This window comes from Altererythrobacter sp. CAU 1778, assembly GCF_054482795.1.
Genome location: NZ_JBTLRP010000001.1, coordinates 1,158,386 through 1,215,036, shown reverse-complemented (window position 1 = coordinate 1,215,036; position 56,651 = coordinate 1,158,386). Strand labels below are relative to the sequence as shown.

General features: G+C 64.6%; 51 protein-coding genes, 1 tRNA gene and 1 pseudogene (2 of these 53 running past the window's edge). 33 read left to right on the top strand and 20 right to left on the bottom strand.

Features of this window, described 5'->3' with window-relative positions:
* Together ACXYN8_RS05690 and ACXYN8_RS05685 are read right to left on the bottom strand one after the other, a co-directional pair.
* On the bottom strand, nucleotides 1-21 hold the beginning of the coding sequence (locus tag ACXYN8_RS05690) for a YnbE family lipoprotein (RefSeq protein WP_458888914.1). The gene continues 135 nt to the left of window position 1, outside the view; only the first 21 of its 156 coding nucleotides appear in the window; it begins with the start codon at nucleotides 19-21; its stop codon lies beyond the left edge, outside the window.
* Nucleotides 22-143: 122 nt separating this feature from the next.
* Complete coding sequence (locus tag ACXYN8_RS05685) at nucleotides 144-3,350, bottom strand: YdbH domain-containing protein (protein ID WP_458888347.1); 3,207 nt, start codon at nucleotides 3,348-3,350, stop codon at nucleotides 144-146.
* 74 nt (nucleotides 3,351-3,424) lie between these two features.
* Here ACXYN8_RS05685 and radC point away from each other — a divergent pair, with 74 nt between their 5' ends.
* From radC to ACXYN8_RS05635, 10 genes are all read left to right on the top strand, one after another.
* Nucleotides 3,425-4,117, top strand: coding sequence for a RadC family protein (radC, locus tag ACXYN8_RS05680; RefSeq protein WP_458888346.1), 693 nt, complete (start codon nucleotides 3,425-3,427; stop codon nucleotides 4,115-4,117).
* A gap of 62 nt (nucleotides 4,118-4,179) precedes the next feature.
* On the top strand, nucleotides 4,180-5,490 hold the full coding sequence (purB, locus tag ACXYN8_RS05675) for an adenylosuccinate lyase (protein WP_458888345.1): 1,311 nt from the start codon (nucleotides 4,180-4,182) through the stop codon (nucleotides 5,488-5,490).
* Between the two features lie 70 nt (nucleotides 5,491-5,560).
* Nucleotides 5,561-5,938, top strand: coding sequence for a LapA family protein (locus tag ACXYN8_RS05670; RefSeq protein ID WP_458888344.1), 378 nt, complete (start codon nucleotides 5,561-5,563; stop codon nucleotides 5,936-5,938).
* A gap of 10 nt (nucleotides 5,939-5,948) precedes the next feature.
* Entirely contained in the window at nucleotides 5,949-6,623 is a 675-nt protein-coding gene (gene pyrF, locus ACXYN8_RS05665; RefSeq protein ID WP_458888343.1) for an orotidine-5'-phosphate decarboxylase, read from the top strand.
* A 106-nt stretch (nucleotides 6,624-6,729) separates the two neighbouring features.
* Nucleotides 6,730-7,371: a phosphoribosylanthranilate isomerase gene (locus ACXYN8_RS05660; RefSeq protein WP_458888342.1), complete on the top strand. Its 642-nt coding sequence runs from the start codon at nucleotides 6,730-6,732 to the stop codon at nucleotides 7,369-7,371.
* Nucleotides 7,368-8,606, top strand: a complete 1,239-nt coding sequence (gene trpB, locus ACXYN8_RS05655) for a tryptophan synthase subunit beta (RefSeq protein WP_458888341.1) — start codon at nucleotides 7,368-7,370, stop codon at nucleotides 8,604-8,606. The genes ACXYN8_RS05660 and trpB overlap by 4 nt, the downstream gene beginning before the upstream one ends.
* Before the next feature lie 38 nt (nucleotides 8,607-8,644).
* Nucleotides 8,645-8,839 carry a hypothetical protein gene (locus ACXYN8_RS05650; RefSeq protein ID WP_458888340.1) on the top strand — a complete coding sequence of 65 codons (195 nt, stop codon included), beginning with the start codon at nucleotides 8,645-8,647 and terminating at the stop codon, nucleotides 8,837-8,839.
* Nucleotides 8,839-9,618, top strand: coding sequence for a tryptophan synthase subunit alpha (trpA, locus tag ACXYN8_RS05645; RefSeq protein WP_458888339.1), 780 nt, complete (start codon nucleotides 8,839-8,841; stop codon nucleotides 9,616-9,618). The genes ACXYN8_RS05650 and trpA overlap by 1 nt, the downstream gene beginning before the upstream one ends.
* 9 nt (nucleotides 9,619-9,627) lie before the next feature.
* Nucleotides 9,628-10,476 (top strand): acetyl-CoA carboxylase, carboxyltransferase subunit beta, encoded by an 849-nt coding sequence (gene accD, locus ACXYN8_RS05640; RefSeq protein WP_458888338.1) that lies wholly within the window; start codon nucleotides 9,628-9,630, stop codon nucleotides 10,474-10,476.
* Nucleotides 10,477-10,487: 11 nt separating this feature from the next.
* Complete coding sequence (locus ACXYN8_RS05635; RefSeq protein WP_458888337.1) at nucleotides 10,488-11,834, top strand: bifunctional folylpolyglutamate synthase/dihydrofolate synthase; 1,347 nt, start codon at nucleotides 10,488-10,490, stop codon at nucleotides 11,832-11,834.
* Nucleotides 11,835-12,101: 267 nt separating this feature from the next.
* On the opposite strand, the gene ACXYN8_RS05630 is transcribed toward ACXYN8_RS05635, so the two are convergent.
* The gene (locus ACXYN8_RS05630) at nucleotides 12,102-13,850 is read right to left on the bottom strand and encodes an AmpG family muropeptide MFS transporter (RefSeq protein ID WP_458888336.1); all 1,749 of its coding nucleotides are present in this window, start codon (nucleotides 13,848-13,850) and stop codon (nucleotides 12,102-12,104) included.
* Nucleotides 13,851-13,921: 71 nt separating this feature from the next.
* Here ACXYN8_RS05630 and ACXYN8_RS05625 point away from each other — a divergent pair, with 71 nt between their 5' ends.
* From ACXYN8_RS05625 to rsmD, 3 genes are read left to right on the top strand one after another with little or no spacing between them, the layout of a single operon-like run.
* Entirely contained in the window at nucleotides 13,922-14,635 is a 714-nt protein-coding gene (locus tag ACXYN8_RS05625; RefSeq protein WP_458888335.1) for a DUF6445 family protein, read from the top strand.
* A gap of 47 nt (nucleotides 14,636-14,682) precedes the next feature.
* Nucleotides 14,683-15,477 carry a pseudouridine synthase gene (locus ACXYN8_RS05620; protein ID WP_458888334.1) on the top strand — a complete coding sequence of 265 codons (795 nt, stop codon included), beginning with the start codon at nucleotides 14,683-14,685 and terminating at the stop codon, nucleotides 15,475-15,477.
* Nucleotides 15,474-16,016 (top strand): 16S rRNA (guanine(966)-N(2))-methyltransferase RsmD, encoded by a 543-nt coding sequence (rsmD, locus tag ACXYN8_RS05615; protein ID WP_458888333.1) that lies wholly within the window; start codon nucleotides 15,474-15,476, stop codon nucleotides 16,014-16,016. Before ACXYN8_RS05620 ends, rsmD begins: the two co-directional genes overlap by 4 nt.
* 8 nt (nucleotides 16,017-16,024) lie before the next feature.
* Here the strand turns inward: rsmD and ACXYN8_RS05610 are convergent, their stop codons facing one another.
* Nucleotides 16,025-16,387, bottom strand: coding sequence for a hypothetical protein (locus ACXYN8_RS05610; RefSeq protein ID WP_458888332.1), 363 nt, complete (start codon nucleotides 16,385-16,387; stop codon nucleotides 16,025-16,027).
* A 262-nt stretch (nucleotides 16,388-16,649) separates the two neighbouring features.
* Nucleotides 16,650-17,216, bottom strand: coding sequence for a hypothetical protein (locus ACXYN8_RS05605; RefSeq protein WP_458888331.1), 567 nt, complete (start codon nucleotides 17,214-17,216; stop codon nucleotides 16,650-16,652).
* A 123-nt stretch (nucleotides 17,217-17,339) separates the two neighbouring features.
* On the opposite strand from ACXYN8_RS05605, the gene ACXYN8_RS05600 reads away from it, so the two are divergent.
* The gene (locus ACXYN8_RS05600; protein ID WP_458888330.1) at nucleotides 17,340-19,649 is read left to right on the top strand and encodes an ATP-dependent helicase; all 2,310 of its coding nucleotides are present in this window, start codon (nucleotides 17,340-17,342) and stop codon (nucleotides 19,647-19,649) included.
* A 73-nt stretch (nucleotides 19,650-19,722) separates the two neighbouring features.
* On the opposite strand, the gene ACXYN8_RS05595 is transcribed toward ACXYN8_RS05600, so the two are convergent.
* From ACXYN8_RS05595 to ACXYN8_RS05585, 3 genes are all read right to left on the bottom strand, one after another.
* Nucleotides 19,723-20,523, bottom strand: coding sequence for a sterol desaturase family protein (locus tag ACXYN8_RS05595; RefSeq protein ID WP_458888329.1), 801 nt, complete (start codon nucleotides 20,521-20,523; stop codon nucleotides 19,723-19,725).
* A 107-nt stretch (nucleotides 20,524-20,630) separates the two neighbouring features.
* Nucleotides 20,631-22,001: a DEAD/DEAH box helicase gene (locus ACXYN8_RS05590; protein ID WP_458888328.1), complete on the bottom strand. Its 1,371-nt coding sequence runs from the start codon at nucleotides 21,999-22,001 to the stop codon at nucleotides 20,631-20,633.
* A gap of 151 nt (nucleotides 22,002-22,152) precedes the next feature.
* Nucleotides 22,153-22,737 (bottom strand): hypothetical protein, encoded by a 585-nt coding sequence (locus ACXYN8_RS05585; RefSeq protein ID WP_458888327.1) that lies wholly within the window; start codon nucleotides 22,735-22,737, stop codon nucleotides 22,153-22,155.
* Nucleotides 22,738-22,838: 101 nt separating this feature from the next.
* Between ACXYN8_RS05585 and ACXYN8_RS05580 the strand changes: the two genes are divergently transcribed.
* Nucleotides 22,839-24,284, top strand: coding sequence for an FAD-binding oxidoreductase (locus ACXYN8_RS05580; protein WP_458888326.1), 1,446 nt, complete (start codon nucleotides 22,839-22,841; stop codon nucleotides 24,282-24,284).
* A 74-nt stretch (nucleotides 24,285-24,358) separates the two neighbouring features.
* The gene (locus ACXYN8_RS05575; RefSeq protein WP_458888325.1) at nucleotides 24,359-25,186 is read left to right on the top strand and encodes a SapC family protein; all 828 of its coding nucleotides are present in this window, start codon (nucleotides 24,359-24,361) and stop codon (nucleotides 25,184-25,186) included.
* A gap of 195 nt (nucleotides 25,187-25,381) precedes the next feature.
* On the opposite strand, the gene ACXYN8_RS05570 is transcribed toward ACXYN8_RS05575, so the two are convergent.
* Nucleotides 25,382-26,323, bottom strand: a complete 942-nt coding sequence (locus ACXYN8_RS05570; protein WP_458888324.1) for an N-formylglutamate amidohydrolase — start codon at nucleotides 26,321-26,323, stop codon at nucleotides 25,382-25,384.
* 197 nt (nucleotides 26,324-26,520) lie between these two features.
* Between ACXYN8_RS05570 and cpdR the strand changes: the two genes are divergently transcribed.
* From cpdR to ACXYN8_RS05550, 4 genes are all read left to right on the top strand, one after another.
* On the top strand, nucleotides 26,521-26,895 hold the full coding sequence (cpdR, locus tag ACXYN8_RS05565) for a cell cycle two-component system response regulator CpdR (protein WP_458888323.1): 375 nt from the start codon (nucleotides 26,521-26,523) through the stop codon (nucleotides 26,893-26,895).
* A 96-nt stretch (nucleotides 26,896-26,991) separates the two neighbouring features.
* Nucleotides 26,992-27,066 (top strand) — tRNA-Val (locus ACXYN8_RS05560).
* A gap of 156 nt (nucleotides 27,067-27,222) precedes the next feature.
* Nucleotides 27,223-28,443: an NADP-dependent isocitrate dehydrogenase gene (locus tag ACXYN8_RS05555; RefSeq protein ID WP_458888322.1), complete on the top strand. Its 1,221-nt coding sequence runs from the start codon at nucleotides 27,223-27,225 to the stop codon at nucleotides 28,441-28,443.
* 28 nt (nucleotides 28,444-28,471) lie between these two features.
* Entirely contained in the window at nucleotides 28,472-30,100 is a 1,629-nt protein-coding gene (locus tag ACXYN8_RS05550; protein WP_458888321.1) for a GNAT family N-acetyltransferase, read from the top strand.
* Here ACXYN8_RS05550 and putP read toward each other — a convergent pair whose 3' ends face one another.
* A complete protein-coding gene (gene putP, locus ACXYN8_RS05545; RefSeq protein WP_458888319.1) occupies nucleotides 30,101-31,567 on the bottom strand; it encodes a sodium/proline symporter PutP in 1,467 nt (488 codons plus the stop codon).
* A 79-nt stretch (nucleotides 31,568-31,646) separates the two neighbouring features.
* Between putP and ACXYN8_RS05540 the strand changes: the two genes are divergently transcribed.
* Nucleotides 31,647-33,443 carry a cation:proton antiporter domain-containing protein gene (locus ACXYN8_RS05540; protein ID WP_458888318.1) on the top strand — a complete coding sequence of 599 codons (1,797 nt, stop codon included), beginning with the start codon at nucleotides 31,647-31,649 and terminating at the stop codon, nucleotides 33,441-33,443.
* An 18-nt stretch (nucleotides 33,444-33,461) separates the two neighbouring features.
* Here the strand turns inward: ACXYN8_RS05540 and alaS are convergent, their stop codons facing one another.
* The 8 genes from alaS to dapA all read right to left on the bottom strand — a co-directional run bounded on the left by alaS (nucleotide 33,462) and on the right by dapA (nucleotide 45,308).
* On the bottom strand, nucleotides 33,462-36,131 hold the full coding sequence (gene alaS / locus ACXYN8_RS05535) for an alanine--tRNA ligase (RefSeq protein ID WP_458888317.1): 2,670 nt from the start codon (nucleotides 36,129-36,131) through the stop codon (nucleotides 33,462-33,464).
* Between the two features lie 204 nt (nucleotides 36,132-36,335).
* On the bottom strand, nucleotides 36,336-37,397 hold the full coding sequence (gene recA / locus ACXYN8_RS05530; protein ID WP_458888316.1) for a recombinase RecA: 1,062 nt from the start codon (nucleotides 37,395-37,397) through the stop codon (nucleotides 36,336-36,338).
* Between the two features lie 130 nt (nucleotides 37,398-37,527).
* The gene (locus ACXYN8_RS05525) at nucleotides 37,528-39,120 is read right to left on the bottom strand and encodes a DUF4139 domain-containing protein (RefSeq protein WP_458888315.1); all 1,593 of its coding nucleotides are present in this window, start codon (nucleotides 39,118-39,120) and stop codon (nucleotides 37,528-37,530) included.
* A gap of 13 nt (nucleotides 39,121-39,133) precedes the next feature.
* Entirely contained in the window at nucleotides 39,134-40,651 is a 1,518-nt protein-coding gene (locus tag ACXYN8_RS05520) for a DUF4139 domain-containing protein (RefSeq protein ID WP_458888314.1), read from the bottom strand.
* 68 nt (nucleotides 40,652-40,719) lie between these two features.
* Nucleotides 40,720-43,152, bottom strand: coding sequence for a hybrid sensor histidine kinase/response regulator (locus ACXYN8_RS05515; protein ID WP_458888313.1), 2,433 nt, complete (start codon nucleotides 43,150-43,152; stop codon nucleotides 40,720-40,722).
* A 26-nt stretch (nucleotides 43,153-43,178) separates the two neighbouring features.
* Nucleotides 43,179-43,772: a DUF2062 domain-containing protein gene (locus ACXYN8_RS05510; RefSeq protein ID WP_458888311.1), complete on the bottom strand. Its 594-nt coding sequence runs from the start codon at nucleotides 43,770-43,772 to the stop codon at nucleotides 43,179-43,181.
* A 110-nt stretch (nucleotides 43,773-43,882) separates the two neighbouring features.
* Nucleotides 43,883-44,365, bottom strand: coding sequence for an SsrA-binding protein SmpB (gene smpB, locus ACXYN8_RS05505; RefSeq protein ID WP_458888310.1), 483 nt, complete (start codon nucleotides 44,363-44,365; stop codon nucleotides 43,883-43,885).
* Between the two features lie 61 nt (nucleotides 44,366-44,426).
* Complete coding sequence (dapA, locus tag ACXYN8_RS05500) at nucleotides 44,427-45,308, bottom strand: 4-hydroxy-tetrahydrodipicolinate synthase (protein ID WP_458888309.1); 882 nt, start codon at nucleotides 45,306-45,308, stop codon at nucleotides 44,427-44,429.
* Nucleotides 45,309-45,410: 102 nt separating this feature from the next.
* Here dapA and ACXYN8_RS05495 point away from each other — a divergent pair, with 102 nt between their 5' ends.
* The 4 genes and pseudogenes from ACXYN8_RS05495 (at nucleotide 45,411) to ACXYN8_RS05480 (ending at nucleotide 49,029) form a co-directional block, all read left to right on the top strand.
* Nucleotides 45,411-47,369 (top strand): lytic transglycosylase domain-containing protein, encoded by a 1,959-nt coding sequence (locus tag ACXYN8_RS05495; RefSeq protein ID WP_458888308.1) that lies wholly within the window; start codon nucleotides 45,411-45,413, stop codon nucleotides 47,367-47,369.
* Between the two features lie 16 nt (nucleotides 47,370-47,385).
* A pseudogene (locus tag ACXYN8_RS05490) lies at nucleotides 47,386-47,879 on the top strand (GreA/GreB family elongation factor).
* A gap of 23 nt (nucleotides 47,880-47,902) precedes the next feature.
* Nucleotides 47,903-48,532, top strand: a complete 630-nt coding sequence (locus ACXYN8_RS05485) for a phosphoglycerate mutase family protein (RefSeq protein ID WP_458888306.1) — start codon at nucleotides 47,903-47,905, stop codon at nucleotides 48,530-48,532.
* Entirely contained in the window at nucleotides 48,532-49,029 is a 498-nt protein-coding gene (locus tag ACXYN8_RS05480; protein ID WP_458888305.1) for an invasion associated locus B family protein, read from the top strand. The genes ACXYN8_RS05485 and ACXYN8_RS05480 overlap by 1 nt, the downstream gene beginning before the upstream one ends.
* Nucleotides 49,030-49,098: 69 nt before the next feature.
* Here ACXYN8_RS05480 and ACXYN8_RS05475 read toward each other — a convergent pair whose 3' ends face one another.
* On the bottom strand, nucleotides 49,099-49,764 hold the full coding sequence (locus ACXYN8_RS05475; protein ID WP_458888304.1) for an outer membrane protein: 666 nt from the start codon (nucleotides 49,762-49,764) through the stop codon (nucleotides 49,099-49,101).
* Nucleotides 49,765-50,017: 253 nt separating this feature from the next.
* Here ACXYN8_RS05475 and rlmN point away from each other — a divergent pair, with 253 nt between their 5' ends.
* The 7 genes from rlmN to ACXYN8_RS05440 all read left to right on the top strand — a co-directional run bounded on the left by rlmN (nucleotide 50,018) and on the right by ACXYN8_RS05440 (nucleotide 55,175).
* A complete protein-coding gene (gene rlmN, locus ACXYN8_RS05470; protein WP_458888913.1) occupies nucleotides 50,018-51,250 on the top strand; it encodes a 23S rRNA (adenine(2503)-C(2))-methyltransferase RlmN in 1,233 nt (410 codons plus the stop codon).
* Complete coding sequence (locus ACXYN8_RS05465; protein WP_458888303.1) at nucleotides 51,247-51,843, top strand: class I SAM-dependent methyltransferase; 597 nt, start codon at nucleotides 51,247-51,249, stop codon at nucleotides 51,841-51,843. The genes rlmN and ACXYN8_RS05465 overlap by 4 nt, the downstream gene beginning before the upstream one ends.
* Nucleotides 51,840-52,481 carry an MOSC domain-containing protein gene (locus tag ACXYN8_RS05460; protein WP_458888302.1) on the top strand — a complete coding sequence of 214 codons (642 nt, stop codon included), beginning with the start codon at nucleotides 51,840-51,842 and terminating at the stop codon, nucleotides 52,479-52,481. The genes ACXYN8_RS05465 and ACXYN8_RS05460 overlap by 4 nt, the downstream gene beginning before the upstream one ends.
* Before the next feature lie 132 nt (nucleotides 52,482-52,613).
* Nucleotides 52,614-52,976 (top strand): glycine zipper 2TM domain-containing protein, encoded by a 363-nt coding sequence (locus ACXYN8_RS05455; RefSeq protein WP_458888301.1) that lies wholly within the window; start codon nucleotides 52,614-52,616, stop codon nucleotides 52,974-52,976.
* Nucleotides 52,977-53,015: 39 nt separating this feature from the next.
* Nucleotides 53,016-53,783, top strand: coding sequence for an SDR family oxidoreductase (locus ACXYN8_RS05450; RefSeq protein ID WP_458888300.1), 768 nt, complete (start codon nucleotides 53,016-53,018; stop codon nucleotides 53,781-53,783).
* Entirely contained in the window at nucleotides 53,780-54,448 is a 669-nt protein-coding gene (locus ACXYN8_RS05445) for a cytochrome b/b6 domain-containing protein (protein WP_458888299.1), read from the top strand. The genes ACXYN8_RS05450 and ACXYN8_RS05445 overlap by 4 nt, the downstream gene beginning before the upstream one ends.
* A complete protein-coding gene (locus tag ACXYN8_RS05440) occupies nucleotides 54,438-55,175 on the top strand; it encodes a molybdopterin-binding protein (protein WP_458888298.1) in 738 nt (245 codons plus the stop codon). Before ACXYN8_RS05445 ends, ACXYN8_RS05440 begins: the two co-directional genes overlap by 11 nt.
* Here ACXYN8_RS05440 and ACXYN8_RS05435 read toward each other — a convergent pair whose 3' ends face one another.
* On the bottom strand, nucleotides 55,176-55,616 hold the full coding sequence (locus ACXYN8_RS05435; RefSeq protein WP_458888297.1) for a DUF1801 domain-containing protein: 441 nt from the start codon (nucleotides 55,614-55,616) through the stop codon (nucleotides 55,176-55,178).
* An 85-nt stretch (nucleotides 55,617-55,701) separates the two neighbouring features.
* On the opposite strand from ACXYN8_RS05435, the gene ACXYN8_RS05430 reads away from it, so the two are divergent.
* Nucleotides 55,702-56,651, top strand: the 5' portion of a protein-coding gene (locus ACXYN8_RS05430) for a class I SAM-dependent methyltransferase (RefSeq protein WP_458888296.1). 358 nt of this gene lie beyond the right edge of the window; only the first 950 of its 1,308 coding nucleotides appear in the window; the start codon lies at nucleotides 55,702-55,704; its stop codon lies beyond the right edge, outside the window.

Sequence of the window (56,651 nt, the reverse complement as noted above, 5' to 3'; positions counted from 1 at the left end):
AAGGCCGATCGTGGCCGTCATCGCCGCCACGCCAACCGACCTTCGCCATATCTTCGCCATGCCATGCTTATGCGCGGCGGACGCAGGTCCAGTCAATTTAGCGGCACGATTACGCCGCACGTGCTTGATCGGGGCTGAATGGTTCATTCGGTTTCCGTTTCTGCCTGTTGCTTGGCCGTTTCTTCGGCCTCGAGCTGGTCTGCGCGTTCTTCCGCTTCTTCGAAGGTCACACCATCGCGGTCGGGCAATCTGCCGTCCTCTGCGATCAATCCCAGCTCACGCGGATCGCGCACGAATTCGGGGTCGTACATCGAGCGGATGGAGGTGATCAGCTTGTAGAAAGGCGCGCGGATGTTGATGTTGAACTGGATCGGCAGCTTGGCGATCTGGCGGGTCAGGATATTGCTGGTCGTGCCTGCACCCTGCCGAACGCCATCGAACTTCACCCGCGTCACCAGCTCGCCCGTCAGCGGACCGTCGATCCCGACGTCCATTTGCCGGAAATCGAGCGATCGCAGCGAATTGAAGGCCAGATTCCCGTAAGTGCCGAGGTTCTCGTAAGTCAGCTCGCCGATATAGGACAGGTTGCCGCCCGGCGGACGGGACTGGAGGCGGCCGCCCTCTATCCGCCCGTCGCTGCCCGTGAAGACCAGTGGCATTTTACCGTCGAATGTGCCGGTCGCGGAAAGATTGCCGAGTTCCAGCTGCTCGATGAAGCGCGCGGCCTCCATGCCCTCGATCACCAGCGTATAGCGGCGGGTTTCCTCCACCCCGAGCGCAAGCGTAACCGGCTCCAGCGTGAGCGTGCCGCCGAGGAACGGCCACCTGCCGCTATTGACGCGCAGCAGTTCGCCGTCGGTCATCTGGTAGGATACGACGCCGTCGAACACCTCGATGCCCGGATTGACGGATCTGATCGTCAGCCGCTGATCGGCTGCCGTGGTGAGGCCGAGAAGATCGGTGAAAACGATTTCTCCGCTGATACCCTGTGCCGGGCCGAACGGCGCGGCAAGGTCCATGTCGGCGGTGCGGAAACGCCCCGTGCTGGTGACGTCGCCGGCAGAAGACCACGCGATCCGGCCGCTGCCGTCCACCGTTCCTTCCACATTGGCGACGATGCCGAGCGCGAGGCGGGTGAGGTCGTCGGGCTGGAGGTTCTCGTCGAACAGCAAGCCGTCGACGAACAGGTCCGCCCCGCCCGCCCCCGTGCTAAGACTGTGAACGATCTGCGTGCGCACCACCTGCAGCATGTTGCGCGGTTCGTGCAGGTCGGCCTCCGCACGGATGACGTTGTCCGCGAGGCTGACGGTCGCACCTTCCGCGAAAAGCGGCTTGAAGCGGTCGGGATCGTCGCGGTCTTCCAACCGGAAGTTGCCATTGCTCAGGCTGAAGACCCCTCCCGCGTAACGCCAGTCACCGCGTGCATCGAGGATGTCGAGCGGCACGGCAGCGAGACGAATCTCCGATCCGTCGAAACTGCCTGAAATATCGCGGCCTAGGTCTGCCCTGAGATTGGTCATCAGGAACTGGACATCTCGCCCGGTCTGGCCGAGCGTGACCTGCACCGCGCGGGCCGACATCGCGCCGGGATAGGCGAAGCCGATCGCTCCGCTGCGAATCGCGATGGGCGTGCTGCCAAGCCTGCCGGTCAGCGCGAGCGAAGGCGCACCTGCCGCGATCCGCAACCCGCCCGCGTCGTTGCGTACGATCGCTCCGCCGCGTGGCGGGCATAGCGTAAGCCTGCGCTGGTCGAGCGACAGATTGGCGTAGGTCAGCGCGGCGAATCCGATTTCCGTGCAGCTGTCCCAGAGGCGCAGGCCGCCCGCGCTGCTGTACGTACCATCGAGCGGTGCCTGGAGGCCGCGTACCGATCCGCCCGGCAACGCGCCGCTGGCAAGAATTTGTCCTGCAAAGCGCGCGCTGCCGTTCTGCCCCATCGCGACCCGCAAGCGCGGCACGGCGAGGCGGCTGTCGCCCGCCGCATATTCGGCCATGACCAGATTAAGCAGCGTATCGCCGCCGCGCTGTTCGAATCGGCCCGAAACGCGCGGCATGTCGCGTCCGTCGGTGATGAAGTTCCCTGCGATCTGCGGCAACATTCCGGGCCGCGAGGTGTATCGCAGGCGTGAAACGTCGAGCAGGCGAGAGCCGCTGCGCCCGGTCACGCGCAGGCTCGGCAGAACGAGATTGGCGACGTCACCAATCTTGCGCCATGTGGCTTGGCCCGCCACGCTGCTGCCGCGCGTTTCGTTCTGCAAGGCGCCGCGCAGTCGCGCCAGCAGCGGCGCGGCCAGCGTATCTTGCGCCGCAGCCTGAGCATCGGCCAGTACGCCATCGGAGACGTTGCCGGGGCTGAGATCCTTGCCCGAAAAGTCTGCCGTCACCTCGACCTGGCGCCAATCGCCGGTGGCGCGCAGATCCCCTTCGATCGCCGCTTCGCCCAGCGTCACCTGTCCGGAACGGAAGGGGCCGGAGGATACGTCATATGTCGCGACCAGCCGCTGCGCCGACCAGCTAACCTCGCCCTCGCCGGCCAGCCGCGCCAGCTGCGCGTCCGAATATTGCGCGCGAGCAAGCGCGAGGTCGTATGTGCCTGCCAAGGCGTCCAGCGTGCGGTTCGCGCGCAGGGCCAGTGTGACGGTCGCATCGTTCAGCGCCGGCCCGCCGTCGCAGCGCAACTGCGCCAGCCGCACCGGTCCTTCGAAGCGGGGCCGTTCGGCATCGATCGACAGCGTGCCGTACAGCGTCGCACGCTGCGCCGTGCAGCCCGATGCTTCGACCTGTGGCGCTATCGCGGCGAGCGTGCCCTTGAAGCCGCTTTGCATGTGCCCGCTGCCTTCCAGCTTCATGCCGATGTCACCGACATCGCTTTCGATCAGACCGCGCGCATCGACCACGTTGAGCACGTAGTCGGGAAACTGGAACGGCTCTTCCCCTTCGCCGAACAGCAGCGGGTCGAGCGCGCCGAAGCGCAGCGACCCTTCATTGTAGCTGCCGTAAATGCGTGGGCGGACCAGCGTGATGCTGCTGATGCGGGGAAAGCCGAAGCGCGGCTCGATCCCCACGACTGCCCTTTCGATCGTGAGATCGGGCCGATCCGGGTCGCCGACCACGATGTTTGCAAGGACCTGCCGCTCCGGCCCGATGCTGACGACATCGTAAGTCGCTTCCAAACCCAGCTTGCGCAGTTCGCCTTCGATGGCGTTGCTGGCGATGTCGTTTCGCTGGGTCCACGCATACAGCCCTAGCGCGAGTATCAGAGCCAGCAGACCATAGCCGAGCTTGCGCCAGATGCGCCGCTTCGGAGGCAGATCAGCCGCAAGGTCGCCGAGAATCTCCGCATCCGCCATCCTCACACCACTTGCGCGCAAGCCCCCGCAAAGGCAATGATTTCACGAACACTCGTAGCTCATCGGACCTCAATTTGCCCCCTTCAGCCCCGGCACCTGACGACAGGAGCGGCCATCGCGCGCGCCTGCGAGAGCGGTTGCTGACCGGCGGGGCGGAAGCTCTGGCCGATTACGAAGTGCTGGAATTCCTGCTTTTCGCAGCGCGCAGCCGTGGTGATACGAAGCCGACCGCCAAGGCCCTGCTGAAGCGATTCGGCTCGCTTGCGGCCGTGCTCAATGCCGAACCCGGTGCCTTGCAAAAGGTCGAGGGGATGGGAGAAAGCAGCGCGGCCGCGCTGAAGATCGTGGCGCTCGCCGCCCGGCGCATGGCGCGCAGCGAAGTGCAGCAACAGCCGGTGCTGGGTAGCTGGCAGGCGTTGCTAGACTATCTGGCGATCGACATGGCGCATCTGACGGTGGAGCGTGTACGCGTGCTCTATCTCGATACGCGCAACCGGCTGATACAGGATCATCACGTCGGCGACGGCTCCATCGATGAGGCGGCGATCCACCCGCGCGAGGTGATCCGCCGCGGGCTGGACCTCGGCGCGACGGCGCTGATCCTCGTCCACAACCATCCGAGCGGCAATCCCGAGCCCAGCCGTGCCGACATCCAGATAACCAACCGCATTGCCGAAGCCGGGCGGCTGCTTGGCATTACCGTCCACGACCATGTCATCGTCGGGCGCGAAGGGCACGCCAGCCTGAAGGCGAAGGGCTTGATATAGGCAAGCCGCTCGCCTAGCCGCGCGCTCATCCCTGCTCACCCGATTATCCGGAGCTTTCCGCCATGGTCCCCCGTTACGCCCGCCCAGAGATGACCGCCCTGTGGGAGCCGGAAGCGAGATACCGCATCTGGTTCGAGATCGAGGCGCACGCGACCGAGAAACTCGGCGAACTGGGCGTGGTCCCCGACAGCGCGGCCAAGGCGCTGTGGGACTGGTGGGCGACAAATCCGAAGATCGACGTCGACGCCATCGACGCGATCGAGGCCGTGACCAAGCACGACGTCATCGCTTTCCTTACCTGGGTGGCGGAAAACGTCGGCGATCAGGCACGCTTCATGCACCAGGGGATGACCAGCAGCGACGTGCTCGACACGACGCTGGCGGTGCAGCTGGCACGCTCCGCCGATATCCTGCTGGACGACCTCGACGCGCTGCTTGCCGCGATCCGGCGCCGGGCGGAGGAGCACAAGTACACCCCCACCATCGGGCGCAGCCACGGCATCCACGCGGAACCGGTGACCTTCGGCCTCAAGCTCGCGCAGGCCTATGCCGAGTTCGACCGCTGCCGCACTCGCCTGCGCAATGCAAAGGATGAAATCGCCACTTGCGCCATCAGCGGCGCGGTCGGCACCTTCGCCAATATCGACCCGGCGGTGGAGGAACACGTTGCGGAGAAGCTCGGCCTTGCCGTCGAGCCTGTCTCGACGCAGGTCATCCCGCGCGACCGGCACGCCATGTTCTTCTCGACCCTCGCGGTGATCGCAGGCTCCATCGAGCGGTTGGCGGTGGAAATCCGCCACCTCCAGCGCACAGAAGTGCTGGAAGCGGAGGAATATTTCTCGCCCGGCCAGAAGGGGTCGAGCGCCATGCCGCACAAGCGCAACCCGATCCTGACCGAGAACCTCACCGGGCAGGCGCGCATGATCCGCGCCTATGCCCTGCCCGCGCTGGAAAACGTCGCCCTGTGGCACGAGCGTGACATCTCGCACTCCTCGGTGGAGCGTTTCATCGGCCCGGACGCCTGCATCACGCTCGACTTCGCGCTCGCGCGGCTGACCGGCGTGATCGACAAGCTGCTCGTCTACCCCGAACGGATGCAGGCCAACATGGACCGGATGGGCGGCCTGATTCACTCGCAGCGCGTGCTGCTGGCACTGACGCAGAACGGAGTCAGCCGCGAGGATGCCTACCGGCTGGTGCAGCGCAATGCGATGAAGGTGTGGGAATCGGACGGGCGGCTGATGCTGCTCGATCTGCTCAAGGCCGATCCCGAAGTGACCGCCGCACTTTCGGAAGATCAGCTGGAGGATCGCTTCGACCTCGAATACCATTTCAAGCACGTCGACACGATCTTCGCGCGCGTATTCGGGTAACGGGCGGCTTCGCCCTTCCCTTGCGCGCCCATCGCGCTTAGCATGCCGCGAAGCAAGGGGAGACGCACCGGTGCAAGTGGTTCGCACGATCGTATGGATGCTGCTGTTGTTCAGCATCCTGGTATTTTCATGGGCGAACTGGGACGAGAACGTCACCGTCCGCATCTGGAGCGGGATGTTCTGGGAAACCAAGCTGCCCGCGGTCATCATCGTCAGCTTCATGATCGGGTTCATCCCGATGTGGATTTTGCAACGGGGCACGACGTGGCGGCTGAACCGTCGCATCGCTAATCTCGAAAACGCGGTCCGCAGCGCGGCAACTACCCCTGCGGCTTCCGGGACTTCGGAAGTTCACAGCGAGCCAGCGGTTGTGGAAGAAACGCATGCGCCCGCAGAGCCGATGCGCGACACTGATCCGCCGCGCGATCTCGATCGCCCGACGCTCTGAGGCAAGGCATATGACCAACCCTGTCTATCTCGCGGTCGACCTGCCGCAGGTCGAAAGCGCAAAGGCGCTGGTCAACCGCGTGAAATCGCATATCGGCGGCATCAAGCTCGGGCTCGAATTCTTCTGCGCGCACGGTCATCACGGGGTTCACGAACTTGCCCGTTGCGGCTTGCCGGTGTTCCTCGATCTCAAGCTGCACGACATCCCCAATACCGTCGCTGCCGCGATGCAGGCGATCCACGTGCTCGAACCCGCCATCGTCACCGTGCACGCCAGCGGCGGGCGCGCGATGATGGAGGATGCCAAGGCGGCGGCGGGCGAGAATACGAAGATCGTCGCCGTCACCATGCTCACCAGCCTCGACGAACGCGATCTGGAGCGGACCGGCGTCTGGGGTAGCGCGCACGACCAGGTGCTGAGGCTCGCCGAACTGGCCGAGGCGAGCGGGCTCGACGGCATCGTCTGCTCCGGCAAGGAAGTGGGGGCGGTGCATAAGCAGTGGAAGGACGGCTTCTTCGTTGTCCCCGGCCTGCGTCCTGCGGGCAGCGCAATCGGCGACCAGAAGCGCGTCGTCACCCCCCGGCAGGCGCGCAACGATGGCGCCAGCGTTCTCGTTATCGGCCGCCCGATCAGCCGTGCCGACGATCCGGTGGCAGCCGCAAGGGCAATCGAGGCGACGCTTTAGCCTACTGCCCGGCTATTGAGGGCTGCGAGCCGCTCAACCTGCCCTAACTGCACCCAAAGGGGAGTTTATCTTCCCTGCAGCATTCCAAACATCTAACAGGCTGCCCATGCCTTCGACACAGATCAAGATTTGCGGGCTCTCGACGCCCGAAACCGTCGACGCGGCGGTGGATGCGGGCGCGACCCATATCGGCCTCGTCCATTACGAGCCGAGTTCACGCCACGTCTCGCTGGAAGATGCGGCGAAGCTGCGCGCGCGCGTGCCGCAGCACGTCCGCGTCGTCCTCCTGCTCGTCGACCAGCAGCCCGAGCCGACCATCCGAGCAATCGAGGCGGTTCGCCCGGACGTAGTGCAGTTCCATGGCCGCGAAACGAAGGAATGGGTCGCCCTGCTGAAGCAGCACGTCCCGATCGAACTGTGGAAAGCCATCGGCGTCAGTCGCCCGGAATCGGTCGACAAGGCGATGGCGTGGCGCAATGCGGCGGACCTCGTCCTGCTCGACGCGCCGGCCAAGGCGCTGCCCGGCGGCAACGGCATCGCGGTCGACTGGTCCCTGCTCGACGGGGCGAAGTTCACCATGCCATGGGGGCTGGCGGGTGGCCTCTCCCCCGCCAATGTCGCCGACGCCATCGCGCGGACAGGCGCGACCCTACTCGATGCTTCCAGCGGGCTGGAAAGCGCGCCGGGCGTCAAGGACGTCGACAAGATTCGCGCCTTTTGCAAGGCCGCAAGGGAAGCCGCAGCATGACCGAAGCCACACCCAATTCCTTCCGCAACCAGCCCGACGAGCGCGGGCATTTCGGCGATTATGGCGGGCGCTATGTCGCCGAGACGCTGATGCCGCTCGTGCTCGATCTGGAGCGTGAGTATCGCGCGGCGCAGAAAGACCCGAAGTTCCAGGAGCAGTTCGACGACCTGCTGGAACATTACGTCGGCCGCCCCAGCCCGCTCTACTTTGCGGAACGGCTGACCGAAGAACTCGCCAAGGACGCCCCGCACGGCATGGGCGCGCAGGTCTGGTTCAAGCGTGACGAACTGAACCACACCGGCGCGCACAAGATCAACAATTGCATCGGGCAGATCCTGCTCGCCATGCGGATGGGCAAGACGAAGATCATCGCGGAAACCGGTGCGGGCCAGCACGGCGTCGCCACCGCCACGGTCTGCGCGCGTTTCGGCCTGCCCTGCACCGTGTTCATGGGTGCGGAGGACGTGCGGCGGCAATCGCCCAACGTGTTCCGCATGAAGCTGCTCGGCGCGGAGGTTCGCCCCGTCACTGCCGGGCGCGGCACGCTGAAGGACGCGATGAACGAGGCGCTGCGTCACTGGGTCGCGAATGTGGAGGACACTTTCTACATCATCGGCACCGCTGCCGGGCCGCATCCCTACCCGGAGCTGGTGCGCGACTTCCAGAGCGTGATCGGCAAGGAAGCGCGCGTGCAGATGCAGAGCCGCATCGGCCGCCTGCCCGACTTGCTGGTCGCGGCCATCGGCGGCGGCTCCAACGCGCTCGGCCTGTTCCACCCCTTCCTCGACGATCCGGACGTCAAGATGCTCGGCGTCGAGGCGGCGGGGCACGGCCTCGACGGAGACGAACACGCGGCCAGCCTGCTGGGCGGCTTCCCCGGCGTGCTCCACGGCAACAAGACCTATTTGTTGCAAGACGAGGACGGCCAGATCACCGAAGGCCACTCGATCAGCGCCGGCCTCGACTACCCCGGCATCGGCCCCGAACACGCTTGGCTCAAGGACATGGAGCGGGTCGAATACACCGCCATCACCGACGAGGAAGCGCTGGAGGCTTTCCAGTTGCTCTGCCGCACCGAGGGCATCATCCCCGCGCTCGAACCGAGCCACGCAATCGCGGCTGTGGCGAAGCGGGCAAAGGAAATGCCGAAGGACAGCATAATCCTCGCGAACCTTTGCGGACGCGGGGACAAGGACATCTTCACGGTGGCCGAACGGTTGGGAGTGGAGATGTGAGCCGGTTCCAGGATCGGCCCGCTGTAACGCGGCCTTCCATGCGGCGTCTCCGCTTCGACGAGGCGCTTCGCATGGTCCCGAGATATGTTCTGGTCGCCTTCGTGATGTTCCTGACTTGGAACCTGATCACCAAAGGTTTGCCAGACTGGGTGGATGTCCTCGTGAAAACAGCAGCATTCGGCCTTGGAATGCCGGTCGCCCATATGATCTTGAAAATGACACCGAAATACTGATGACCCGTCTCTCCAACGCCTTCGCCAAGCCCCACCCCGCCCTCGTCTGCTTTCTTACCGCAGGCGACGGCGACACCGCGGCCAATCTCGACGCTCTGGTCGACGGCGGCGCCGATGTGATCGAGCTGGGGATGCCCTTCACCGATCCGATGGCCGATGGCCCCGCGATCCAGAATGCCAATATCCGCTCGCTCGGCGCGGGCACGACGACGGCCGAAGTGCTGCGGATCGCGACCGAGTTTCGCGCGCGGCACCCGCAGATTCCGCTGGTGCTGATGGGCTATGCCAACCCGATGATCCGGCGCGGGCCGGAGTGGTTTGCCAGTGCTGCCAAGGCGGCGGGAGCGGACGGAGTGATCTGCGTCGACCTCGCGCCGGAGGAAGACCCCGACCTTGGCCCCGCACTTCGCGCTGCAGGCATCGACCTCATCCGCCTTGCCACGCCGACCACGGACGACAAGCGTCTGCCCGCCGTGCTCGATGGCTCGTCCGGCTTTCTCTACTACGTCGCGGTCGCAGGCATCACCGGGATGCAGCAGGCGGCCATCGAATCGATCGAGGCCAATGTCGCGCGGATCAAGGCGGCGAGCGACATTCCTGTCGCGGTCGGCTTCGGCGTGCGCACGCCAGAGCAAGCGGCAGAGATCGCGCGGGTCGCGGATGGCGTCGTCGTCGGCTCAGCGCTGGTGGAACTGGTGGCCCAACACGGGCGCGATGCACCGGAAAAGCTGCGCGAACTCACCTCTGCGCTTGCCGAAGCCGTGCACAATGCGCGATAGGGCCGCCCCATGAACTGGTTTACCCGCGTCCGAAATTCGCTGCCCTTCATCCAGAAGAAGGACACGCCCGCCGATCTGTGGATCAAGTGCCCCAATTGCGCGGAGATGATCTTCGCCGCGGAGTATCACGACAATCTCGACGTGTGCCCGCGCTGCGACCATCATGGGCGCATCAGCGCCGACACCCGTTTCGCCCAGCTGCTCGACGAAGGCTATTCGCTACTCGCCGCGCCCGAGGTGAAGGAAGACCCGCTCAAGTTCCGTGACAGCAAGAAATACACTGACCGTCTGAAGCAGGCGCGCGCGAAGAACGCGCATCCCGATGCCTTCACTGCGGCGCAGGGCACCATCCTGGGCAATCCGGTGGTGGTCGGCGTGCAGGACTTCGCCTTCATGGGCGGCAGCATGGGCATGGCGGTGGGCGCGGCCTTCGTCCAGGGCGCGGAACACGCGCTGCGGATCGGTGCGCCCTATGTCGTAGTGACTGCCGCTGGCGGTGCACGAATGCAGGAAGGCATTCTCAGCCTGATGCAGATGCCCAAGGCGACCGTGATGACGCGGCGGTTGAAGGCGGCGGGACTGCCTTTCATCGTCGTGCTGACCGACCCGACCACAGGCGGCGTCACGGCCAGCTATGCGATGCTGGGTGACGTCCACATCGCAGAACCGGGCGCCCTGATCGGCCTCGCCGGACAGCGCGTGATCCAGGATACGATTCGCGAGAAGCTGCCCGAAGGCTTCCAGCGCGCGGAATATCTCCACAAGCACGGCATGGTCGACATCGTGGTGGAACGAGCGAAGCTGAAGGACACGCTGGCGCTGATCCTCGCCTACCTCTCCCCCGCCAAGGCCGCCTGAGGGGCACGCCCATGCGGGATTTCGCCCGCTCCGATGACAGCGCGGTGCAGCAGCAGCTCGACCGGCTGGCTGCGCTGTCGCTTCCGCAGGGGCGGCTGGGGCTTGAGACGATGCGCGCCATGATGGCGCGGCTGGGCGACCCCCACCGGGCACTGCCGCCGGTGTTCCACGTCGCCGGGACGAATGGAAAGGGCTCCACCTGCGCCTTCCTGCGCGCGATGCTGGAGGCGGAAGGATACCGCGTCCACGCGACCACCAGCCCGCATCTCGTGCGCTACAACGAGCGTATCCGACTGGCAGGCGCGCTGATTGCCGACGAGGCGCTGGCCGATCTGCTGCGAGAAGTTCTCGACGCCTGCGAGGATCTGGGCCCGAGCTTTTTCGAAGTGACGATTGCCGCAGCCTTCCTCGGTTTCTGCCGCACGCCAGCAGATGCCTGCGTGGTGGAAGTGGGTCTCGGCGGAAGGTTCGACGCGACCAATGTGATCGAGCGCCCCGCGGTGTGCGGCATCGCGGCACTCGGCATCGATCACGAACGCTTCCTGCTGGCCCCGGAGGACGGGGTGCCTGCCGACCCGATGGCCCGTATCGCTTTCGAGAAAGCTGGCATAGCCAAGTCCGGAGTGCCGCTCGTCACCCTTGCCCCGCAGTTCGATTACACGCCGGAGGCAGGCGAAGCTATCCGTGCCGTCGCACGCAAAGTGGGCGCCCCGCTGTTCCAGCGCGGAGAGGACTGGCACGCCAAGCCCGGAGGGGCAGGACCGCACCTCGTCTATGCCGATGGGGAAGGCTGCTACTTCCACGCCCCGCCTTCGCAGCTTCCGGGTGTTCACCAGGTCGTGAATGCCGGACTGGCAGTCGCCATGTTGCGAAGTCAGCGTGTCCTTGAAATAAGCGAGGAATCGCTGAAGACCGGCGTTGCGACCGCCCGCTGGCCCGCCCGGATGCAGCGGCTCGCAAGGGGGCCGCTGTCGCAGCTGGCTGGCGACCGGACGATCTGGCTCGACGGTGGACACAATCCTGATGCAGGCCAGGCCATCGCTCGGCATTTCGGCGGGATGACGCCCGATGCGGCCGCTCCGCTGCAAAAGCTGCACCTGATCCTCGGCATGATCGCGGGCAAGGATCCGGCAGCGCTGACCGGCCCGCTGGCGCACAATATCGCCAGCCTGACCGTGGTGCCCGTGCCGGGGCATGATCATCATCCGCCCGAAGCGTTCGGTCCCGACGCCAAAGCCGCCCCCGATGTGGCCGCGGCCCTGGCCGCCCTCCCCGACGACGGACTGCCCGTGCTGATCGCGGGTTCGCTCTACCTCGCAGGCGTGGTGCTTCAGCTGTCCGGCGAGCTACCCGACTGAACCAGCCTCGGTCTCATTCCGAAAAAGGAATAGGCCAGCAGCCCCAGTAGCAACGGGGCAAGAACCGCAAGATGCTGCACGAATGACCCGTCAGCAGGTTTGGCGAGGTAATATATTCCCAACGCGATCAAGGGTGCCGCGTATTGGCGATCGTACTGAAGCGAGGCATCGCAATTCTTGCACGGGAACGGCTTTCCGAGCGCCCATTGTGACCTCCAGAACGGCACGCCCCCGCCGCATTCGGGGCATTTCGCCAAGATTTCCTCCTCAAGCCTGCGCTGTCGCGGCTTCGCTCTCGCCCGCTTCCGGCGCGATCACGCCGGCGGCGCGTTTGCTGCGGTTTTCACGCCACCACTCGATGCATACCAGCACCACCGCGCCGAGACCGATCCACGTCGTGAGCACGAAGATCGAGTAATAGCCCTGGTTCTCAATCATCTCGCCCAGCGCCCCGCGGCCCAATGTGCCGACCAGCAGCGTCAGCGACGACAGCAACGCGTATTGCACCGCGCTGAACTGCTTGGACACGATGGACGACAGCCAGGCGATGTAAGCGGCGCCTGCGATACCGATGGCGAGGTTTTCGAACATGATCGTAAAAGTCAGCCGCGGTAGCCCATCCGATCCGAATGGCGCGATCGTTTCCACCAGCCGGGTGAAGCCTATGGCATCGCTCGCCGCCTGCATCCTCGCCCCGCCCAGCGCCATGTCGGCGTAGAGCAGGTTCGTCAGCGCTGCGAGCAAACCGCCCAGCGCCAGCGTGAACATCCGGCCCAGCGCGGTCAGCATCCAGCCACCGAGAGCCAGTCCGAGGATGATCGCGCCGACGCCGAAGAACTTGGACGCGAAAGCAACCTCGTCGTTCGTATACTCCAGCTCTCCGAGGTAGAACGGATAGGCGAAGGTCCCCCAGATCGCGTCGCAGATGCGGTAGGTCAGCACCACGGCAAGGATCAGCACGAGCGACCAGCCCATCCGGCCGACGAATTCCACCAGCGGCAGCAGCAGCGCGCGGTAGAGGTGATCCATCGCGAAGGCACCGCCCCGTGCCTCAGGCGCTTCCTCGCTGAGGAGATGCAGCCCCTGCCGCTTCTGGCTCGCCAGCCAGCCTGCGATCAGGGCGGGCAAAACGATGGTCGCGACGATGATCCATGGCCCCCAGTTGAGCGTGAAGTCGGTCGGATTTGGCCGGTCCTCAGGCGCCAGGGTCATCGACATGATCATGAAGGTCAGCACCACGCCTATCGCGGCGGCCCACAGCAGGACGACCAGCGCCAACGCGCGGTTGCGCACGGTGGGCGAGAGTTCGCCTGCCTGTCGCAAGGCGCGCACCTGCTCGTCGCCGAGCGCGGAGGTCTGCCCCGCATCGCCATCGGCATTGGGTGCGAACAGGCCAAGCGCGCCGGCCGCCAGCAGCAGGCCGCCCATCAGCATGTAGGTTTCGGGCCAGCCGATCCGCGCGGCGATGATCAGGCCGAGCGCCCCGCCCACCAGCGAGGAGAAGCGATAGCCCATTTGATAGATGGTGGAGAGAATGTCGATCGTCGCGACCTCGTCCGCCACGTCGATGCGCCAGGCGTTGATGGCGATGTCCTGCGTCGCGCTGGCAAAGGCGCCAATGCCGGCGAGCAGGGAGAACATTCCCAGCTGGGTGCGCGGTTCCAGCACGCTCATCGTCACGAGGATTATGCCGAGCAGCAACTGCATCGGCACGAACCACTGCTTGCGCTTGCCCAGCTTTCGCAGCACCGGAATATCGACCTTGTCGATCAGCGGCGACCACAGGAACTGGAAGGCATAGGCCAGCCCGATCAGCGAGAAGATGCCCATCGTCTCGAGGTCGACCTCCGCCTCGGTCAACCACGCAAACAGCGTGCCGAGGAACAGCGCGAACGGCAGCCCGCTGGAGAAGCCGAACAGCAGCATATACCCGGTCTTCCGGTTACTCAGCGCCATGCCGAGCACCTTCAGGCTCGAAGGCTTCTTCGCTTCTCCTGCCGCCGTATTGGTCGCCATGCGCGTGCTATCCTTTCCCGCAGACCCGTTTCATGCAAAACTAGCCCTATCGCGCGTTTTGGGAAGGGCAGATGAACATCGCTACGAGACATGTCCCCAACCGTTCTGCCCCCGCAGCCGACTGGCGCGTCGAGCATTTTGGATCGGAAGACGAGCCGGTGATTGTCATCGACAATTTCAGCGGCTGCATCGGTGAGATAGAAGCTTTCGGGCGGCGCGCGCGCTATGCACCCGTCGCCGGGTATCCCGGCATCCGGTCTCCGTTCGATGCCAGGTATCTCGGGATCCGCGGCGCGCTGATGGGCGATCTGATCGCGGAATGTTTCGGCCTGCAAAAGCGCTGCTCGGTCGAAAGTTGCAGCCTCAGCATCGTGACGCTCCCGCCCGATCAGCTTCACCAGCAGCAGCGCAGGCCGCATTACGACGGGACTGCGCCCAACCTGCTCGCCACGGTTCACTATACCGGCGGCAGCGAGCAAGGCGGAACCGCTTTCTATCGCCACCGCCGGACCGGGTTCGAGGCGATCACGCCGGAGCGCGCCGCGCAGTACGAAGCCGCCGTGCGAGAGGATGACCGCGAATTCGGGCCGCTGCCGCCCGCATACTATCACGGCGACAGCGAGCGGTACGAAATGACCGGCGAGATCGCGGCCGCAGCGGACCGCCTGATCGTCTACCGCGGCTGGCGTCTGCATTCGGGCCACATCCCGGTCGCGCCCGACCGGGGCGCCATGCCCGCGGAAGGGCGATTGACGGTAAATTCGTTCCTGATCGCGGAGATTTGACCAAGCCGCCCGTTGCCACCGATATGCTGAGCGCGTAACCGCGCCCGATGGTCAAGATCACTCCCACCCCCGGCTACGACCCGGTCACATCAGGCGCCCCGCGTCCCGACGGCGAACGCATCGCCAAGTTGCTGGCCCGCGCCGGTGTCGCCAGCCGCCGCGAGGTGGAGCGGATGATCGGCGACGGACGCGTGGCAATCGACGGCAAGGTGCTCGATACGCCCGCCACCATCATCCCCAACCTGCGCGGCGTCACCGTGGATGGCCAGCCTGTCGGAAAGGCGGAAAAAACTCGCCTGTTCCGTTTCCACAAGCCCGCCGGGCTGTTGACGGCGGAACGTGATTTTACCGGACGGCCCACGATCTACGCCGCGCTGCGCAATGCGCTGCCAGCGGATGCCCCGCGCGTGATGCCGGTCGGTCGGCTCGACCTCAACACCGAAGGCCTGTTGCTGCTTACCAACGATGGCGAGTTGAAGCGCGCGATGGAACTGCCCCGCTCCGGCATACCGCGCACCTATCGGGCCAAGGCATTCGGCGAGGTCACGCAGCCGCAGCTCGAAGACCTATTCGACGGGCTGGAGATCGACGGTGTGCGCTACGGTCAGATCGAAGCCAATCTGGAACGCCGCAGCGGCAAGCAGCACTGGATTGAAATGACGCTGACCGAAGGCAAGAACCGCGAGGTTCGCCGCGTGCTGGAACACCTCGGCCTCAAGGTCGCGCGCCTGATCCGCACGGCCTACGGCCCGTTCGAACTCGGGGACATGGCGCGCGGCGCAGTCGACGAGGTGCGCCACGGCGACCTGTCCCGGTTCCAGAGCTGGCTCAACAAGCAATGAGGATCATCGCAGGCGAATGGCGCGGGCGGCGGCTGACGGCGCCAAAGGGCGACGCGACCCGCCCTACCGGCGACCGTACGCGCGAAACGCTGTTCAGTATGCTCACCAGCCGCCTCGGCTCGTTCGAGGGGCTGTCGGTAGCGGACCTGTTCGCAGGCTCGGGCGCGCTCGGGCTCGAGGCGCTCAGTCGCGGCGCGGCGCATTGCCTGTTCGTGGAGCAGGACATGAATGCCGTGCGCACGATCCGCGACAACATCGCGGGTTTTGACGCGCGCAATCGCAGCGAAGTCAGTGCGGCATCCGTCCTGTCTCTCGGCCCGGCGAAAACGCCGCACGACCTGCTGTTGCTCGACCCGCCTTACGAGACCGGCGCTGGCGCTGTGGCGCTCGACCGGTTGCTCAGGCTCGGCTGGATCGGCGAGGCGACCTGGCTGGCGGTCGAGACATCCGCCACCGAAAGTGTCGAAGTGAGCGCCCTCGCCGTCGATGCCGAACGCAAGGTCGGCAAGGCGAAGCTCACCCTGCTCCGCCTCGCATAACTCCGGCCTCAGATCGGGTCCGCCGCGGGTTCCTCCGTCATGTCGTGATTTTCATGCGACTCGTGCGGAGCCGGGTCGGGAGCTCCCGTTTCCGCATTCTCGTCGACGTTCTGCTCCGGGACCGGCTCCTCGGCCAGTGGAGCGGGGTCGCTCAGAACATCCGGTTCGGCCTGCGTGGTCACCGGAGGCGCGGTGTCTGGCAATTCCGGCGCGGGGAGCACGTCAGGCTGCTCCAACCGCGGCTGCTCGTCTTCCGGCACCTCGACGGCGTCAGGCTCCTCCACCGGGGGCGGCGTGACGACGGTCTGCGCCATCAGTGGAACGGCCAGTACAGCGACAGCGGAAACGAATGCGAACTGAAGTCTTCTCATCGGAATTTTTCCCTTCCTTCTTCATTCGCGTGACGAACCGCCTTTCCCTGGGCGATGTAGACAGACTGCGAGCGAATGGCGGCAACATCAACCGGGCGGGGTCTCGACCGGACCCGTCGCCAAGGCACCGCGCCGTTCGCCGTGGCGCAGATGCGGTGAGGCGAACAGCGGCATTCCAGCAGAAAGGGCGGCTCCGCTATTCGCGAAACCGCCCCCGGAGGAAGCACGGCGTTGCCACCGTGTTTCGAACTCGATCTGCCGATTACATCTCGCTGGCAGGCTTGCCCGGCCAGTAGTCGAGCGGCTTGTTGCCACGCTTGTTCACGGCGTAGGGATTGATGCAGCTATCGGTCACGGTCGCGCTGCAAACGGGATATTCTTCGCCCGAAGCGCGCGCCGGTGCGGTCTGGGCAACTTCACCCGCGACGAAACGAGGGTTGCCCGCTGCCGATGCCGATGCGGTGGTTGCTGCCATCGCAGTCGTGCTTGCCGTCGCTGCCGGCATTGTCGATTGTGCGCTGACCTGCGTCATGATCGCGCTCCACGCGGCGGTCCGCTGTTCGGGCGTCATTGCAAAGACGCGGGTGCGCTGCTGGTCGTTGAGGAGCCACCAGGCGTCCTGCTGCATGGGCTCGAGCGTCCAGTAGTATTCTTGCACCGGAGCTTCCCACGCATTGTAGGCCATCATCCGGTCTTCAGGCCACTCGGCCATCGCTTCTGCGTGCATTTCCGACATGGCTTCACCCGACATGTGGTGGTCGGCGTGGGCGATCGAGGGCACGGTGGCGAGCGAGAGAGCGGCTGCGCCGGCGAGCATGAGGTTCTTCATTGTCTGTCTCCTTTCGAGGGGAACGGTTGCCGGACCTACGCTCGGCACTGCCCGCAGGTTCCGCATTCGCGGCGAAGCGCCCTTGCGCGCAGGCCAGCTGTTCCCTAGCTGTTCGCACTCTCCATGAGCGATTCAGCCCCCCTCCCCGTCCCTGCGGATCGCGCCGCCGAAGCGCCCTACCTTGCGCGGTTGAACCCGCCGCAGCGCGAAGCCGTGCTCGCGACCGAAGGGCCGGTGCTGATGCTCGCGGGCGCAGGCACCGGAAAGACGGCGGCGCTGACCACGCGGCTCGGCCACCTCGTTGCCATGCGTCTGGCGTGGCCGAGCGAAATCCTCTGCGTTACCTTCACCAACAAGGCCGCGCGCGAAATGCGGCATCGCGTGGGTGAACTGATCGGCCCTGCGGTCGAAGGAATGCCGTGGCTCGGCACTTTCCACTCAATCTGCGCCAAGATGCTGCGTCGCCATGCCGAACTTGTCGGCCTGCAAAGCAATTACACGATCATCGACACCGACGATCAGATCCGCCTGCTGAAACAACTGATCGTCCAGAACGATCTCGACGAAAAGCGCTGGCCCGCGCGCCAGCTTGCTGGCCTGATCGACCGGTGGAAGAACCGCGGCCTCAACCCCGCCGATCTCGACGCGGTGGAAAACGAGAGTTTCGCCGACGGACGCGGACAGCAGTTTTATCAGCTGTACCAGGACCGGCTGAAGGATCTGAACGCCTGCGATTTCGGCGATCTTCTGCTGCACGTGCTCAACATCTTCCGCCAGCACCGCGACGTTCTGGAACAGTACCAGCGCCGCTTCAAATACATCATGGTGGACGAATATCAGGACACCAATGCGGTCCAGTATCTCTGGCTGCGGCTGCTCGCGCAGGAACGCAAGAACATCTGCGTTGTCGGTGACGACGACCAGTCGATCTACAGCTGGCGCGGGGCAGAGGTGGCGAACATCCTGCGCTTCGAAAAAGACTTTCCCGGCGCGAAGATCGTCAAGCTGGAACAGAATTACCGCTCCACCCCGCATATCCTCGCGGCGGCGAGCGGCCTGATCGATGCCAACAGCCAACGGCTCGGCAAGACACTCTGGACGGAAGTCGAAGCGGGCGAGAAAGTCCGCGTCATCGGCGTGTGGGACGCGCCGGAGGAAGCGCGCCGCGTCGGTGAGGAGATCGAGCGGCTGGAACGCGAAGGCGCCAATCTCGACGAGGTCGCAATTCTCGTCCGCGCGCAGTACCAGACCCGCGAATTCGAAGACCGCTTCATCCAGATCGGCGTCAACTATCGCATCATCGGCGGCTTTCGCTTCTACGAACGCGCCGAGATCCGCGACGCACTCGCCTATCTTCGCGTCATCGCCCAGCCGCAGGACGATCTCGCGTTCGAGCGTATCTACAACCAGCCCAAGCGCGGGCTCGGCGCCAAGACGCTGGAACAGATGCACCGCCACGCGCGCCGTTCCGGCCTGCCGCTGGCCGCAGCATCGCTGCAACTGGCGGACAGCGACGAACTGCCGAAGCGCGCCAGCACCACCATCGCCGGGATGATGGGCAGTTTCCTGCGCTGGCGCGAACTGGCCGAGACCACGTCCCCCGCCGAGCTGCTTAGGACCGTGCTGGAGGAAAGCGGCTACAACGACATGCTGGCCGCTGACCGTTCGGCGGAAAGCGCGGGCCGTGCCGACAACCTCACCGAACTCGCCCGCGCGATGGAGGAATATGCGACGCTGGGCGACTTCCTCGAACACGTCGCCCTCGTCATGGATAACGACGCCAACGACGATGGCGAGAAGGTCACCATCATGACCATCCACGCGGCCAAGGGGCTGGAATTCAACCACGTCTTCCTGGTCGGCTGGGAAGAAGGCGTTTTCCCCAGCCAGCGCGCGCTGGACGAAGGCGGGCTCGCCAGCCTGGAGGAAGAGCGGCGCCTCGCCTATGTCGCGATCACGCGCGCCCGCCGCCGTGCGACGATCATGCACGCCGCCAACCGGCGCATCTACGGCCAGTGGACCAGTTCCATCCCCAGCCGTTTCATCGAGGAACTGCCCGACGACCATATCGAGCAGGAAACGACGCTGACCGGCGGTGCCTCCCTTTGGCGCGCAAACTGGAGCGAGACCGACGATCCCTTCGCGCACGTAAGCCGCGACCGGCCCGACCGCTCCTCCGCACGCGGCCCCGGCTGGCAGCGCGCGCTCGCCACCGGGTATGAAACAAAGCCTGTTCGGGTGAAGGAAAACGCCCGCTCCGCCGCCAGCTTCGCAGCAAAGCCGCGCAACGACATCGCCATCGGTGCGCGCGTGTTCCACGACAAGTTCGGTTACGGCACCGTCATGGACCAGGAAGGCAACAAGCTGGAAATCGAGTTCGAGACGAGCGGCACCAAGCGCGTGATCGACAGCTTCGTCACGCTGGCGGATTGAGGCCCGAAGGGGCCGGAGTGCGGCAGAGTCGCCGACGAAAGGTTTGGCGCTGTTTCGATGGAGCCTTAATTGCTCAGGCTTCGACGCGTCGCTTTTCCACCGGCGGGCCCTCGATCGGTTCCTTGCGCATCATCTTGCCGTAAAAATCGATCGGTCGAGCAAGTTCGCCAAGCAATGAGCGGCTGCCGCCATCGATGCCGGTCTCGCAGCCGAGATGCGGGCGCGGGTCCTGCCATGTGCCGAACAGCCGATCCCAGATGGTGACGAATCCGCCGTAATTGCTGTTGGCGAGCGAGCGGTCTCGAATGTGATGCATGCGGTGCGCTGCCGGGCTCATGAAAATGCGATCGAAGGTGCCGAGCGTCCAGCGCGTGTCCGCGTGGATGAAAAAGCCCCACCAGGTGTGAACGAAATTGTTGAGCACGATCGCCCATAGGGGAAAGCCCAGCAGCACAAGCGGAACGGTATCGACCACCAGGCTGAGCAACTGCCCTGCCGGATGCTTCCGCAGCAGGCTGAGCCAGGTGATTGCTTCGTCAGAATGGTGCGTCGCGTGGATCGGCCACAGCGCGGGCGTATGCTCGATCCGGTGGCGCCAGTAGATGACAAGATCGCCGATCAGCAGCGCGGCCATCAGCGTGACGATCTCCGGGAGCGAGTCCCAGATCTGCGCCAGCGCAGGCAGCGGCGTAAAGGTCGCATCGATCCAGCTTCCCGGCAATGCGAAGAACGGTGCGAGCAACACCATGTTCACCGCCACCAGGCCCAGATTGGTGATCGTCTCGCGCTTCGTTCGGCTGATGGTGGCGAAAATCGCGCGCCGCTGAACCGCGAGCGCGAACAGGCCGAAAAGCACGGCCGGAGGCAGGATCACGCTCAGGGCGTTCGTGGAAGCCGCAACGAATTGGTCCATAGGGCGGAGAGAATACCGCCCGGATGGCAAACAAGAGGTTAAAGCTCCGCCTTTCGGCTAGCGCAGCCTCAGTCGGCGGCGGATACGCCGAGGAAGCCCGGCATCGGCCCGTTCCATTCGCCTGGTGCGGAAGGCGAATCGCTTTCCTGCCGTGCCTCGCGCCGCGGTGCCTTAGGCTCTCGCTGAGGGCGTTCGTCGGAGCGTTCGGTCTTCGGCTTGCGCGCCCGCCTGGGCTTCTCCTCGCGCGGCTCGTCCGAGCGAGGAGTTTCCTGGCGCGAGGTGTCTTCGCGGGCAGTCTCGTCGGACCCACCTTGCGGGGTAATCTGGCTCCAGTCGAAAGCCGGCACTTTCATGCCGGTAAGCTTTTCGACGTTCTGGAGCGCTTCGGCGTCTTCCGGCGTTACCAGCGTGATCGCGCGTCCTTTGGCCCCCGCGCGGCCCGTCCGGCCGATGCGGTGGACGTAATCGTCCGGGTGCCAGGGCGTGTCGTAATTGAACACGTGGCTCACACCCTTGATGTCGAGCCCGCGCGCGGCGACGTCCGACGCGACGAGGATATTGACCTCGCCCTTCTTGAACAGGTCGAGTTCGGCGATGCGGCTCGACTGATCCATATCGCCATGAATTTCGCCCGACTTGAAGCCGCGCTTCTGCAAATCCTTATTGAGCTGGCGCACGGTCGTCTTGCGATTGGCGAAGATGATCGCGGTGCCGACATTGTCGTTTTCGAGCAGATACTCGAGCGCCTGCTTCTTCTTGCGCGGCGAGATTTCGACCTTGAACTGGGCGATGTTGACGTTGGCGGTCGCAGCGCGAGCGACCTCGATCTGCTTGGGGTTCGTGAGGAAGCGGTCGGCCAGTTTCTTGATCGGACCCGGCATCGTCGCGCTGAACAGCAGCGTCTGGCGCTGCTCGGGCAGCTTTTCGCAGATGAACTCGATGTCGGGGATGAACCCCATGTCGAGCATCCGGTCCGCTTCGTCGATCACCAGCAGGTCGCAACCGGTGAGCAGGATCTTGCCCCGTTCGAACAGGTCCATCAGCCGGCCGGGGGTCGCAATCAGAACGTCAACGCCTTCGTCCAGCGCCTTGACCTGATCGCCCATCTGCACGCCGCCGATCAGCAGCGCCATGTTGAGATTGTGGTTCTTGCCGTACTTTTCGAAGTTCTCCGCCACCTGCATGGCGAGTTCACGCGTCGGCTCGAGGATCAGGCTGCGGGGCATCCGCGCGCGGCGGCGGCCCTGCGCAAGAATGTCGATCATCGGCAGTACGAAGCTCGCCGTCTTGCCGGTGCCGGTTTGGGCGATGGCGATCAGATCGCGCATCATCTGCACCTGCGGGATGGCTTCGGCCTGGATCGGCGTCGGCTCTTCATAGCCGGCGTCGGACACGGCGCTCAGCAACTCGTCGGAAAGGCCGAGATCGGCAAATTTCATAAGCGTGGAATATTCCGGATAAGAGCGGCGGCAATCGCGCCACCAAAGTCAGCACGCAGTCAGCAGACCGCGCATGGGCGCCCCTAGGCGCGAAAGGGGCATTTCGTCAAGATTGTGGCAGGATTCCGGCGCGAGGAATTCGCCCCGGTGTCTAGTCGCCGGCTTCGACAAGCTGGCGGATGGCCTTCACGCGGCATTTGGACCCGACCCGCGAGTGCAACTGGTCGCGCTTCACGCAGAGTTGCCCGTCCTTCGATTTCTCTACCAGGAATCCGGCGTAGAAGTCGCGCGGGCTGCATTTCTTTTCGAGCTGCGCCGTCATGATGCGGCGATCACGCATGAACAGCATCAGCCGGTCGGGTCTCGATTGCACCCCGGCGATGGAGGACAGCCTGACGCAGTCGTCGGCATCGCGCTCCACCATCCGGCGCACGGTCGGGGGAACGGCGCGGTTTTCCGCCACCAGAGAACTGCGTTCGGGCACTCGCGGCGCGATGCGGACTGTGACGCGCCGCTCGATCCGCACCTGCGCGCTGCTTTCGGGTCGAAAGCTGTCACCGAATGGCAGCGCGACCGATTGCGGCGTACCGCTGAGCGAAAGCGCGTCCGGCTCTCCGTCGCCAGCGAACCCGGCTGAGCCGGTAAGCACGGGATCGCCGGCACTATCCGCATGGTCGGCGGACAGCGGTGCGAGCAACAACGCAAAGGGCAGTATGGAGGCGAGCAGTGATGGCATTGGCGCGGTGTTGTCGACCTTCCCTGATGTCGCCCCGGTTCTTGAGGCCGTCTCTAGCAAGAGTGCTTGAACGATGGCTTAATTCGAAGCAAACGCGGCGAATGACCGATCCCAAGACTTTCATCGAGGCGGCGAGCGAATTGCTCGGGCCGCGCGGATTCAGCAGTGATGCCGACGTGGTTGAGCCCTGGCTGACGGACTGGCGCGGACGCTACACGGGTCGCGCGCTTGGCCTTGCCTCGCCTGCCAGCACGGCAGAGGTCAGCGCGCTGGTCCGGCTGTGCCTCGAACATGGCGTGCCGATCGTGCCGCAGGGCGGGAACAGCGGGATGTCCGGCGGCGCGACGCCCGACGAGAGCGGCCGCGCGGTCCTGCTTTCGCTGCGCCGAATGGCAAACATTCGCGCATTCGACCCGGCCGCGCGTCAGATCACGCTGGATGCGGGCGTCGTGCTCCAGAACCTGCACGATCTTGCCGCTGAGGAGGGTCTGCGCTTCCCGCTGACACTTGGCGGCAAGGGCTCAGCTACGGTCGGCGGGCTTATTTCGACCAATGCGGGCGGCACGCAGGTGCTGCGCCACGGGACGATGCGCGCCCAGGTGCTGGGTCTGGAAGCGGTGATGCCGGACGGCGGGGTTTTCGACGGGCTGAACGCGCTAAAGAAGGACAACCGCGGGTTCGACCTCAAGCAATTGCTGATTGGTTCGGAAGGAACGCTCGGCATCGTCACCGGCGCGACATTGCGGTTGCTCCCGGCGCTGGCCGGGCGCGTGGTGCTGTGGGCGGGCCTCGACTCCATCACCTCGGCGCGCGAGTTGCTGCTGCGCGCGCAGGGTGAGGTCGCGGACGTGCTCGAAGGGTTCGAGGTGATGCCCGACCACTGCCTGCAGGCCGTGCTTGGCTATCTGCCTGATGCGCGTTCTCCCCTTGGCGGCGCGCACCGCTGGCATGCGCTCATCGAACTGGCGAGCGAAACCAGCGCCGACAGCTTGCAGGACCGCGCCGAGCAATTCCTCGGCGCTGCGTTCGAAGCGGGACTGGTTGAAGACGCCACCATCGCGGCCAGCGAAACGCAGGCGGAATATTTCTGGACCCTGCGCGATACCATCTCGCCCGCAGAGCGCGCGATCGGTCCAGCCATGCAGCACGACATTTCCGTGCCGGTCGAGCGCATGGCACGGTTCGTCGAGGAGGCTGTCCCGGCAGTGGAGGAAAAGTTCGCCGGAACCACGGCGGTTGCATTCGGTCATCTGGGTGACGGCAATGTCCACTTCCATGTCCTCGCCCCTGCGAACGTCCGGCGCGGTGAGTGGGAAGATGGTGAAGGAAAACAAATCAGTGCTTTCGTTCACGATCTTGTCACGCAGGCACAAGGTTCGATCAGCGCGGAACACGGTATCGGCCAGATGAAGCGCGACGAATTGGGCCGCCTCGCCGATGCCACGCATTTGGCGATGCTGCGTGCGGTGAAGCAGGCACTCGACCCACGCGGGTTGCTCAATCCGGGCAAGCTGGTCCCGCTTGCACCTGAGGCCGCGACCCCTTAAAGCGCGTGGCCGAACGCGAGTGCGCCCGCAGGGGCGCGGCGCAGAAACGAACTCAATCCATAGGGGATACCGCAATGGCCAGCGCGCCTGCCAATCAGCTGCCGCTTTTCTACAAGGACCTGATTCCGCTGAACTCGAAAGAGCACGCGAACTGGACCACCCGCAACACCGACAAGGCCGCATGGCTCGTTGGACAGCACGCGATCCCCATCACGGCGGACGAATTCGTCCCCGCTAGCCGTCACTTCCCGATCGTCTTCTCGTCGGGCGACAACCCGGTGCCGCTGGCGCTCATGGGACTGAACGAAGGCGTCAACACGTTCGTCGATGACGAGGGCAAGATGCTGGAAAACGCCTATATCCCCGCATACGCCCGCCGCTACCCGTACCTGCTGGCGAAGCTGCAGCCGGAAACCGACCAGCTCTCGCTGTGCTTCGATCCGACCTGCGACCTGGTCGGCGAAAATCCGGACGGTCAGCCGCTGTTCAATGGTGAGCAGCCTTCCGAAGCGACCGAAGCGCTGCTCAATTTCTGCCAGCAGTTCGAAGAGGCGGGCCAGCGCACGGCCTCGCTCGTCGAAGAGCTGAAGAAGCACGACCTGCTTATGCCGGGCGAAGTTTCGATCCAGCCGACTGGCGAAGGGCAGAAGCCCTTCGTTTACCGCGGCTTCTCGATGGTCAATCAGGAAAAGCTGCGCGAACTGCGCGGCGACCAGCTGCGCACGTGGAACCAGAACGGCCTGCTGATGCTGGTCCATGCGCACCTGTTCTCGCTCGACCTCATGCGCCTGCTGTTCGGACGCCAGCTGGAGCAGGGCAAGGGCCCATCGGTGCAGGGCGGTACGGCCGACGCGATGGTGAACGGCGCTGCCGCATCCTCGCCGGCCAAGACCAATCCCTGACCGGGACGCCTGAGCGCCCCTTGCAAGCGGCAGACGGGGCTTGAACTCCGCCCGCCAAAGACTATTTTGAGGGCATCTGCCACGCTCCCCTCATGGCGTTGTGCAGACGATGCGCGAAAGCGCATCTCCTCCCTGAACCTGGCCACCTCGTGCAGCGGCACGAGGTGGCTTTTTCATGTGGGCTAGAAGGCTGTGCTATTCGGCGGCGAGGGAAACGGGCCCGGCGTTGCCCAAGGCCGCCGTCTCCTCGCCAACACGGCGGATGAGCAATGACAGCGCTTCGGCGATCGCATCGAACCCCTCACCCGTCTCGCGAAGGCCGTCGTCGAGATAGGTTGCTCGGCAGATTTCCAACTGGAATGCGTGGACCCCGCGCCGTGGCGCGCCATGACGGTCGAGCACGTATCCGCCCGCATAGGGTCGGTTGTGCGCGACGCGCCACCCTGCCCCGCCAAGCTCGTCGAACACGGCTGCTGCGATCACGCCGGAACACGAAGCCCCGAACCTGTCGCCAAACACGAATTGCGCCGCCGCGCCCTGTTGCGGCGCGGCCAGCGGAGGCATGGAGTGCAGGTCGATGAGGCAGGCGGCGCCCCAGCGTGCCCGCAACGCCTTCAACTCGCTCGCCAGCGCAGCGTGGTAGGGCCTGTGAACGCTTGCGATCCGCTCCTCGAGATCGTCCTGCTCCAGCGGGCTGCGCCAGATTTCTCCCGCGCCGTGCAGGCGCCGCGGGATCAACCCCAGCCCGCTGCGAACCCTGCGGCTGCTTGGCCCCTTTTCTCGTCGCGCCGCGCCCGCGACCATCGACCAGTCGACGTCGTCCTCCGCCCGGTTGAGATCGATCAGCGCGCGGGGGGCATGAGCGATCAGCGTGCTGATCCCCAGCTTGTCCCCCAGCCGGTCCGCCAGCGCGTCCACCAACCGGTCTTCCAGCCGCATTACGGCGTCGGGCCGCGCACGAAATCTCGCGCTCAGGGAAGCAGGGTATATGCGCCCGGCATGGGGCACCGCCAGCAGGACCGGTAAGGCTGAGGCGACCCCGCGCGAGAGCGTCCACGACGGCTCCCCCTGCCCGCGTGGAATGGCATCTCCCTGCAGGACAGTCCTCGTTCCGGACGGTTCGGTCGGCCGCGTCATTCCACTCAAGTGGCGCGCCTTGTTACAAGTGTCAAAAATTCCCGCATTCGCTGAGACGAATTCGGCAAAGCGAATGGCCCGTTAACGAATTCTCGTTGTCTGTTTCATATCAGGCCAGTGCCGGCACGCGCGGAGACTTTCCGGGTCGACCGCGTTAGCAATGTCAACAGACAGACCAGATGAACGGAAAGGCCGACATGATCCGGATACTCCTCGCGGAAGACGACGATGCGATGCGTCAGTACATCACCCGCGCGTTGCAGAACGCCGGGTTCGAGGTTGCCGCCGTCGACCGCGGTACCGCTGCCATTCCCCTGATCGAACAACATCACTTCGATCTGCTGCTGTCCGACATCGTCATGCCGGAAATGGACGGAATCGAGCTGGCGCAGAAGTGCAGCGAGATTAGCCCGGAAACGCGGGTCATGTTCATCACCGGCTTCGCCGCCGTGACGATGAAGGCGAGCCAGCAGCAACCGGCTGCCAAGGTGCTGTCCAAGCCGTTCCATCTGAAGGACCTTGTGATGGAGGTCGAACGGATGTTCGCAGAGGACATGACCGTCAGTCTCTGACCGGCATTTTCATCGCTTTTGATAAAGCGGCTTGCGAACCTGCGCGGCCCTCGCTAGATGGCCCGCCTGCCGAGCGATCGGCACGTCCGATGGTGTGGGCGTATAGCTCAGTGGTAGAGCACTATGTTGACATCGTAGGGGTCGCAAGTTCAATCCTTGCTACGCCCACCATCGAAAAGCCCGCCCGCAACGGCGGGTTTTTTCGTTTCCGGCCCCCATCTGCTCCCACGCGCACGCCGTCGGCGGACCCCGTTCCCTTGCGCCTCGCGGCACCTCTGCTAAAGCCCGCGCGAGCAATTCAAATTCATTCACTCCAGCAGGACAATCATGGCAAAAATTCAGGTCAAGAACCCGGTCGTCGAACTCGACGGCGACGAAATGACGAGGATCATCTGGCAGTGGATTCGCGAACGGCTGATCCTGCCCTATCTCGACATCGACCTGAAGTATTACGACCTCTCGATCGAAAAGCGCGACGAGACGGAAGACCAGATCACCGTCGACGCTGCGAACGCGATCAAGGAACACGGTGTCGGCGTCAAATGCGCCACCATCACTCCTGACGAAGCGCGCGTCGAGGAATTCGACCTCAAGAAGATGTGGGTCAGCCCCAACGGCACGATCCGCAACATCCTGGGCGGCGTGGTCTTCCGCGAACCTATCGTGATCGACAATGTGCCGCGCCTCGTGCCGGGCTGGACCGATCCCATCGTCGTGGGCCGCCATGCCTTCGGTGACCAGTACCGCGCGAAGGACACGCTGATCCCCGGCAAGGGCAAGCTGCGGATGGTGTTCGAAGGCGAGAATGGCGAGAACATCGACATCGATGTGTTCGAGTTCCCCAGCCCCGGCGTCGCGATGACGATGTACAACCTCGACGATTCGATCCGCGACTTCGCCCGTGCCTCGCTCAACTACGGGCTCGACCGCAAGTGGCCGGTGTACCTGTCGACCAAGAACACCATTCTCAAGAAGTACGATGGCCGCTTCAAGGACCTGTTCCAGGAAGTGTTCGACAACGAGTTCGCCGACCAGTTCAAGGAAGCCGGCATCATCTACGAACACCGTCTGATCGACGACATGGTCGCGTCGGCGCTGAAGTGGAACGGCAAGTTCGTCTGGGCCTGCAAGAACTATGACGGCGACGTGCAGTCCGATGTCGTTGCGCAGGGCTTCGGAAGCCTCGGCCTGATGACGAGCGTGCTGATGACGCCCGACGGCAAGACTGTCGAAGCGGAAGCAGCGCATGGTACCGTCACGCGCCACTATCGCCAGCACCAGCAGGGTAAGGCGACCAGCACCAATCCGATCGCCAGCATCTTCGCCTGGACGCGCGGCCTCATCTATCGCGGTCGCTTCGACGACACGCCGGAAGTGGTCAAGTTCGCCGAAACGCTGGAGCGCGTGTGCATCGAGACCGTCGAAAGCGGCGCGATGACGAAGGATCTGGCTCTGCTGATCGGGCCGAGCCAGAACTGGCTGACGACCGAGCAGTTCTTCGAAGCGATCGTGCAGAACCTCGAGAAGGAAATGGCCAACTGGGCCTGATCCGCACCGCAACGACGGAGCGCATGGCATGACCAGCAATACCAAGGCCCGGCTCGAAGTGCGCCGGGCCGTGCCTTCCGACGTGCGCGCCATCGCGGCGCTGGTGCGGCGCGCCTATGCCGACCTGCCCGCCTATACGCAGGGCGAAATCCGCGGGCAGATCAACAATTTCCCTGACGGTTGCTTCGTCGCCAAGCTCGACAACAAGGTCGTCGGCTACTGCGCATCCATGCGCTTGAGCGAAAAGGTCGCGCTTGGCACGGGCACGTGGGACGAAGTCACCGGCAACGGCTTCGGCAGCCGCCATTTCCCCAAAGGCCCCTGGCTCTACGGCTACGAGATGTGTGTCGATCCCAAGGTGCGCGGGACGCGCATCGGGCGGCGCCTGTACGAGGAACGCCGTGCGCTGGCCGAGGAACTCGATCTTCAGGGCATCGTCTTTGGCGGGCGGATGCCCGGCCTCTCCCGTGCAATGCGGCGCAAGACCAACCGCGTCGACGGGCCGGAGGACTACCTGCAAAAGGTGATCGACGGGAAACTGCACGACCCCGTCATCCGCTTCCAGCTCGCCAACGGGTTCGAGCCGCAGGGCATCCTCAGGAATTACCTGCCCGAAGATCGCCAGTCACGGACGCACGCCGTCAAGATGGTGTGGCGCAACCCCTATGTCGAAGCCGACCGGCCGCAGGACCAGCGCCTCCCGCGCGGCGTCGAAAGCGCCCGCATCGCCACCTGCCAGCTACAGGCGCGCGCAGTGAAGGACTTCGACGAGTTCATCGGCCACGTCGAATATTTCGTCGACGTCGCAGCGGATTACGAAGCGGACTTCATCGTCTTTCCCGAGTTGTTCACGCTCATGCTACTGTCTGCCGAGCCCAAGGAACTCTCGCCCGTCGAAGCGATCGAGGCGCTCAGCCGCTACACCCCGCGCATTCGCGAGGCGCTGTCCAAGATGGCGCTCAATTACAACATCAACATCATCGGCGGATCGCACCCGACCCGGATGGACGACGGCGACATCCACAACGTGGCCTATGTCTGCCTGCGCGACGGATCGGTGCACGAGCAGGAGAAGATCCACCCGACGCCGAACGAGGCGTACTGGTGGAACATCAAGGGCGGCGATTCGATCGACGTCATTCAGACCGACTGCGGCCCCATCGGCGTGCAGATCTGCTACGACAGCGAATTCCCCGAACTCAGCCGCCGATTGGTGGACGAAGGCGCGCGGATCATCTTCGTGCCGTTCTGCACCGACAGCCGCCAAGGCTACCTTCGCGTGCGCTACTGCGCGCAGGCCCGCGCGGTGGAGAACCAGTGCTTCGTCGTGCTGAGCGGCAATGTCGGCAATCTGCCGGGCGTCGCCAACATGGACATACAGTATGCGCAAAGCTGCATCCTGACGCCGTGCGACTTCCCCTTCGCCCGCGACGGCATTGCTGCCGAGGCGAGCGAGAATGTCGAAACGCTGACGATCAGCGACGTCAATCTCGCGGACCTCAGCTGGGCGCGCGCGGAAGGCACCGTCCAGAACCTCGGCGATCGTCGCTTCGACCTCTATCGCATCGAGTGGAGCGACCTCGGCAAGATCAATTTCGAGGACGACGCCGGGACGGAAGCAGCAGCCCCCGGCCCGCGCGGCCACGGCGGAGGCTGATCAGGCCGCGGCTGCCTCAGCCCCGCGCCGTGTCATCGCGCTCACCACTTCTATGGCGATCCAAGAGGCGATGAAGCCGGGAATGATCTCGTAAAGGCCGGTCGCTTCGCCGAGGCCGCTGGCGATCCAGCCGAACACGACCGCCGCACCCGTCACCAGGCCCGCAACCGCCCCGGTACCGGTCATCCGGTTCGATGTGAGCGCGAGGATGATCAGCGGCCCGAAGGCTGCGCCAAAGCCCGCCCATGCGTTCGAAACGAGGCCGAGCACCTCGCTTTCGGGATCGGAAGCGATGACGATGGCGACCAGCGCCACCAGCAGTACGCAAATGCGCCCCACCGTCACCGCCTCGCGCTCGCTCGCGTTCTTGCGCAGGAACAGGCGGTAGAAATCCTCGGTCAGGGAACTGGAGGCTACCAGCAGCTGCGAACTTATCGTGCTCATGATCGCAGCCAGCAGCGCGGCGAGCAGGAAGCCGGTAATCAGCGGGTGGAACAGCGTGTTGGCGAGCAGGATGAAGATCGTCTCCGAATCCTCCAGCACCAGCCCCTGTGATTCCACCAGCGCGCGGCCGGCGATGCCGACGCCCAGCGCACCGATCAGCGCGACGCCCATCCAGATCATGCCGATATTGCGCGCCGTCGCGACCTCTCGCACGCTGCGGATCGCCATGAAGCGCACGATGATGTGCGGCTGACCGAAATAACCGAGACCCCATGTCACAGCGCTGAGGAAGCCGACGAAGGTCAGGCCGCCGAACAGGCTGAGGAAGTCCGGATCGACCGCCCGCAACGTGCTCGCCATTTCCTCCCCGGCGCCCAGATCCATCAGGATAACGAGTGGCATCAGCACGAGCGCCACCACCATGATGCAGCCCTGCACGAAATCGGTGAGGCTGACTGCGAGGAAGCCGCCGACCATGGTGTAGGCGACCACCACGCCAGCGGTAATCCAGATACCCGCGAGATAGGTCGATACGTCCCACCCGTCGAAGATCGCCGCGAAGCTGCTCTGGAACAGCTTGCCGCCGCCGACGAGGCCTGCCGCCGTGTAAACCGCAAAGAACAGCACGATCACGATGGCCGATGACACCCGCAGGGCGGTCGCTCTGTCGGGAAAGCGGTTGGCGAGAAATTCCGGGATGGTCAGCGCATTGCCCAGCGCCTCCGTCTGTTCGCGCAAGCGCGGTGCGACGACGATCCAGTTGACCAGCGCACCGACGAACAGTCCGATACCGATCCACGCCTCCACCAGTCCGGAGACATACAGCGCGCCGGGCAGTCCGAGCAGCAGCCAGCCCGACATATCGGAAGCTCCGGCGGATAGCGCTGCGACCGATGGCGGCAGATTGCGACCGGCCAGAAGATATCCCGCACTGTCGGCGGTGGAGCGGCGTTGGGCGTAGACACCAATGGCGATCATGAGAACAAAGTATAAGGCGAGCGAAATTATCGTTCCTGTCTGCATGGCGGCCTACATAAGGATATGAGCGCGTATGTCACCCGTAGGCCGTGACAAGCGCGCCTCTCGCCCCTAGTCGAAGGGAATGGCTGGCGAAGTTACCCTCACCCCGATCCTGTCCGATGCGCTGGTGATCCTGGGGGCCGCAGGCATCGTCATCCCGGTATTCGCGCGCTTCCGCATCACTCCCGTGATCGGCTTCATCCTCGTCGGTCTGGCCGTGGGGCCATACGGGCTGGGGAGGATGGTCTACGAATATCCGTGGCTCAGTCACGTAACCATAACCGACCCGGAGGGGCTGGACCCGTTTGCCGAGTTCGGCATCATCCTGCTGCTGTTCACGATCGGGCTGGAGCTGTCGTTCAATCGGCTCTGGTCGATGCGGCGGATGGTCTTCGGCCTTGGCGCGCTCGAACTGCTGCTGTCCGGCCTGTTGCTGGCGGCCGGCCTTTCGATGCTGGGGCAGTACTGGACCGGCGCGCTGGGCCTCGGTCTCGCGCTGGCGCTTTCATCCACCGCGCTCGTCCTCCCCATCAGCGGCACGCACACCCCGGTCGGGCGCGCGGCGCTTTCCATGCTGTTGTTCGAGGATATCGCGATCGTCCCGATCATCTTCATGCTCGGCGCAATGGCCCCCCATGCCGCGAACGAAGGCTGGCAAGGAATGCTCGACACGTTGTGGCAGGGGGGTCTCGTCTGCCTCGCATTGCTGGTGCTCGGCCGCATCGCCCTCCCCCGGCTGTTCGCGCAGGCCGCGCGAACGAAAAGCCCGGAGCTGTTCCTTGCCGCCAGCCTGCTGGTGGTGATCGGCGCAAGCCTTGCCACTGCGCTTGTCGGCCTGTCGCCCATCGTCGGCGCGCTGATCGCCGGGCTTTTGATCGCGGAGACCGAATATCACGACGAGGTCGAAGCGATTACCGAGCCCTTTAAAGGCCTCGCTCTCGGCGTGTTCCTCATCACCGTGGGCATGGGACTGGACCTCTCGACGATTGCCGAGCACCTGTGGTCGATCCTCTCGGCGGTCGTGATCGTGCTGACGCTGAAGGCCGTCATCACCGGCGTGTTGCTGCGTCTGATGGGCGCGCGGCGCGGCACGGCGACGGAAACCGGCATCCTCATGTCCAGCCCGTCCGAGACGACCCTGATCGTTCTGTCCGCCGCGACCAGCGCAATGCTGATCCAGCCCGGCACGGCCCAGTTCTGGCAGATCGTGACCGCCATCGGTCTGACCATCACGCCTCTTCTCGCCATGCTTGGACGCATGGTCGGCCGCCGGGTCGAGCCTCTGCCCGAGTTTACGGATAGCGCGGAGGGGGCGGGCGAGCCGCGCACGATCATCGTCGGCATGGGCCGGATCGGTCGTTTGATCGCGGACATGCTCACGCGCCACGGCAAGGCCTATGTCGCGATCGACAGCGACGCTGACATCATCGAACGCGCGCGCCGCGACGGTTACAACGCGAAGTTCGGAGATGCGGTGCGCGGAAAAGCTCTCGATGGGCTCGGCCTGGCAGACAGCCCGGCCGTGATCCTCACGATGGACGAGCCTGTGCTGGCCAAGCGCCTCGTTCGCAAGATCCGCAAGGCGTATCCGAACATCGCGATCATGGCCCGCGCGCGGGACGAGCGCCACGCGGCCGAGCTTTACCGCCTCGGTGTGAGCGATGCGGTGCCGGAAACCCTCGAAAGCTCGCTCCAGCTTACCGAGGCGGCGCTGGTCGAACTCGGCGTCGGCGTTGGACCGGTCATCGCCTCGATCCACGAAAAGCGCGACGAACTGCGGATGCAGATCATGGAAGAAGGCAAGCTGACGCAAAAGCCGCGCCTGCGGTCTTCGACGATGCCGAAAAGCGGCGACGCGCCAGAGCCCGCCGCCAGCTGATCGAATGACCTCTGCCCTTTAAGCCGGAAGTTTGGCCAAAACGTCGCGGATGGCGGCAATCGCCGCATCAGCCTTGTCACCGTCCGGCCCGCCGCCCTGCGCCATGTCGGGACGGCCGCCGCCGCCCTTCCCGCCCAGCGCCTCGACACCTGCGCGCACGAGGTCGACTGCGCTGACCTGACCGATCAGATCATCCGTCACCGCGACGGCACAGGCCGCCTTGCCTTCGTTCACCGCGACGATCGCCGCCACGCCCGATCCGAGCTGCTGCTTCGCCCCGTCGAGCAGGCCGCGCAATTCCTTCGCAGGTAGCCCATCGAGCACCTGGCCGGAGAACGCGAAGCCGCCGACGGTCTCCGATGCGCCGGGCTTCGCCCCGCCGGAGCCGCCGCCAAGGGCCAGCGCCTTCTTCGCCTCGGCCAGTTCACGCTCCAACCGCTTGCGTTCGTCGACCAGCGCAGCAACGCGCGCTTCGACTTCGTCGGGCGAAGTCTTGAGCGTACCGGCCAGCGACTTGACCATGTCCTCACGCCCGACCAGCCAGCGGCGTGCCGCTTCGCCGGTCAGCGCCTCGATCCGGCGCACACCGGAGCTGACGGCGCTTTCCGACACGATGCGGAAGATGCCGATGTCACCGGTCGCATTGACGTGCGTGCCACCGCACAGTTCGACCGAGTAATTGCGGCCCGAGCCGTCCCAGTCGCCACGCCCCATGCTGAGGACACGGACCTCGTCGCCATATTTCTCGCCGAACAACGCCAGCGCGCCCGCCTCGACCGCGTCGTCGGGAGACATGAGCCGCGTGCCGACCGTTTCATTATGGCGGATTTCGGCGTTCACCTGCTCCTCGATCGCGGAAATGTCTTCCGGAGAGAGAGGCTTGGGGTGCGAGAAGTCGAACCGAAGCCGGTCCTGCGCGACGAGCGAGCCCTTCTGCGTGACGTGACCGCCAAGCACGTTGCGAAGTGCGGCGTGGAGCAAATGCGTGGCCGAATGGTTGGCCCGCACCGCATCGCGTCGCTCGACATCGATGGAAAGGTGCACCGTGTCGCCAATAGCGATGCGGCCTGCCTCGACCTTGCCCTCGTGAACGTGCAATCGGCCGAGCGGCTTGTTGGTATCGGCCACCGCGATCCGCAGCCCGCTCTGCGTGCTGATCGTACCGCTATCGCCGACCTGGCCACCGCTTTCGCCGTAGAACGGCGTCTGGTTCGTGATGACGAGCACGTCCGTGCCTGCCTCGGCAGCGTCGACTTCGGCGCCATCGACAATCAGGGCGACGACCTTGCCTTCGCCCTGGGTCACGGAATAGCCGGTGAATTCGGTCGCGCCCTCGCGTTCGGCAATGTCGAACCACAGTTCGCCATCGGCGGCAGCACCCGAACCCTTCCACGCGGCGCGGGCGGCAGCCTTCTGCCGGTCCATCGCCGCATCGAAGCCCTCGCGGTCCACACCGATGCCGCGGGCGCGCAGGGCGTCTTCGGTCAGATCGTACGGGAAGCCGTACGTGTCGTAGAGCTTGAACGCCGTTTCGCCGGGCAGGCGGTCGCCCTCGCCCAGGTTGACGGTTTCGGCATCCAGCAAACCGAGCCCTTTGTCGAGCGTGCGGCGGAACTGCGTTTCCTCGCGCTCCAGCGTCTCGACGATCAGCGGCTGGGCACGACCCAGCTCGGGATAGGCCTGTCCCATCTCCGCGACCAGCGCGGGGACGAGGCGGTGCATCAGCGGCTCGTGGGCGCCAAGGAGGTGAGCGTGGCGCATGGCGCGGCGCATGATCCGGCGCAGGACATAGCCGCGGCCCTCGTTGCTAGGCAGCACGCCATCGGCAATCAGGAAGCTGGTGGAGCGCAGGTGGTCTGCGATAACGCGGTGGCTCGCCTGGCTCGGCCCTTCGGCAGGCACACCGGCGAGGTTCTCCGACGCGGCGATCAGCGCGCGGAAGGTGTCGATGTCGTAATTGTCATGAACGCCCTGCATGACGGCGGCAATGCGTTCGAGACCCATGCCGGTGTCGATCGACGGGCTCGGCAGCGGGCTGCGATTGCCGTCGGCCGACTGGTCGAACTGCATGAAGACGAGATTCCAGATCTCGATGAAGCGGTCGCCATCTTCGTCCGGGGAGCCCGGAGGGCCGCCGGGAATGTGTTCGCCGTGGTCGTAGAAAATCTCGCTGCACGGACCGCAGGGACCGGTGTCGCCCATCGACCAGAAGTTATCGTTGGTCGCGATGCGGATGATCCGATCGTCGGGCAAGCCGGCGATCTTCTTCCACAGGTCGAACGCTTCGTCGTCGGTGTGATAGACGGTGGCGGTCAGCTTGTCCGGATTGAGGCCCCATTCCTTCGTCAGCAGGGTCCAGGCGTGCAGGACGGCCTGTTCCTTGAAATAGTCGCCGAACGAGAAATTGCCGAGCATCTCGAAGAAGGTGTGGTGCCGGGCGGTGTAGCCGACGTTGTCGAGATCGTTGTGCTTGCCCCCGGCGCGCACGCATTTCTGACTGCTGGTGGCGCGCGGTGCGGGCTTCGCTTCCAGCCCGGTGAAGACGTTCTTGAACGGCACCATCCCGGCGTTGACGAACATCAGCGTCGGGTCGTTGTGCGGCACCAGCGGTGCGGAAGGCACCACGGCATGGTCTGCGCCGCCGAAATAGTCGAGGAAGGACCGGCGGATATCGTTGGTCGTCTGCATGGCTGGCAGTTAGGCGTTCGCTGCCCTTGCGGCAAGTCGCCAGATGGGTGCGACGGGCGGAGAGTCTGCGGTTTCCGCAGCAAGGTGTGCTCTCAGGCAACAGACACGAAAAGGCCGGTGGGCGATCCTTCCAAAGAAGGATGCGACGCCACCGGCCCTCGTTTCGCAAGCGACACCGTCACCCGGTGCGCTTCTTGAGAAAAGTCAGTCGTCGCCTGCGTCCGGGCCCGCCATCATTTCCTCGGCGACTTCGTCGGTCCGGCCGCGGATGGCGGCTTCCAGCTTGTCGCAAACTTCGGAGTTTTGCTTGAGATAGGTCTTCGCATTCTCGCGGCCCTGGCCGATGCGGATGCTGTCGTAGCTGAACCAGCTGCCCGACTTCTCCACGATGCCAGCCTTCACGCCGAGGTCGAGTATCTCGCCGATCTTCGAGATGCCTTCGCCATACATGATGTCGAATTCGACCTGCTTGAACGGCGGGGCGACCTTGTTCTTGACCACTTTCACGCGGGTCGAGTTGCCGATGATCTCGTCGCGATCCTTGATCTGCCCGGTGCGGCGGATGTCGAGACGGACCGAGGCATAGAACTTCAGCGCGTTGCCGCCGGTGGTCGTTTCCGGATTGCCGTACATCACGCCGATCTTCATGCGCAGCTGATTGATGAAGATGACCATGCACTTGCTACGGTTGATCGAGCCGGTCAGCTTGCGCAGCGACTGGCTCATCAGGCGGGCCTGCAAGCCGACGTGGCTGTCACCCATCTCGCCTTCGATTTCCGCACGCGGAACCAGAGCGGCGACCGAGTCCACCACCAGAACGTCCACCGCGTTGGAGCGGACCAGAGTATCGGTGATTTCCAGCGCCTGTTCGCCCGTGTCGGGCTGCGAAACGATCAGTTCGTCGATATCGACGCCCAGCTTCTTGGCGTAGACGGGGTCGAGCGCGTGTTCGGCGTCGACGAAGGCCGCGGTGCCGCCGTTCTTCTGCGCTTCCGCGATGACGTGCAGCGCCAGCGTGGTCTTCCCCGAGCTTTCCGGCCCGTAGACTTCGATCACGCGGCCCTTCGGCAAGCCACCGATGCCCAGCGCGATGTCCAGCCCCAGCGAACCGGTGGAGATCGATTCCACATTCATCGCTTCCTTGGAGCCGAGCTTCATCGCCGACCCCTTGCCGAATGCGCGATCAATCTGTGCGAGCGCGGCGTCGAGCGCCTTCTGACGGTCCACGTTGCTTTCCTTTTCAACCAGTTTCAGTGGCGTCGCCATCGCATGGCCTCCTTCGCTTGCCTAGGGGGCATTCCCCGTTATCGACTGCTGTCTGGAAGGCTATGTATCCGCTTTGTTCCACCAGAACAAGGGGGGAACGAAAATTTGTTGGAGACCGATCATCCAGCCCCTACTCCTCCTCGCGATCGACCTCGCGAGCCTGGAACTTCGTCGTGGTCGTTTTGCCCGGTTTCACGCGCAGGGTAATCGTGTGCTGGCCGTCTTTCATCGCCAGCCGTTTTCCCTTGCGCACCTCGTAATCGCGGGCATAGCCTAGGACGAGCCGGACTTCAGCCGTGCGGTTGCCGGAGTTGGTCACCTCTGCGCGCAGGGTGCGCCATGCGGTGTTGTCGTCCGGCTCCTCCCCGTCGAGAACGCAGCGGGCGAAGACCTTGGTGCTTTCGCCCAGCGATACCTCGACATCCTCTCCCAGCGCATAGTCGCGGATATCGTCTTCACCGATCGGCAAATCACCGTGCGTTGTGGGCTCGAACACCGTGACCCCTCCGGTCGGCAGCGACTGGCCAAGGCCGTGCTCCTCGTCGTTTTCGGTTTCGAACAGCAGTTCAACGGGGTCGAAACCTTCCGCCCCGCCGAAATAACAATCGCTCTCGTAGACGAAACCGCCCTGGACATCGTCGCGGTCGAGGAAGGCGACCTGCTTCAGTCCCTTGGCGCTGACGGTGACGGGTTCCGGCACGCGGAACAGCTTGAGATCACCAAGGTTCTCCTCGTTCGCGACCATCGCAGCAGGTGGTGGCGGCGGCGGAGGTGGCGGCGGGGGAGGCGCACGCGATCCGGTGACGATGATGGCACTGGCCGAATCATACATCGCCTCTTCCGCCAGTTCGTTCTTCTGGAAGGTCGGGATCGGCGAACCTGCCGCCGTGCTGCCAATCGGCCAGCAGGTCAGTCGCAGACCGCTGGCGCGCGGCGGGGCGGCGAGCTGACGGTAATCGCTTTCGACGTTGAGCGTGCCGGCCACGACCATAAGGTCGGTGTCGGCGAAGCTCTGGCCGTTGTCGTTGACGAGCGTCAGCCAGCTCAGCATCCGCATCCCGACATCGCCGCGCCGCCCGCCCTTCTGCAGGGTCGCAACGTAGTGCGCGCGCCAGTCGAAGCCCCAAGACAGATAGGTGAGCGTGACCTCGTAGGTGCCGCCGGTGGGATCGCGCGTGTCGATGGTGAAGAGTGGCTGGGCGTAGAGGCCGTCCGGCACGCTGTCGAAGGTCAGCTTCTCCGGCAGGCCGGAGCAGCGCACCGCCTCGAACCCTTCCGAAGTCTCCAGCACCAGCCCGCCGTCGGCGCGGGTGCGGACCACAGCATCTTCGCTCTGCGCCACGCCGGTTGCGGGATCGGTGCGCGTGATCGTCACGCGGTTGCCGAGCGTCCCGTCGACAAGCGCGGCGGGAGACAGCAGGTCGGCGTTGCGGTTCTTCTCGATCGTGCCGCCCGGCAGGCCCGAGACGATGGCGGAGATCGCGATCATACCCTCCGACACGCCGACGAAGCGGATGGTCGATTCGCCCGGCGGCAGGGTGACGGTTCGCGTCTCGCTGATCATCGCGAAGCCGCGCGGATTGTCCTTGTTGAAGCCGCCGCCGCTGGGGTCGCGGTAGATCGTCACGGCCGTATCGGTCGGTGCGGAGGCTTCGACCACCTCGCGCGCCGACAGCGGCTGCGTGACAAGCGCGGCGGCGAGGAAAAGGGTGGCGCGCTTCACGGCCCTGCCCCGATCAGTAGCGCGTAGCGTAAGTGACCCGAACCTCGCGCGAGCCGTTGGCCGGCACGGGGATGACATATTTGCGCATGTCCGCGTTGATCTGCTCGCCCGGAAGATCCTCGCTCACGATGCGGTAATCCCGGCTACCCCAGCCGCGATCGAGCCCTGCCTGCACCAGTTGCACATCGACAGGCACGTTCTTCGCATTGGTCACCGTGTAGCGCATGGTCGTTTGCCAGTACTCCGTGGAAGTGTTGCGCTGCGAACTGCCGGTCACCTTCTGACCGTCTGGCAGCGTGACCTCGAAGCGGTCCCAGTCCTTCCACTGGCTTTCGGTCACACGCTCCCGCCGCTCGACCTCGGACCGGATCAGCACGTCGAAGGCATCCCCCGTCCGCAGATTGAGCTGGCTTCCCATAGGCGTGTGATCGATCCGGCTTTCGCCGATAAATTGCGGACTGCCCTGGCTGTCGCGCTGATAAAAGCGGACCGTGCCGGCCGGCAGCGCATCGCCAAGGCCGCCGTTGCGCGACGACGAAAAGGCGATCTGGCTTTCGACATTTTGCGGCGCGTCGTAATTCGCGAGCCAGTCTACCGTGTAACCGTAGATCCTGCTTGCGGCGACGCCTTGCGTGTCGAGGAAGCTGACCTGCTTGGTCTGCGCATTGGCGATCGTGGTGCGCCCATTGATCGGGTAGAGGTAGAAGTCGCCCACCTGCCCGCGATTGGCACTTTCGGTCCCGGGGTTAATCTGCGGGTTGCTGACGCGGCGTGAGTTGTAGTTGCGATTATACCGCGGCTGGCTGTTGCCCGGATTGCCCGCGACCAGCAGCGTGTCGGCATTATGGAAAGTCGTGCCGGTGTTGTTGGTCAGCGTGACCCAGCCCTGCATGTCGATCGTGCCCTTGCCCTCGTCGAACAGCGAGACGTAGTCCGCGCTCCAGCCGAGGCCGGGGGTGAGATAGCGGATCGATGCAGGGCGGGCGCCGGACCGCTGGCTCTCCACGTTGACGGACAGTGTCGGGCGCGCGCGCAGATTGGGCGGCACACCGTCGAAAATCACGCGCACCGGCAGACCATCGTCACGCAGGACTTCGATGCGATCGCCGATCCTGACAACCACGCCGCCCGCGGTGGAAAGCACGGTGGCCTGCTCTCGCGTTTCGGCGCCAGTTGCCGGGTTGGTGCGGATCAGCGTGACGGTCTGGCCGATGGCCTTTTCCATCATTTTCTGCGGGGTCAGCAGGTCGAAGTCGAAGTTCTGTTCGACGATCGCGGTCCCTTCGGAAGAGAAGCTGAGCGTCTCTGGCCGGATGCGCGCGGACACGTCTGGGAATTCGATTCGGCTGCGACCTGCCGCGATAGTGATCTGGCGCACATCCTGCACGAGCGCCTGGTCGTTGTTGTAGATGGTGACCGAGACGTCGCCCTGCGCCGTGCGGTCCGGATTGGCGGGATCCTGCGCCGCCAGTGGCAGTGCCAGCGCGGCCGAGCCTGCTGCGAGAACCGCGAAAGCCTTGCGAGAATTCATCGTATCGCCCCCATTGCTGATGCGAGGCTAATACAATCAGGGGCCTGTGACTACATTTGGAATCTGCGTCAGCCCTTCGCGATCGCAATGACGTGCGCCACCTTGTCCCCGATCTGCTGCACGGAGAATGGCTTGGCGAGGAAATGCACGTCGTCGAGGTCGATGTCCTTCCTCAATTGCTCCTCCGCATAGCCGGACATGAACAGGACGGGGACGTCGGGTACGCTCTTGCGCAGTTCGCGCACCATCGCCGGTCCGTCCATTCCCGGCATCACGACGTCGCTGAGAACGAGGTCGAACGGGCCATCCGAGGTCATCTTCTCGATCCCCTCCTCGCCGTCGCTGGCGGTGGTCACTTCGTAACCCTGCCGCACCAGCGCGCGTTCTGCCACGGCACGCACCATGTCCTCGTCCTCGACAAGCAGGATACGGCCCCCGCCCGACCAGCTGCTGCTCGGCGCTTCCGGCCTGGGTCGCGCGCGCTCAGGTGCTGGGGCACCGGCATGTACAGGCAGATAGACGGTGAAACGCGCGCCAGAGACGCTGCCGTTTTCACCCTCGATATTGTCCGCGAAGATGAAGCCGCCCGATTGCTTGACGATGCCGTAGACCGTGGAAAGGCCGAGGCCGGTACCCTTGCCGAGCTCCTTCGTGGTAAAGAACGGCTCGAAAATCTTGCCCAGAACGTCGGGCGGAATGCCGCCGCCGGTGTCCTCGATAATCATGGCGGTGTAGTCGGCGACCGGCATCAGGTCGGTCTTCATGCGCCGGATGGACGCGCTGGACACCGCGCGGGTGGCGAGGGTCAGGCGCAGCGGTCCCTTCGCCTTGCCCTTCTCCGCCCGGGTCAGCATCGCATCGCGCGCGTTGACGGCGAGATTGACGATCACCTGCTCCAGCTGCTGCGGATCGGCGCGCACGGGGCCGAGGTCACGGTCATGGTGGACGCGGAACGCGATCTTCTCTCCCATGAGGCGCTTCAGTAGCTGGCTGACTTCGGAGACCACGTCCGGCAATTGCAGCACTTCGGGCCGCAGGGTCTGCTGGCGCGAGAAGGCGAGCAGCTGCCGGGTCAGCGCGGCGGCGCGGTTGGAGTTCGCCTTGACTTGCTGGATGTCGTCGTAGTCGCTGTCGCCCGGCGTATGGCGCATCAGCATGAGGTCGCAGTGGCCGATAATGGCGGTCAGGACGTTGTTGAAATCATGCGCAACGCCGCCGGCGAGCTGGCCGACCGCCTGCATCTTCGTTGCCTGCGCGACCTGCCGCTTCAGCTCGGTTTCCTCCGACGTATCCGACAGGCTGAGCAGCACTGCCGCCTCCCCCAGCCCGCGCACGCCGGCAAGGCCGAGCGAGACGGGATCGTCGGGGTGGGTCCGCAGGCGTATCGCCATGTCCCCACTGTTGGCGGGACCATGGCCGTACCGGCGAACCGCATCGGCAAGCGCGCCCTTGTCTTCGCGCACCACGAGGTCGGAAGGATAGGGCGGCATCCCGCGACTGCCGAGCGAGACGGCGCGCTGGAAGGATTGATTCGCGAACAGGAAGCGGCCGTCGCGGTCGGTCGTGGCAAGGCCCAGCGGCAGCGCCTCTAGCAGCGCGTTGAGTTGCGGCGTCTGCGCCTTGGCATCGGACCCGGCCCAGCCGCCGATGCCCAGACCGGCGTCAAGCATCAACATGAGCACCGGCGCCGTTTCAGAAGCCGCCGGATCGGGATTGGCGGGGTCGCCCAGCGGCACCTGCACCAGCGTCTGCGGCGTTCCCTTGCGCCCTTCACGGGCGTAGTAGATCCGCTCCCGCTCGTCGGATCGGAGCAGCCCGGCAAAATCCTGTCCGGCAAGGGTCGCCTTGCCATCACCCACGGCGCGATAGGCGAAACCTTCGCTGGCTGCGGCGATCGAGCCATCGGGATTGGCGAGGATCGCCTCGATACCCGCAGCACTCAACTGGTGACCGAACGGTCCCGACAGCAGCTCGACAAGCGTATCGGGCTTCTCCGCCTCTACGACCGGCTCGAAACGCCAGATGATATGATCTTCGCCGCGCCCGGCACGCGTGGCAGTTGCGCGGTAGCGATCGCCCTCGTTGCCTTCCACCAGATCGACGCTTGCATGGCCGTCGCGCCAGCAATTGCGCGCGGCCTTCGCCAGCCGCTCGCGCGAGGCGGCGTTGCACGGGAGGTTAGGCGGCGCATTGGTCGCACCGAACCAGTCGGAATAGCACTGGTTCGCGCAGCTGAGGCGGTTGGCCCGGTCGACGATGGCGACGGCGTCCTTGCGGCTCTGGATCAGGCTGTTGGTGACCGACCAGTCCGGCACGGTGTAGCTTTCCGCCGGCGCATTCACGGCAGGTCGGGCCAGTCGCGCGCCGATCAGGCCGAGAATGGCGAGCCCCGCGGCAAAGACCAGCGTAAGCGTGAGATCGCGCGTCACGGCGCCGACCAGCACCACGCTGAGCAGCCCCGCGCCGAGCACCAGCCCAAGGTCGCTGCGCGAGATCTTCATCGTCCCCTGGGACACGATTTCGCCGTTCACTGCGCCGCTTCCAGCCGCGCTTCGCGGCGTTCGCGCAGCAGCGCGCGCCGTTTGTGGGCCACCCACCAGCGCCAGCCCCAGCTCGTCAGCAGATAACCCACCGCCGCGCTGATTACGGACAGCACGATGAAGCCGAACACCGTTACCAGCACCGTCACGCCCGCGCCTTCGAACATTTCCACCAGCCAGGTCCAGCGCCCGCTCGCCAGTTCGTCGGTCGCGCTGGTTCCGACTTGCGTCGGATCGATCCGCAACATCAGCGCGCCGAGCCGGTTCGCTGCCAGTGCCCAGAACGGGAAGGTGAACGGATTGGTGACGAAAGTAACCGCCGCCGCCAGCGGAACGTTGGCTCGCGCAGGCAATGCAAGGAAAGCGGCGAGGAAAATCTGCCCCAGCGGAATGATGAACCCCGCGAACAGCCCCAGCGCCACGCCCCGCGGAACGGAGCGACGGGTGAAGCGCCATAGTTCGGGCGAAAGAAAACGGTGCGCGATGGGCGCAAGATACTTGTTCTGCGCCATCTGCTCGCGCGTCGGCATATACTTGCGCAGCAGGTCGGACAGGAAAGTCTTGGAACGGAAGTCAGCCATGGCTCTGGCCCCGCATTGCGCGCAAGGCGGCAACCGCGCAACACCTAAGGGCAAGGGAATACCACGAATGCTGCATTTGACTGGATGAAGCTCCGCCAGCGGGGAAAATGTCAGCCATTATCCCGCATGATGCGCGCCTTGTCGCGCTGCCAGTCGCGATCCTTGATGTAGTCGCGCTTGTCCTTCGCCTGCCGTCCCTTGGCGAGCGCCAGTTCAACCTTCGCGCGGCCCTGCTTGTTGAAATAGATGCTCATCGGCACCAGCGTCATGCCCTTGCGCTCGACCGCGCCAGTCAGCCGGTCGATCTCGCGCGTGTGGAGCAGCAGCTTGCGCGGACGTTTCGGCTCGTGATTCTGGCGATTTCCGTGGCTGTATTCCGGAATGTTGGCGTTGATCAGCCAAACCTGCCCGTCGCGCACCTCGGCATAGCTTTCGGCGATCGTGCCCTCGCCAGCGCGCAGCGCCTTGACCTCGGTTCCCTGCAATTGCAGCCCGGCCTCGTACTTGTCCTCGATCGCATAGTCGAACCGCGCGCGGCGGTTCTCCGCGACGGTTTTCTGCTTGTCGAATGTCTCGGGTTTGGGGCGTGCCATGGTGGCGAGCCAGATAGGGACTGATGGCCGATCAGACCAGCCCCCACGGACCAGACTGCCTCTAGATTAGGCCAGCGTGTTCCAGCGCCTCGTCCACGGCCTTGCGCGCCGCGTCGCTGGCGTTGACCAGCGGCAGGCGCACGTCACATTCCAGCCAGTCGTGCACGCGGGTCAGCGCGTATTTGACCGGTGCGGGGCTCGCGTCGGAGAACATGGCGTAATGCAGCGGGAACAGCCGGTCGTTCAGCTTGCGCGCCTTGACGAGATCATTGGCCGCGATGGCATCGTGGAACTCCGCACACAGTGCGGGCGCGACATTGGCCGTGACGGAAATGCACCCCGCCCCGCCTGCCGCCGAGTGCGGCAGCCACAATTCGTCATTGCCAGACAGCTGGCAGAAATCGTGGTCGAGTCCCATGCGATGGTCCGCCACGCGCGACAGATCGCCGCTAGCATCCTTGATCGCGACGATCCGGTCGGGATACTTGCTGACCAGTTCGACGACCGTCTCGTCCTCGATATCGGTGACGGTTCGTGCCGGAACGTTGTACATCACGATCGGCAAGTCGCTGTTTTCGGCAAGGAAGCTGAAATGCGCGATCAGGCCGGCCTGGCTCGGCCGATTGTAGTAAGGGGCAACGCACAGCCCCGCCGCGGCGCCCGCCTTTTTCGAGAAGTTCATGTGGAGCAAGGCGTTGCGCGTATCGTTACTGCCGCAGCCCGCGATCACCGGGACCCGGCCCGCAGCCTGCTCGATACAGACTTCGATGACGCGGTGATGCTCCGCATTGGAGAGGGTGGAGGCTTCGCCGGTGGTGCCGCAGGGCACCAGTGCATTGCTGCCGTTGTCGATCTGCCAGTCGACCAGCCGGCGAAAAGCGGCCTCGTCGAACGACCCGTCGCGAAAAGGAGTCACCAGAGCGGGAATCGAGCCGGAAAACATTGCAGGAAACCTTCGGATTGCGCCAATGCGCCGGAAGGGGCTGATCGACCGGACGCGAAGCGTTTTGCGTGTTCAGCGCCTGATAAGGAGGCGGGGGGCACAATGTCCAGCATGGTTCGCAATTCACTCGTATCGTTCGCCGCCCTCGCCGTTGCGCTGGCGGCTTCCCCCACCATGGCGCAGGAGGCTGCCGAATGGGACCGTGCCCGCGCGCAGGCCCTTTCCGCCCGGTCCGGCCAGATGGCGTCGGCGATCAGCCGCTGGCAGTATCTCAGCGAAACGCGCAATCTGCCGTTCGAAAGCTACGCCAGCTTCCTGACCAGCTACCCCGGTATGCCGAAGGAAGAGACGCTCCGGCTGCGTGCCGAGGGTGCGCTGGAAAACGAGTTCGTCTCGCCCGAACGTTTGCTTGCCTATTTTGACCGCTTCCCGCCGCTCAGCAATCTGGGCCGTGCGCAATACGCGCTCGCGCTGCAGGCCGCCAACCGTCAGAACGCGCCGCAGGTCGCGCGCGAGGCATGGCGCGGTGGCAAGATGACGCCGGTGGCCGAAGCGACCCTGTTCGCCAATCATGGCGCCAGCTGGAACGCCGACGATCACGACACCCGCATGGATGCGCTGCTGTGGCAGGGTGAAGCGGATCAGGCCGCGCGCCAGATCGCTTATGTCGCGCCGCAATCGCGCGATGCGTTCATGGCGCGCCTCGCGTTGTTGCAGGGGGAAAATCCCAATGCGCTGACGCTCGACATACCCGCCGATATTCGCACCGATCCGGGCTACCTCTACAACCGTTCGCGCTATCTGCGCGCCCGCGGCCAGACGATGAGTGCGATCCGCCTGATGGCCGATCATCCGCCGCTCACCTCGCTGCCAACTGACCAGCAGGACTGGGTGACCGAGATCCTGCGCGTCGCAAGCGCCGCAAGCCCGCTCGACACGGTGAAGATCGCGACGAAGATCGACCAGGCATTCGCGCCGGGCGAGGATATCTCGAAGCGCGAATTCAAGCTGCGCGACGACTACACCACACTGATGTGGAAGGGCGGCACCAACGCGCTGTGGCGCATGGGCGACGCCGCGTCTGCCGCGCCGCTGTTCTATCGCTATGGTGCAGCCGCGCAGACGCCGCAGACGCGCAGCAAGGGATTCTACTGGGCGGGCCTCGCCGCGCAACAGGCGGGCGATATGGGCAGCGCCAATCGCTATTACGAGATGGCCGCGCAATATCCTGAGCGGTTCTACGGCCAGCTTGCTCTGCAATCGCTGGGCCGCACCCTGCCCAATCTGGCGCAGGAACCGCAGGTGCAGGTCACGCAGGCAGAGCGTGACGCATTCTACGCGCGCCCCATCGTCGGCGCGGTACGTGAGGTCGCCCGCAGCTCTCCATGGGCCACCTCGATCCACTTCTTCCGCGAACTGGCGGACAGCGCCGACACGCCGGCAGAACACTTCCTGGTGCAGGAACTGGCCCGCAGCATCGGGCGGCGCGATCTCGCGGTGATCGGCGGCGAAGCAGCCGCGGCCGATGCGCTGGCGAACTTCGACGTCTACGCCTTCCCCACCATCACCACGCCCGCCACCGTCAACGACTGGACGATGGTCCATGCGATCACGCGGCAGGAAAGCCAGTTCGCCCAGAACGCGTTGAGCCACGCGGGCGCACGGGGGCTGATGCAGTTGATGCCCGGCACGGCGAAGGAACAGGCCGGGATGCTTGGCCGCAGCTACATGTCGTCTTCGCTGATCGACGATCCGAATTACAACATCACGCTGGGCGATGCTTACTTCGCGCGGATGATGGATTATTTCGGCGGCGCGCACCCGCTCGCCATCGCGGCTTACAACGCCGGTCCCGGCAATGTGAACAAATGGCTGCGCGCCAATGGCGATCCGCGCAAGGGCGGTATCGGCTGGGTCGAATGGATGGAGAAAATCCCGATCTACGAGACCAAGAACTACGTTCAGCGCGTGATCGAGAACGCGGTGGTCTACGAAGCGATGAATCCGGGCAAGGTGCGCTACGGCGGACCGAAGCCGGTGTCCTACTACCTGCGCCGCTGACGCTTTCCCGCACCACATGAAACCGGGCAGCAACCCGATCAGCCCTGCCGGGCTGGTGGCGATGAAGGCGCGCTACGACCACCTGCTCGGCACCGAGCGGCCGGAGATCGTCGCTATCGTCAGTTGGGCGGCGGGCAATGGCGACCGCAGCGAGAACGGCGACTACATCTATGGGCGCAAGCGAATGCGGAAATCGACCGCGAACTGGCCCATCTCGCCCGTCGGATGAAGGCGGCGAGGGTCGTCGACCCGTCGCAGCAGCCCGACCGCAGCCGCGCCTTCTTCGGCGCGACAGTAGAGATCGCGGACGAAGACGATGCGCGCAAATCGGTCACCCTGCTCGGCGATGACGAACAGGACGCGAGTGCAGGCCGGATCGGCTGGTCGAGCCCGCTTGCCCGGGCCTTGCGCGGCTCGGCGGTGGGTGACCTTCGCACCGTGCGCTTGCCCGCGGGGGAGAAGGAGTGGGAGGTCACGGCAATCACCTATCCGGCAGGTGACGGCGGCTGATCCCGCCGCTATCGCTTCCCGGCATGGCAGAAAACCGCTTCTTCATCATGCGTCACGGTGAAACCGTGTTCAACGCCGCGCGTCGCCTTCAGTCCAACACGATGCACACGCCCCTGACCCGAACCGGGTCCGAGCAGGCGACACACATGGGCAAGGTGCTGCGCGAGACGCTGGGTCCGCGACCGGACGTAACGGTGCATATTTCCGAAACAGGCAGAGCGCTCCAGACCGCGGCGCTTATCTGCGACGAACTGGAGATCGACTGGTTCGACGCCCATCGCAGCGCCGACCTGGTGGAGATCGACATGGGTGGCTGGTGTGGCCGCCTTTACGCCGACGTCACGGCGGAACATGGCCCGATTGTGCTGGAGGAACATCTCCTCCGCCCCGCCCCCGATGGAGAGGACTATCCCGCCATTGCCGCACGCCTGCGAAACTGGCTGGATTGGGTGGAAGAAAAGCCGGGCGATCACATCGTCGTCATGCACGGCATCTCCAGCCGCGTGTTGCGAGGGATCATGACGGGGCTGCCGGACAATCCGGAACACGGGGCGCCGATCGCAGCTTCGCTAAAGCAGGGCTCCATCGCCCAGATTTCCGGCGGAGTGGAAAGCATCCTGTATGGCGCGCAGACAGGGTTCGAGCACGCCTGATGCAACGCATTGCGCTGAGCATTGCTGCCGCGACGGCTGCGCTTTGCGCCAGCCCGCTGATGGCGCGCGATTCTCTTGGGGTATTCGACAACTGGGCGGCTTTTCGCGATCGCGCCGCGCCGCGATGCTACGCTATCGCCATGGCGCAACCATCGTCGTTGTCGCGCGATTTCGAGCCTTTTGCGACTGTCGGGACATGGCCGAAGAAGGGCGTTCGCGGGCAAATCCACTTTCGCTTTTCGCGCCGCATGGCGAAGGGCGCGACGATCCGGCTTGCGATCGGCGACAAGCGGTTCGAACTGGTCGGCGGCGGCGCGGACGGTTGGGCCGCAGACCGGCGCATGGACGCGGCTATCGTCGCCGCTATGCGCTCTGCCGGGAGAATGACCGTCGGTTCGGTCGATGAGCGCGGACGCCGCTTCTCCAACACCTATCGCCTTACCGGCGTTGCGACGGCGATGGACGCCGCGACATTGGGCTGCGCGAGACTGCGGTAGCCGCCTTTTAAAGGAAAACGGGCCAGCTTTCGCCGGCCCGCATCCTGATTCATCGTCGAAGTGGCGCTATCAGAAGCGCACGCCCACACCGGCAACGACCTGGTGACGGTCGAGGTCGATGTCGAAGCGATCACCATCGGTGAAGTCGTCGCGGAAATCGACTTCTGCCTTCTGGTAGTTCGAATAACGGTATTCGAGCTTCACGAATGCGTTTTCGCTGACCGCGTATTCCGCACCCGCGCCCAGACGCCAGCCGTCGGCATCGATGTCCTGCGTGAATTCGGTCGAACCGTCGCGCGAACGCACGTCGAACTTGGCGTTGGTGTAGCCACCCTTCACGTATGCGAGAGCATTCGGGCCGACCTTGGCACCGACGCGCGCGCCGAGGTAGAGGTCGCGGTTGACGTTCACGTTGCCAATGCCGATGCCTTCGAAGTCACCGTCGTTGAATTCCGTCTTGGCGGTCGAGTCAGACAGTTCCGCTTCCGCACCGATAACGACGCTACCCATGTCGACGTCGTAACCGACGCCCACACCGTAGAGCAGGCCTTCGATGGACTGATCGTTGTCGGCATCCGAATCATCGTCGATCGTGCTGCCTGCGCGGGTCGTGTCGTAACCAGTCACGATCTCCACGCGCGGGCCGGTGAACGTCGTGTCGCTCGACTGCGCCATTGCCGGCGTTGCCAGAGCGGCGACCGACACGCCCGCGAGAATGATGAGACCCTTTTTCATACTTGAACTCCATTTCCTTTATGCTGCGGCGAATGCGCCGCGCAGGGGTCCAAACGGAGGTTTGCCGGTCCGGTTTCATTAACAGAATACAACAAGAAACTTGTGGCAAATCAGACACACATTAGCCGACGAACGGTAGCAGCAGCACGACCAAACACTTCGTCGTGCGGCCGATTGCGACAGATGGATGGGAACTGCCTTCGACAAGCAGGGCTGGCGCACGTCGGCGGTTCCCGGTATATGCAGCGACATCATGCCAGACACTGACCTCATGCCGATCCCCGGTCAGGTGGATCCCGTTCCCGTTGCGCGCGATATCACGCCGCGCGCGGATGGCCGGACCGACCTTATCGGACTGCCCAAGGCCCGCATTGCGGAGCTTCTTGCCGAGGCAGGTCTCGATGCGCGCCAGGCGAAGCTTCGCGCCAAGCAGGTGTTCCACTGGCTCTACCATCGCGGTGCGACAGAGTTCGATGCGATGACCGACATCGCCAAGACGATGCGCCCATGGCTGGCCGAACGGTTCGTTATCGGGCGGCCCGAAGTGGTGGAGGCGCAGCATTCGACCGACGGCACGCGCAAGTGGCTGCTCCGCACACCCGACGGCCACGATTTCGAGATGGTCTTCATCCCCGATGCAGACCGCGGAACGCTTTGCGTGTCGAGCCAGGTGGGCTGCACGCTTAACTGCCGCTTCTGCCACACCGGCACGATGCGGCTGGTGCGCAATCTGACACCCGGCGAGATCGTCGGACAGGTCATGCTCGCTCGCGATGCGTTGGGCGAATGGCCCAAGGGCAAGATGGACTTCGGCGACGATGCGAGCGCGGCGGAATACACCGCAGACGGTCGCCTGCTTACCAACATCGTGATGATGGGTATGGGTGAACCGCTGTACAATTTCGATAATGTCCGCGACGCGCTGCGGCTGGTGATGGATGGCGACGGGCTCGGCCTCTCGAAGCGGCGCATCACCCTGTCCACCAGCGGCGTTGTGCCGATGATGGAGAAATGCGGCGAGGAAATCGGGGTTAATCTGGCCGTCTCGCTTCATGCCGTTACGAAGGACATTCGCGACGAGATCGTCCCGCTCAACCGTAAGTACGGTATCGAGGAATTGCTGCAGGCGTGCGCCGATTATCCCGGTGCGAACAACGCGCGGCGGATCACGTTCGAATACGTCATGCTGAAGGACAAGAACGACAGCGATGACGATGCGCGCGAACTCGTGCGCCTGATCAAGCAGTTCAAGCTGCCGGCGAAGGTCAACCTGATCCCGTTCAACCCATGGCCGGGTGCGCAATACGAATGTTCCACGCCGGAACGGATTCGGGCCTTTTCCAACATCGTCTTCGAAGGCGGCATCAGTGCGCCTGTCCGCACTCCGCGCGGGCGCGACATCGACGCCGCTTGTGGCCAGTTAAAGACCGCAGCAGAAAAGAAAAGCCGTGCAGAGCGGGACCGCGAGGCAGCAGCGGCGCAGTGAGCGCGGACGAAGCGACGATCGCCTTCTACCAGCGGGAGGCGCCGCGTTACACGCTCAGCTTCGCGCAGGCGCCCAGCCGTCACCTCGATGCCTTCCTCGACCGGCTCGAAACCGGCGCGCGGGTATTGGAGCTGGGCTGCGGTAGCGGACGCGACGGAGCGCGCGTTCAAGAGCGCGGGTTCGACCTGGATGCGACCGACGGCACGGTGGCGATGGTCCGCAAGGCCAACGAACGCTTCGGACTGAACGCGCGGGTCATGCGTTTCGAGGAACTGTCCGCGACCGAGGCTTATGACGCAATCTGGGCGCACGCCTGCTTGCTCCACGCCGCGCGCGCCGATCTTCCCGGTTATCTTCGTGCAATTCATCACGCCCTTCGCCCCGCAGGATGGCACTTCGCCAGCTACAAGTTGGGCGATGGCGAAGGCCGCGATCTGCTTGGCCGCCTGCACAATTTTCCCGACCGCAAATGGATCGAGGCGCTTTATCGCCAGACCGGCTTCGCCGTTGTGGAGAGCGAGGTATACGCCGGAAAAGGTGCGGACGGAACGCAACGCGACTGGATCGCCCTGACGTTGCAGAAACCCCTGTGACCGTCATCGAGGCGATATGCTCTGGGCCCGGTCACCCACTCGCCAACGGCAAGCGTAGCGGCATCGCGAAACAGCCGCTTTCGGGCGCTGTCGTCATTGGAGAGCGCGGCATCGCGTCCGACGTGCAGGTCAATCGCAAGTATCACGGCTTCCCGGCGATGGCGCTGCACCAATTCCCCTTCGAACACCACGCATGGCTGACCGATACGTTCGGGCCGCTGACACCGTTGGGCCAGCCCGGCGGCATGGGAGAAAATCTTTCGGCCTCCGGATTGATGGAAGAGACCGTGTTCATAGGTGACCGCTTCCGGTTCGGAAGTGCGCTGATCGAGGTCACTCAACCGCGTCAGCCCTGCGCCACCATTGAACAGCATCTTCAGACAAAGGGTGTCGTGAAGGCCATGGTCGCCGCAGCGCGATCGGGGTGGTTCTATCGCGTGATCGAGACAGGCACAGCCGAAGCCGGCGATACGCTCCAGTTGGTCGAAAGACCGCAAACAATGTGGAGCGTCAGACGCGCATTCGAAGCGGTATACGGCCGCCGCAGTGCTGCCGAGCCGGAACTGCGCGAACTAGCCGCCCTGCCCCGCGTGTCCGACCGATTGGTCCGGGACATCGCCAAACGGGCCGCGCTGTAACGCACGCTTCGTCGCGCCTGCGGTGTCGCTTCACCGCAATCTCCGCATAGCGCAGTTTCGTTCATCCAGCGTTGGGGACCGATGAACGAGAAACGTCGTTATACCGGAACAACAGACCGAAAGGCTCGCACCATGAAAAAGATTTCTCTCGCTCTCGCCGCTTCCGCGATGACTTTCACCGGCCTCGCCATTTCGGCTCCGGCCGCTGCCGATCCGCCGCGCTGGGCCCCGGCGCATGGCTATCGCGACAAGCACGACAACATCTCCTACCGCCGCACCAATGATGGTATCCGGTACTGGGAAGGCCGCGATGGCCGCTACTACTGCCGCAAGGGCGACGGCACCGTCGGCCTGCTGATTGGCGGCGCGGCTGGTGCGCTCGTCGGGCGCGCAATCGATACGCGCGGCGAACGTGCCACGGGCACGATCCTCGGCGCGGCAGCCGGTGCGCTGCTCGGCAAGAAGGTGGCCGAAGGCCGGAACCGCTGCCGTTAAGCTTGACCTGACCTCTCGCCGCCCGCACACCGGGCGGCGATGAACCGGCCAGCCGTTCTTGTCACTGGAGCCGCGAAGCGCATCGGCGCTTCGATAGCCTCCGCATTCGGCAGGAACGGCTGGCACGTTTGTATTCACTACCGGCGATCCGGCGATGCCGCAGAGGCACTGGCCGCCACCCTCCCCTCCGCCGAAACCGTCTGCTGCGATCTTGTAGATGGAAACGCGGCGGTGGCGATGGTGGAAACGCTGGCAGCCCGGCTTCCTGACTGGCGGGTTCTGGTGAACTCGGCCGGGATTTTCGAGCCGGACGATCTGGCAGCGCTCGATCCCGCCATCAATTCGCGCGCCATGCAGATCAATGCCGTCACTCCTACGCGCATGGCGCAGGCTTTCCTGGCGAGCGCCCGCACGCCGCATGGCCGCCGGGTGATACAGTTGACCGATCAGAAGCTCGCCAACCCGAACCCCGATTTCTTCAGCTATACCATGAGCAAGCACGCGCTGGCCGGGGCGATCCCGATGCTGGCGATGGGCGCGGCGCAGGCGCAGGACCGGGTCTACGGCCTCGCTCCCGGCGCCATCCTGCCAAGCCATGACCAGACGCCGGAGGAAATCGAGGTGTCCCACCGGCTCAACCTGCTCAAGCGCAAGACTGCGGCAGAGGAAGTGGCCGACGCCGCTCTGTGGCTGGCGCAGGGATGGCTTGCGAGCGGGAAGACGCTCTACGTCGACAGCGGCCAGCACTTGCTGCGCCAGAGCCGCGACGTCATCTACCTCGCGCGCGAAATGGATGCGCCAAGGTGAAGCGGCACGCGCTGACGACCCGCCTGTGGCACTGGCTCAACCTCGTTTGCGTGGTGGTGTTGTTCATGAGCGGGCTGAACATTTCCAACGGCCATCGCTTTCTCTATTGGGGGAAAGAGGGCTTCTCGCCCGAACAGGCGTGGGCAGAAGTTCCGCGCTTTCCCGAATGGGCGACCATCCCCGATTATTACAGCCTTGCCGTCGCCCGCGACTGGCACGTGCTCGTGGCCTGGCCGTTCGCACTGGGCCTTCTGTTCGCGTGGGTAGCGATGCTGTTCAATCGCCATTTCCCCCGTGACCTGATGACGCGCCGCCGCGAATGGCGCTGGAGCGCGATCCGCGAGGACATCGTCGACCATCTGAAACTGCGGTTCGACCACCATGCGGGCAAGTACAACTTCCTCCAGAAACTGACCTACGGCGTCGTCCTCGGCGTGATCCTGCCGATGATGATATTCACCGGCATGGCGATCAGCCCCGGAACGGAACCGTTCTGGAGCTGGATGGTCGAGCTGATGGGTGGCCGACAGAGCGCACGCTCGCTGCATTTCATCTTCGCCTGGGCGCTGTTCGCGTTCTTCGTCGTGCACGTGGTGCTGGTGCTGCTGAACAAGCCGCTGCGCCACATCCGCGACATGATTACCGGAGGGCGGGATGCAGCGTAGAAACGTCGTCCTCTCCGGATTGGCCGCGCTGCTCGCGGGCTGCTCGAAGATTGCTAAGAGCGACGCCGGCAAGTCCGTGGTCGACGTGGCAGAGCGGCTGCACAAGGTGACCCAGCGCGCTCTCGGCGGGCGCGAGGGGCTGGCGCCGGAATACACCCGCGCAGACCTCTCGCCGTATTTCCGCGGCAACGGTTCGACCGATATCGACACACCAGCCTATCGCTCCGCGGTGGCCAGCGGGTTTGCCGACTGGCGTCTGGAAGTGCGCGGACTGGTCGATAATCCGCTGTCGCTGACGCTGGAGAATATCCGCCGCCTGCCCCAGCGCACGCAGATCACCCGCCACGACTGCGTCGAGGGGTGGAGCGCCATCGGCGAATGGACGGGGGTGCCGCTGTCCGTGCTGCTGGAAGCCGCGCGGCTGCAAGCGCAGGCGCAGTATATCGTCTTCCGCTGCGCCGACACGCTGGGGGGATCGCGGTATTACGAGAGCGTGGATCTGGTCGATGCCATGCACCCGCAGACGATCATCGCCCACCGTCTCAACGGAGAGCCGCTGCCGGTTAAGAACGGCGCGCCCTTGCGGATGCGAATAGAGCGGCAACTCGGCTACAAGCACGCCAAGTATCTCACCGCGATAGAAGCCGTCGCCAGTCTCGACGACATCGAAGGCGGGAACGGAGGATACTGGGAAGACCGGGGCTACCAATGGTACGCCGGAATCTGATCAGCCAGCCGGGTACAGCCGGTTCATCGCGTCCCAGTCCGTTCGGATCAATTGTTCCAGCACGGTCAGGTCAACGTCGGAAAGGCGATTGATGTAGAGGCAGCTCTTGCCGACCGCGTGCTTGCCAAGTTGCGGCAGCAATGCGTCGCGACTTTCCGCAGTCGCCGGGTCGCAATAGCCACCCATGAGGTAGAGCGAATGCTTGGCCTTGCGCGGACTGAAGCCCGCGCGCATCGAAGTCACCTCGCGCCCGCTCTCGTATGTCGTCGAATAGCTGCCGTAACCGATGATTCCGCCCGGCCACAGCTTCGCCTGTTCGCCCGTGACCGCGCGAAACATCGCGTCGAGCGCTTCGGAATCGGCCCGTTTCTCCGCCGGCTCCACGCAGGCGATGTAAGTTTCCACCTCCGCGCTGCTCGAAGATTTGTCGGCCTGCGTCATGGATGCGGTTTTACGCCGAATTTGACTCGATGCCAATTCGCAGGTGAAACTGCATGCCCACGGTCCACCATGGGGAGTTGGAATTATGTGGCTACTCGACAAGTTCTTGCGCGGCGCAATCGAGCGCGGGCAGCTCATCGTGACCGACCACGATGGCAAGGAATACGCCTACGGTTCAGACGACTGGCAGAGTGTGGAAGGGATGGAGAACGGGCCCATCCGCATTCGCCTGACCAGCCGCAAGGCTGCGCGCCACATCGCGCGGTATCCGCAGCTTGGCGCGGGCGAGGCGTTTATGTGGGGTTGGCTGGTGATCGATGAGCCTCACGACATCCGCGATCTCGTCCTGTTCGTCACCATGAACGCCAAGGTCCGCGGCGAAAAGGCGCTGCAATCGCAAGGCAGGCTCAGCTGGCTGGCGCAGAAGACCATCGCCAAGATCGATGGCATCAACCTGAGAGGATCGGCCCGCAAGAACGCCGAACACGCCTATGACCTGACCCGCCGCCTCTACGAGCTGTTCCTCGACGAGGACCGGCAATACACCATGGCCTATTATCGCGGGGACCCGGAAACGACCTCGCTCGAGCAGGCGCAGCTCGACAAGAAGGCGCATCTCGCGGCGAAGCTGAATATCAAGCCGGGGATGAAGGTGCTCGACATCGGGTGCGGCTGGGGCGGCTTCGCACTCTATCTGCACAGGCATTACGGCTGCGAAGTGCTGGGCGTTGCCCTCGCCCCCGACCAGATCGCCTATTGCAAGGAACGCGCTGAGGCGGAGGGCGTCAGCGACAAGGTCAGGTTCGCGCTGATGGATTACCGCGACGTGGAAGGGGAGTTCGACCGGATCAGCTCCGTCGGCCTGCTCGAACACGTCGGCACCATCCATTACCCGCAGTTCTACGAGCACACCCACCGCCTGCTGAAACCCGGCGGCGTGATGATCTCGCACTGCTGCGGGCGCACGGGGATGCCGGGCTACACCGATGCGTGGACGCGCAAGTACATCTTCCCCGGCGGCTATATCCCGGCCCT

Bases quoted from the DNA above. Each gene is read 5' to 3' on its own strand.
- ACXYN8_RS05685 (WP_458888347.1), bottom strand. From the start codon at position 3,350: ATGGCGGATGCGGAGATTCTCGGCGACCTTGCGGCTGATCTGCCTCCG.
- purB (WP_458888345.1), top strand. From the start codon at position 4,180: ATGGTCCCCCGTTACGCCCGCCCAGAGATGACCGCCCTGTGGGAGCCG.
- pyrF (WP_458888343.1), top strand. From the start codon at position 5,949: ATGACCAACCCTGTCTATCTCGCGGTCGACCTGCCGCAGGTCGAAAGC.
- ACXYN8_RS05660 (WP_458888342.1), top strand. From the start codon at position 6,730: ATGCCTTCGACACAGATCAAGATTTGCGGGCTCTCGACGCCCGAAACC.
- trpB (WP_458888341.1), top strand. From the start codon at position 7,368: ATGACCGAAGCCACACCCAATTCCTTCCGCAACCAGCCCGACGAGCGC.
- ACXYN8_RS05650 (WP_458888340.1), top strand. From the start codon at position 8,645: ATGCGGCGTCTCCGCTTCGACGAGGCGCTTCGCATGGTCCCGAGATAT.
- trpA (WP_458888339.1), top strand. From the start codon at position 8,839: ATGACCCGTCTCTCCAACGCCTTCGCCAAGCCCCACCCCGCCCTCGTC.
- accD (WP_458888338.1), top strand. From the start codon at position 9,628: ATGAACTGGTTTACCCGCGTCCGAAATTCGCTGCCCTTCATCCAGAAG.
- ACXYN8_RS05635 (WP_458888337.1), top strand. From the start codon at position 10,488: ATGCGGGATTTCGCCCGCTCCGATGACAGCGCGGTGCAGCAGCAGCTC.
- ACXYN8_RS05630 (WP_458888336.1), bottom strand. From the start codon at position 13,850: ATGGCGACCAATACGGCGGCAGGAGAAGCGAAGAAGCCTTCGAGCCTG.
- ACXYN8_RS05625 (WP_458888335.1), top strand. From the start codon at position 13,922: ATGAACATCGCTACGAGACATGTCCCCAACCGTTCTGCCCCCGCAGCC.
- ACXYN8_RS05620 (WP_458888334.1), top strand. From the start codon at position 14,683: ATGGTCAAGATCACTCCCACCCCCGGCTACGACCCGGTCACATCAGGC.
- rsmD (WP_458888333.1), top strand. From the start codon at position 15,474: ATGAGGATCATCGCAGGCGAATGGCGCGGGCGGCGGCTGACGGCGCCA.
- ACXYN8_RS05610 (WP_458888332.1), bottom strand. From the start codon at position 16,387: ATGAGAAGACTTCAGTTCGCATTCGTTTCCGCTGTCGCTGTACTGGCC.
- ACXYN8_RS05605 (WP_458888331.1), bottom strand. From the start codon at position 17,216: ATGAAGAACCTCATGCTCGCCGGCGCAGCCGCTCTCTCGCTCGCCACC.
- ACXYN8_RS05600 (WP_458888330.1), top strand. From the start codon at position 17,340: ATGAGCGATTCAGCCCCCCTCCCCGTCCCTGCGGATCGCGCCGCCGAA.
- ACXYN8_RS05590 (WP_458888328.1), bottom strand. From the start codon at position 22,001: ATGAAATTTGCCGATCTCGGCCTTTCCGACGAGTTGCTGAGCGCCGTG.
- ACXYN8_RS05585 (WP_458888327.1), bottom strand. From the start codon at position 22,737: ATGCCATCACTGCTCGCCTCCATACTGCCCTTTGCGTTGTTGCTCGCA.
- ACXYN8_RS05580 (WP_458888326.1), top strand. From the start codon at position 22,839: ATGACCGATCCCAAGACTTTCATCGAGGCGGCGAGCGAATTGCTCGGG.
- ACXYN8_RS05575 (WP_458888325.1), top strand. From the start codon at position 24,359: ATGGCCAGCGCGCCTGCCAATCAGCTGCCGCTTTTCTACAAGGACCTG.
- ACXYN8_RS05570 (WP_458888324.1), bottom strand. From the start codon at position 26,323: ATGACGCGGCCGACCGAACCGTCCGGAACGAGGACTGTCCTGCAGGGA.
- cpdR (WP_458888323.1), top strand. From the start codon at position 26,521: ATGATCCGGATACTCCTCGCGGAAGACGACGATGCGATGCGTCAGTAC.
- ACXYN8_RS05555 (WP_458888322.1), top strand. From the start codon at position 27,223: ATGGCAAAAATTCAGGTCAAGAACCCGGTCGTCGAACTCGACGGCGAC.
- ACXYN8_RS05550 (WP_458888321.1), top strand. From the start codon at position 28,472: ATGACCAGCAATACCAAGGCCCGGCTCGAAGTGCGCCGGGCCGTGCCT.
- putP (WP_458888319.1), bottom strand. From the start codon at position 31,567: ATGCAGACAGGAACGATAATTTCGCTCGCCTTATACTTTGTTCTCATG.
- ACXYN8_RS05540 (WP_458888318.1), top strand. From the start codon at position 31,647: ATGGCTGGCGAAGTTACCCTCACCCCGATCCTGTCCGATGCGCTGGTG.
- alaS (WP_458888317.1), bottom strand. From the start codon at position 36,131: ATGCAGACGACCAACGATATCCGCCGGTCCTTCCTCGACTATTTCGGC.
- recA (WP_458888316.1), bottom strand. From the start codon at position 37,397: ATGGCGACGCCACTGAAACTGGTTGAAAAGGAAAGCAACGTGGACCGT.
- ACXYN8_RS05520 (WP_458888314.1), bottom strand. From the start codon at position 40,651: ATGAATTCTCGCAAGGCTTTCGCGGTTCTCGCAGCAGGCTCGGCCGCG.
- ACXYN8_RS05515 (WP_458888313.1), bottom strand. From the start codon at position 43,152: ATGAAGATCTCGCGCAGCGACCTTGGGCTGGTGCTCGGCGCGGGGCTG.
- ACXYN8_RS05510 (WP_458888311.1), bottom strand. From the start codon at position 43,772: ATGGCTGACTTCCGTTCCAAGACTTTCCTGTCCGACCTGCTGCGCAAG.
- smpB (WP_458888310.1), bottom strand. From the start codon at position 44,365: ATGGCACGCCCCAAACCCGAGACATTCGACAAGCAGAAAACCGTCGCG.
- dapA (WP_458888309.1), bottom strand. From the start codon at position 45,308: ATGTTTTCCGGCTCGATTCCCGCTCTGGTGACTCCTTTTCGCGACGGG.
- ACXYN8_RS05495 (WP_458888308.1), top strand. From the start codon at position 45,411: ATGTCCAGCATGGTTCGCAATTCACTCGTATCGTTCGCCGCCCTCGCC.
- ACXYN8_RS05485 (WP_458888306.1), top strand. From the start codon at position 47,903: ATGGCAGAAAACCGCTTCTTCATCATGCGTCACGGTGAAACCGTGTTC.
- ACXYN8_RS05480 (WP_458888305.1), top strand. From the start codon at position 48,532: ATGCAACGCATTGCGCTGAGCATTGCTGCCGCGACGGCTGCGCTTTGC.
- ACXYN8_RS05475 (WP_458888304.1), bottom strand. From the start codon at position 49,764: ATGAAAAAGGGTCTCATCATTCTCGCGGGCGTGTCGGTCGCCGCTCTG.
- rlmN (WP_458888913.1), top strand. From the start codon at position 50,018: ATGCCAGACACTGACCTCATGCCGATCCCCGGTCAGGTGGATCCCGTT.
- ACXYN8_RS05455 (WP_458888301.1), top strand. From the start codon at position 52,614: ATGAAAAAGATTTCTCTCGCTCTCGCCGCTTCCGCGATGACTTTCACC.
- ACXYN8_RS05450 (WP_458888300.1), top strand. From the start codon at position 53,016: ATGAACCGGCCAGCCGTTCTTGTCACTGGAGCCGCGAAGCGCATCGGC.
- ACXYN8_RS05440 (WP_458888298.1), top strand. From the start codon at position 54,438: ATGCAGCGTAGAAACGTCGTCCTCTCCGGATTGGCCGCGCTGCTCGCG.
- ACXYN8_RS05435 (WP_458888297.1), bottom strand. From the start codon at position 55,616: ATGACGCAGGCCGACAAATCTTCGAGCAGCGCGGAGGTGGAAACTTAC.